A 54,727-nucleotide genomic window follows, 5' to 3' on the forward strand; every position below is an offset into this window, starting at 1 on the left:
CTTCTTACGCCATACGGCAGCACGTTTCACAGGCTTGGCCTTCACACCTTCGCGCAGGAGCGCAATGCCGCGCTTTCTTTGCACTTTGGCCGCATTGGTGTCAGCGTTCTCAGCATGCCGGCAACGTTGACCATCCGCGCTATCCTTCTCCGGCCTGAAGGCCGGAGACCGCCGCGCATTCTTGTTCAAGGCAGCATAGTCGAAGTTTCCAAGGACAGCGGGTTTGTTGCATAAATCAGGCAGCTCAGCGCAGGGTTGAAGGCTCGGGTAGGCTGGCCGCATGAAACCCGCTCCGCAGAAGTATCGAACGACGAACTGGAAGGCGTATAACGCAGCGCTGAAGGCACGCGGCTCGCTACTCATCTGGCTCGATTCCAGCATGAACTGACAAGCGGTAAGCGTGGCCGCAGTCCGAGCTTGAGTGACGAAGCCATTCAGTTCTGTCTAAGCATCAGTGCTTGTTCAGTTTGCCGCTACGCCAAGCCATGGGTATGACCCAAAGTTTGGTGCAATTGGCAGGCCTGGACTGGCCTGTCCCCGACTACAGCACCGTGAGCCGGCGGCAAAAGACATTGCGCGTCGGCATTGAAGTCGTGCCGACCACGACTGGCCTGCACCTGCTAGTCGATAACACCGGCATCAAGATGCTAGGCGAAGGTGAATGGAAGACAAAGAAGCATGGCGCCGATTACTGCCGTCAATGGCGCAAGGTCCATCTCGACATTGATGCTGCCACGCTTGAGATTGGCGCCATGGCAGTGACCGACAACAGTATCGGTGATGCACCTATGCTGCCCAACCTGCTAGGTCAGATTCCTCCGGAAGAGCAGCTCGCCAGCGGCGATGGCGCCTACGATACGAAACGCTGCCATGAAGCCATCGCTTTACGTCAGGCGGATGCTGTCATTCCAACCCGGGAGAATGCCAAGCCAGAGAAGATAAACCAGCTAGTTGCTGAAGTACGCAACGAGATCCTTCAAGCGACACGCCGCCTTGGTCGAACGATATGGAAAAAGTGGAGTGGCTACCAACGACGAAGTTTGGTCGCGACCAAAATGCGCTGCTTCAAGCTGCTCGGGGAACGCATCATGGCGCGCGACTTTAATCATCAAGGCACCGAATTACAGGCCCGTGCCGCTGTGCTGAATCGCTTTACGCGCCTTGACATGCCGATTACGGTTGCTATGCCATAACTGTGTCTATAGGAAAGCCAACCCGTCCTTTATCTTATTTCTGCAACAGAGCCCATCTGGACTATGATGCCCCGAACCCGACACGCCCATCCGGCCGCGGAGAACAGGAGAACCCATGAAACGTCTTGAAGTGGATGTCGCCGTCATCGGCGCCGGCAGCGCCGGCATGACGGCTTACCGTGCCGCGCTGGCTTATACGCAGAAGGTGGTTGTGATCGAGTCTGGCTCGTATGGCACGACCTGTGCGCGGGTCGGCTGCATGCCCAGCAAGTTGCTCATCGTAGCCGCCGAAGCCGCCCATGCGGTGGCGCGCGCGCCGCTGTTCGGCGTGACAGCGAGCGGCTGCCATGTCGACGGCCGCGCCGTGATGCGGCGGGTGCGCGAGGAACGCGACCGCTTCGCCGGCTTCGTGGTCGATTCGGTCGAGGCCTGGCCGGCGGAGCACAGACTGCGTGGTCCAGCGCGCTTCGTAGCGCCCCATTTGCTGCGGGTGGGCGATGACCTCGAAGTGGAGGCCAGTCGCATCGTGATTGCTACCGGTTCCAGCCCGGTCGTGCCGCCTGGCTGGCGCGAGTCGCTGGGCGACCGGCTGATCGTCAGCGATGACGTGTTCTATTGGGACGACCTGCCGCGCTCGCTAGCCGTGGCGGGCGCCGGCGTGATCGGCCTCGAACTGGCTCAGGCCCTGTCGCGGCTGGGCGTGCGGGTGCGACTCTTTGGCCGCAATGGCAGCGTCGGCCCCTTGTCCGACCCGGCCGTGGTGGATGCGGCGCGCGCCATCTTCACCAGCGACCTTCCTTTTTCGGCCTATGCCGAACAACTGCAACCGACACTGCAGGACGGCCAGGTAAGGATGTCCTTTTCGGAACAGGGCGTCGAGCGAGAAGAGTCGTTCGATTACCTGCTGGTGGCGGTGGGCCGCCGGGCCAACCTGCATGGGCTGGACCTGCAGCATGCCGGCCTCGGGCTGGAGGAGTTCGGCGTGCCCAAGGCCGACCCCAACACCGGTCAGATCGGCGGCAGCCACATCTTCATGGCCGGCGACGCCAGCGCCAACATGCCGCTGCTGCATGAAGCCACCGACGAGGGCGCGATTGCCGGCGCCAACGCAGGCCGCTATCCGCATGTGCAAAGCCGCCTGCGCCGCGCGCCGCTGGGTATTGTCTTCACCGATCCGCAAATGGCCATCGTCGGCGGCGGCCATGCGGCGCTGACAACGCGCGGCAGCCGCTTCGAAACGGGAGAGGCCAGCTTCGAGGACCAGGGACGCAGCCGGGTGATGGCGGAAAACCGCGGTCTGGTCAGGGTCTACGGCGAGGTCGGCAGCGGCCGCTTCCTGGGTGCGGAAATGGTCGGCCCGGCTGCCGAGCACATCGGCCACCTGCTGGCCTGGGCGCTGCAGCAGCAGCAGACCGTGCAGCAGATGGTGGACAGCCCGTTCTACCATCCCACCGTGGAAGAAGGCCTGCGCAGCGCCCTGCGCCAGCTGGCGCGCAAGCTCAAGCCGGTGCAACTGGACATGGAAAAATGCCGCGACTGCACGCCGGGGACGTAAGGCGTTATCGCCAGCGCGGCGCCGGTGCTGCAATATGACCTGCCTCCAGCAGCCCACGCGTGAAGCGGCAAAACTCTGCATGACTGTCGATCAGGGAGCCACACAAAAACCATATGCCGATTCCTTGGACTGAAAGGATGCGATATGTTCAAGGTTCCAATAGCAGCTTGCGTACCGCTGGTGGCGATGGCCCTGGCATCGCTGGGTACCGTGCAGAGCGCGCATGCAGACCCTTCCGTGAAAAAGGGCATCGACCCTCTGACCCGAGCTGGAGCAGGTCAAGCGCGGTTATGAAATCATCCCGCCCGGCGTCCAGCTGAATCTGGCTGGCAAGAATCGTATCCTGGTCGGCCTGGGCAGCTATGTGGTCAATACCTCGGGATGCAATGACTGCCATACCGATCCGTCGTACATGCCCACGGGCGACCCTTTCAAGAGCTTCCCGGAACTGGTCAATTACCAACAGTACTTCACCAGCGGCCGCACCTTCGGCCCTGCCCTGACGGCGCCGAACCTGCCCCCCGACGCGAACGGCAGGCCGGCCTGACACTGGTGGAGTTCATATAGACCCTGCCCACCGGAGACAATCCGCATGACGCGCCCGGCGAGATCCTGCAGGTGATGCCGTGGCCCGTGTACGGGAGGAAAACCGACCGCGATCTGACCGCGATGTATGAATTCCTGCGGTCACTTCCCTCGCTGCCCGACAATCCCAACCCTGGTCCCTAGCGCCTTGAATGCAGCCGGGCATCATCGGCTGGCAAGCCGATGATGCCCGGCTTTATGGCACATCCGCATGCCGCCTGCACAGTGGGCATGGCATGCAGGCAGCACGAATACCCTTTCCCCTTAAGGCGCCTTGACCGTGATGGCGATGCCGCTGAAGTAGGCCGCCACCAGCGCGATGTCTTGGTCCGAAAGGTTCTTGGCCATGGTGTTCATCATTTCATTCTCGCGCTTGCCCGATTTGTAGTCCTTCAGCGCCTTGACCAGATAGCCTTCATTCTGCCCTGCCAGATTGGGTGCGTCCGGCACCTTGGCCAGGCCGTCGGCGCCATGGCAGACGAAGCACTGGCCGGCCTTGGCCTTGGCGGCGCCCATGTCAGCGGCCAAGGCCTGGCCGCTGCCGGCAGCCAGCAGCGCCCCCAGCAGCAAGGCACCCGCCCGCTTATTGCCCGGCATAGGAAACCCGGTAGATCGCACCGGCGTAGTCATCCGACACCAGCAGCGAGCCATCCGGCAGCGTCGCCAGATCCACCGGCCGGCCTAGGTATTCCTTGTTCGGCGTCAGCCAGCCATCGGCAAATACCTCGGTCTTGTCGGCGGTGCCATCCGCCTTTAGCGAGGTGTACATCACCCGGGCGCCCACTGGCGTGGTACGGTTCCATGAGCCATGCTGCGCGCTGAAGATGCCGCCCTGGTATTTCGCCGGGAACATCGAGCCGCGATAGAACGTCATGCCTAGGTCGGCTGCATGGGCGGCCATTTCCACCTGCGGGAAGACCACGTTTGCCGGCGGGTTGTCGTCCTTGTATTCCACCGTGCGCACCTTGCCGCCACCATACCAGGGAAAGCCGAAATGCTGGCCGGCCTTGGTGGCGCGGTTGATTTCGCCCGGCGGCGTGTCGTCACCCATGCCGTCGACCTGGTTGTCGGTGAACCAGAGGGTCTTGTCCTTGGGATTGAAGTCCAGGCCCACGGAATTGCGCACGCCCTGGGCAAATACCTCCCGGTTCTTGCCGTCCCGGTCCATGCGCAGGATGCCCATCATGCCGGTCTTGCCATAGATCGCCAGCTTTTCCTTGGCCGGCACGTTGAACGGATTGCCCATGGTGATATAGAGCTTGTTGTCCGGACCGATGCGGCAGGCGCGGGCGCCGTGGTTGAAGCTCTCCTCTTCCACCGGGATCAGCTGTCCCTGCGGCACCACGGCCGCCGCCGCCACATCCGGCCCTTCATAAAAAAATTCCGCGGCCGGGAATGCCAGCACCCGGTTGTGCTCGACCAGATACAGGATGCCGTCGGGCGAGAAGCACACGCCGTTCGGCACCTTCATGCTGATGGAGGGCGAGAACGGTTTGACTTCGTCCGCGACCCGCGACTTGGCACGGTCGGTCACTGCCCAGACCTGGGTCTTGCGGGTGCCGACGAAGAGGATGCCGGTCGACGGCCCCACCGCCATGTGACGCGCATCCGGGACGATGGCATACAGGTCGATCTTGAAGCCCGGCGGCAGTTTGACGTTCTTCAGGTTGTTCCGAATGGCATCAGCCTTGGCGCCCGTCTGGGGAATGGTCTCCATATTGAGGTTGGCGCCGGTGGACTGGAAGTTTTCCAGCTTCTTCATGTTGTCTTGCGCCGTGGCAGCCAGCGGCAAGGAGAGCGCAACGACCGAGGCGACGATAGGACCCTTGATGTTCATCTTGTCTCCATCTGAGTTTTGAGTATTTGTAGTGACATCATGCATTACTACAAGTCAGCCTAATCTGTGTCTTCCGTTCAAGGTTTGAAGAAAATCAACTCTTCCTGCTGGTGTTTGCAGATAACGCAATTCAGCCACAAAACTTCTGCGCTATCTGAACGTCTCACAAGAGCCGCGGTATGGCGTTTCGCCAAGCGGATCGAAAACGCTCATGCGGATAATGGCAACCCGGCAGATACTCACTCGCGCTTTCCCGGAGGCTTGCATGAACACTTCAGTACCTCGCACCGCCGTCGCAGCCCTGCTGCTGGCAGGATCGCTTTCCGTCACCGCATGGGCACAGCAATCGCCATCGACGAGAGGAGAAACCGCCAACACCCTGACCGGCGGTGCCGAGGCCGCTCCGACTGACAAGGCAACGCCAGGCAGTCCGGACAGCGGCGCCGCAAGAAGCACACAACCGCAAACATCCGGCTCCAGCGCCACCGGAAACACGCTCACAGGCGGCGCCGAAGGCACGACGACGGACCGTGGCACGCCTCAAAGCCCTGCCACGAGCGGCAGCGCCGCGACGCCGGCCGGCTCGGCGGCAGGCGGCATGCCGCAGCAGGAAGGCATGGGCACGCAGCAGAAATAACCCTGGAAGCCAAGCTTGCGAAGCAGGATGGCGGGACTAGCCAAGCACCGTCACGACCACGCGCCGGCGCTGCCCGCCGGTGCGGTGCTCCCACAGGTAGATGCCCTGCCATGTTCCTAGCAGAAGGCGTCCGGCGCCGATCGGCACCATGAGGCCGGTATCGGTCAGCACGCTGCGGGCATGCGCAGCCATGTCGTCCGGCCCTTCGGCGTCATGCCGGTAGCCAGGGTCGGCGTCGGGCGCCAGCCGCGACAGGACCGTGTCGAGATCGCGCAGCACGTCGGGATCGGCATTCTCGGTAATGGTCAGGGAACAGCTCGTATGCTGAACAAAGACATGTGCCAGCCCGCACTGCACGCGGGAATCCGCGACAACGCCTGCCACCGCGTCGCTGATGTCCTGCAAGCCACGCCCGGAAGTGGCAAACGTAAGAATGGACTGTTGTGCCATGGAGGATGCTCCTGTCGATGTATTGGGCCAGCCTGTTTGATACCCGAATAATGACCTGATGGCGAGGGCTGCCGTTGCCTTCATCGGCATGGGCCTGTACGAAGATGGCCAAAGGACTACACGGCGGCCTGCTAAAAGGCCCGCGCCTGGAAAGTTCGGATTGCCGCAAGCTGTCGCGCAATCTGACCCGCTACAATCCGGAAACGATTACAGGATTCTCCGCCCTCTATGTCCAGGGCATGCGGTCACTGAAGGAAACAATGATGGCCCCAAGCGCATTCCGCGCCGGGCCGGAGCCCATGGGAAGGACGGTGGCAACAGCGCCTGACTGCCCTGCCAGCTGCGCACAGTCTTGGCTTGAGCCGCACAGGCAGTCCAGCGTCTCCCGACTTTTTCAACCTTTCGAAAGCTGCCATTGAAACTGAGCGCCTCCCTGCCTGCATGGTCCGTCGCCGCACCGGCGCTTGCCTGGGCCCTTCTTGCTGCATCCTATTTCGGGCTGGGTCAGATGCTCGGCGTCTTCTTTACGCTGTTGCTGGTCATTGGCCTGTTTGCCGGCGTGATTGCCGCCGTGTTCCATGCCGAGGTGGTGGCGCATCGGGTCGGCGAGCCCTACGGCACGTTGGTGCTGGCCATAGCCGTGACGGCCATTGAAGTCGCATTGATCGTCTCGCTGATGCTTGCCGGCGGTCCGGAAACGACGGGGCTGGCGCGCGACACCGTGTTCGCCGCGGTGATGATCATCCTCAACGGCATGGTGGGCCTGTGCCTGCTGGCAGGCGGGCGCAAGCACGGCGAGCAGACCTTCGGCCTGTATGGCGTGTCGGCTGCGCTCGCCACGCTGACCGCGATCTCGGTGCTGACGATGGTGCTGCCCAACTATACGACCACGACGCCGGGGCCGGTCTACAGCAGCAGCCAGCTCGCCTTCATCGCCATCGTGTCGCTCGTGCTGTACGGTACCTTCGTGCTGGTGCAGACCGTGCGTCATCGCGATTACTTTCTGCCGGAAGCCGCAGCCGACGAGGAAACCCATGCCGCACCGCCGTCGAGAAAAATGGCGGCCATGAGCGCTGGACTGCTGATCGTCTGCCTGGTGAGCGTTGTGTTGCTGGCAAAGTCCCTTTCGCCGACCGTGGAGGCGGCGGTGGCGGCCGCAGGTGCGCCAAAGGCACTGGTGGGCATCATCATTGCCGCCGTGGTGCTGCTGCCGGAAAGCATCGCTGCCTACCAGGCCGCACGCGCCAACCGGCTGCAGACCAGCCTCAATCTGGCCCTGGGCTCTGCGCTGGCCAGCATCGGACTGACCATCCCCGCCGTTGCCATCGTCTCGCTGATGACAGGCTGGACGCTGTCGCTGGGCATCGACATCAAATCCACCGTGCTGCTGCTGCTGTCCATCATCGTTGCCACGCTCTCGCTCGGCACCGGCCGCACCACAGTCATGCAGGGCACGGTTCATCTGGTGATCTTTGCGGTTTACCTGTTCACCACGATTGTTCCCTGAGCCGGGCTGAGCCTGCCATACGCATGAATCGGCAGCCTGTCGCTGACGCTGCATGCATGCCTTATTTGCCGCGATAGATGGCGCAGAGCTTATGGCCATCCGGGTCCCGCACATAAGCCAGGTGCAACGGTCCCATGCTGCCGTCACGCAGGCCTGGCGGGTCCTCGATCGACTTGCCGCCATGGGCAACGGCAACGTCATGGAATTGCCTGACCTGTTCTGGCGAGCTGCACTTGAAGCCGATGGTGCTGCCGTTGGCGGGCATGGCCTCTTCGCCATTGATTGGCTCGCTGATGGAAAAGGTACTGCCGTCATGCCGGTAGAACAGCCGGGTATGGCCGGAATCGGCCTTGTGGCGCATGGGTTCTCCGGCACCCAGCACGCCGAGCACCGCGTCGTAGAAACGCTTTGAGCGTTCAATATCGTTTGATCCAACCATGATGTGATTGAGCATCCGCTATCTCCTTTGATGCGCCGGCAGGTAGCCGGGCTGAATTATTAACGTGTATCGTGGCTTACCGGGACTGGCGTGGCACGGCGTTCCTGCCTTGCCCAGCTTCGCGACATATTGACCTGTCGTTCAGGGGTAAGCGGCACAGTGTAAGGAACAATGTTCCAGCTTGCAATGAATGTGGCTCGCAATGGGGCGCCGCTGCCAACGACTTCGGCAAAAGCAGCCGATGCATTTTTCCCGCCGTTGACACCTGAAGAAGCGAGGCAAGTAACGGCTGTCATGCCGGTCAGGCAGCAGTACGACCCGCTCATCCTGCGCTTCAAAATGACACGCGGTCCAAGTCATCAAGCCTGATCGAATTCGCTGCAAAGGCGCTGTGAAAGGTTTGCCGGCCGTGTATCACCATTACTTTAGAACGAATAGCGTACGAACAGGGTGGCGGCATGGCGTACATGCTCCGGCTGGGCCAGCGTGCCGCTAGGCTGCACCTGACGATAGGCGGTGACTTCTGCACTGCGGGGCACCTTGATCGACTCCAGGCGCATGCCCAGCGAAAGCGGGACCGCTGCCCACGGGTAATAAAGCAAATCCGCGGCGAAGCCGGTTGCGCTGCGGGTACGGAAGGATGCATCGTCGAGCAAGCCCGAAAAGCTGACCTTCAGGCGTTCCGGTGCGGCCCGTACGATCGCCAGGCTCGCCTCAACCCGACCGCCGCTGCCGACAAGCCAGCGCTGCTCCAGGCCCAACGCCAGGCGCGGCGACCAGCTCCTTTCCCGCAAGCCCACGACATTACCGCTACCCTCGATATCGCGTCGCCAGTGATCCAGCTCGGCATAGCTCACAAGGCGTGCTGACCCATGCAGCCGGTAGCGCGCGCCAAGACGGACCTGCGCCAGCGTGGTACGAGTCTGGCTCCGATAGGCATGCCCGTTTTGCAGGCGGCCGTCATAGTCGAGATCAGCATCGAAAATGCTGGCTGCGGCAAACAGGTCAGTGTCCTCGCCACGATAGTCCAATGCAAGGCCCAGGCCTGGTAGCCAGCCCCGCTCGACCACGAGGCGCTGACCGCGCTCGTTGTACTCGGCAACCCTTGTGCGCCGCAGGCCCAGGTCAACCGCCGCTTGCCACTGTGCCGCCGCGGCGAGCGGCAGCATGGCAGCGAACATGGCCGCCGCATTCGAAATAATTTTGTGCATGAAAAGGATGGCGCCACCTGAAGGTGGCGCCTGGTACGCGGTGGGTCGGAAGATTAATTTAGCGTATCAAACTCGGTCCAGGCCAGTGTGCGGGTCGCGCTGACCGTGCCATCGCCGTTGTCGCTGTAATCCAGGCGTACCGAACTGCTGTTGATGGCGGTGACAGTCACGCTTGCCGGGGCACCGCGAACAATCAGCACACCAGAAGAAGGATGGTCGCTGGAACTGCCGACGACGATAGGCTGAAGAGTCTCCACCGCGAAGGCGTACTGGCCGCCAAGCTTCGGCGAGGTGCCGCTCACGCCGTATTTGCCGGACAGGGAAACAGCGCCATTCGCGTCCGTGCCGCTGAAGCTGTAGTCGCTGAGCCGATAGCTGCCAGTGGTTACGCCGCTCTGGACGACGGAAAATCCAAGCGCGTTGCCTCGTATGCCGATGTTGACCGTATCTGACCCATTCTGGCTTGCCGAGATCGCTATATCGCCGTTGATAGACACGCTCTCATTACCAGTGATAAAGGTGAAATTATCGTACAGGCCCGCCAACGTCATGCTGTAGCGGGTGGAATTGACCGGGTCGCCGGACACTGCAGTGACCTTCAAGCTCAACTTGCCATTAAATGTGGGCAAGCCCGATTCCTTGCAGTTGATGGCCGTGATCGAGGCACTGTCGCCGACGGTCACGCTCTGGTCGCTAGCACTGGATTCGTTGATCGTGATGGAACCGCCGCCGCTGCAATTTTCGGTGTAGGCAGCGCCGGTAATTAATTGGCCGTTCCTGCCACGGAAGCGGGAATAGATAGCAAGCGTTGCATCGCCAAGGCCGAATCGCGTTCCCCTGATCTCGACCCCGCTTGTCAGCGAGCCAGTGACCTGATCCAGGTTCAGCAATTCGCCGACCGGGTCGACTGCAATCGACGCGACTTCCGAATAGTTTGCTTTTGTTATGGCGGCAACCGTCGTGTTCGTGCCATTGGACGTGTTGGGGTTGGCATTGGCCGTGCCGGCATTGCTGCCGTCATTGCCTCCACCGCCTCCGCCGCCGCAGGCGGAAAAGACTAGGGAAAGCATCAGTGCGGCCGGGGCCGTGGCGGCCCAGTTTTTAGTTGTCATGGAATACGGTCAGATGGACATGTATTATTTTTTCCGCGCAATTGAGTTGGTTCTCCAGCGCGGCTCCCTTAGCGATTTTTCGCTATAGAAATTATAATTATCTAGTGACAATTTAGCCATAGCAGTATTGCAAAAAATAAATACTAATTGCCTATGCAAAGACGGTGGTGCTGACGACTATGCCGACAAAGCCCCTAACACCTAACGCCCCGCAAGCCGGCTTTCGTACAGCGCGGCCACCAGGTCTGACTGGGTGACGATGCCGACGAAGCGGTCATCCTCATCCACCACTGGCATGTGATGCAAGCCGAGGTCGGCCATCAGCGGTACCAAGTCGACGATGGGCAGGTCGGCCGGCGCGGTCTTCACCGGCCGTGTCATGATTTGCCCCGCCACTTCCGGCTTTTCCGAATGCAGCATCGGCACCGGACGCAGCAGGCTGCGCAGGCTGTCGCGCAGGTGGTGGAAGTCGACTGGGTCGCTGTGGCGCAAGAAGTCGGAATGGGTGACGATGCCGATCACCCGCCGTGCCCGGTCCAGCACAGGCAGCGCATGCACCCGGTGCTCCTGCATCAGGTGCCAGGCATCGGCCAGTGGCGTGCCGAACTCCACCGTGATGCCGTCGCGCGACATGATGTCGGCGCAGCGGATGATGCCGAAGCGACGGCTGTAGGCCTGCATCTCGGTTTGCACGAACAGCGCTTCGAGGTCGTCGCGGCTCACGTCCAGCACCTGGTTATAGTTGCGCAGCACCGTGTCGAGGTCTTCGGCGGTGAAGCCCAGGCGCTGGGTCGGCGCGATGTCGGCAGTCTTGTGCGGATGCGCCGGCGCCGCGGTCTGGCGGTGCGGGTAGCGCCTGCCGGTGGCATTGTTGTAGAACAGCGCGGTGGCCAGCATCAGCGCCGAGTTCAGCGCCACTGGCGTCAGTGCAAACTGGTAACCCATCGCATGGATGGCTGGACCGCCGAGCACGGCAGTCAGCGCCACGGCGCCGGCCGGAGGATGCAGGCAGCGCATGATGAACATCGCCGAGATCGCCAGGCAGCCGGCAATGGCTGCGGCCAGCGCGATGTCGTCCACCAGCTTCACGCAGGTGACGCCGATCAGCGCCGATATCAGGTTGCCGCCGATGACGGACCAGGGCTGGGCCAGCGGACTGGCCGGCAAGCAGAACAGGAGCACCGCCGAAGCGCCCATTGGCGCGATCATGAAGGCCGCGCCGCTTTTGCCCAGCAGGCCATAACTGACGATAGCCGTCAGCACCAGGCCAAACAGCGCGCCGAGCGCGGCACGCATCTGCTCGAAACGGTTGCCGGCATTGGGCGCGGGCAGGAAGTGGGCCAGATAGGAAAGAAGGCGGCTGAACATGGGCATGAGCGGACGAGACCCGTGACTGGGCGCGCCATTACATCATGCCCGGCCTTGACTTTCAGTTAGCCGGCCGGGCGCGGGTTGATTCGGGTCAGTGATACGGCTCAGTCGATCGCGCGGTGCCAGTAGGTGCGGTAGCGCCGGTTCAAACCTGGCGATGGCGGCGTGATCACCTTGGTGCCGCTAATGGCTGCCTGGTAGCTCTTGCCGTTGATCCTTACCGAGATCGGGATCGGCGTCGGCGGATAGCCGCCGCCGGCGCGCACCTGGTAACGGTCCACCAGGGTCATGGTGCCACTCTGGTTGATGTCGAAGGTGGAAGAACCGTCGAGGTAGCTCAGCATGTAGAGCCGGGCCTCGCCAAGATTGGCCGTGCAGCTGTTGGCCACCGTGGCAGCTGGCGTGTTGGTGCCGAAGATGACCGAACCTGACAGCGTGGTTGAGCCGCTGACGACTTTCTCGCCGGCGGCGAGCCGGATGTACCAGCCGCTCGCCGTCTGCAGCGCCGCCTTGGCCGCTGCCTGCTGGGCAGCATTGCCCACCTGCACCAAGTCGGCGCTGGCGTCGTAGAGCTGGCCTGCAACGCCGGTCGCGCTGTCCACCGCGCCTTCGACAATGGACGTAGCGCGAACCGCGTTGAGCGCGTGGTCGTCCTTGATCATGTAATAGCGGTTCTGGACGTTAGTCTCGAAGGGATGCTCGCGGTCACCTGAGCCGAGCAGCAGAGTGTCGAAGGGATTGGCGGAGGATGCCAGGATCACGTCCGGGGCATAGAGGAACTTGCGGGCGTTGACGCCGCTGCCGCCGAGGGCGGCCAGCTTAGTGACGGTCCAGTTGGCTGGAGAGGAATCGTCGACATTGATGCGCCACAAGTTGGCGCCGCTATCAGCGGCATAGATGCGGTCGACGTAGCGATCGCCGTTCGAGTCCAGTGTCACCACGTTGGCCGGGATGGCGTAGTTCATTCCGGCCACGGTGCTGTTGTACAGCGCCCCGGAAGGTGCGGGGCCGGCTTGCCAGATCGGGTTGCCGGTAACGGCGTCAGCCACCATCACGCCTCGGCCCATGGTAGCAGTCCCCTGAATGGTCGGGTCATTGGCGGCGGAATCGTAACCCAGGCCAAAGATGAGGACCGGATTGGCCTGGTAGCGCAGCTTCGCCACCTTCAGGTCAGACCAGCTTTCGCCCAGCTCGGCATAGCCGCCGCTGGCCTGGCTGCGCTTCCACATGAAGCGCGGATCGTTTGGGTTGCTGATGTCAAGCGCGTAGATCAGGCGGCCGCCGCGCCGCATGGTGATGAACAGGTAAGCCTTGTCGCCGCGAGTGTAATCGATGATGCCGTCGCTGGCGGTAGATTCGGTATAGACCGTGGTCGATCCGTCAACGAAATACGGCTTGGCATTGCTATTCGTGATAACCGGCAGATGGTCGCGCATGCGCTTGAACTTGCTGAAATGCTCGGGTGGAATGAAGGTCCACAACTCGTTGCCGGAGCCGGTGGCCACATCCTGCCCACCCTTGACCGCATGCAGCATGCCGTCATTGGCGCCGTAGAACACCACGATGTCGTTCGCCGTTCTGCCGTAGTTGACGACCGCTGGCCGCGAGTGCAGCACGTCGCCATGGGCAAAGCCCCTGACTGCCGCCGTGCTGACCGGCACTACGGGATTGTCGTCCGACATGGTGTTAGCGCCGCGCACCCAATTAATGATGGCGTCGCGCTCGGCCGAGCTGCCGGCGCCCAGCAGCGATGTGGTAATGCCGGCGTTGCCGGTGGCAAAGGGCGTCACCGACAGTTGTGTGCCGCTGGCGCAGCTGCCGGTGCAGGTGTAGACCTTGCGCGCGTCCAGGCTGGATGGGAAGGTGGTGCGGATATATTGCGCGGCACCGCCCTTTTCCACGAGCTGCCCGTCCGGCGAATCGGAGGCGCCGCCGGCTTCCTGTGAATCAACGTAGTAGCTTGGATCCCAGAAGGTGGATGGCTTGCTCCAGAAGCTGACCGCGGTCGGCAGCACGAAACCGTTCGCCGGATTTTCAGCCGGGTTGCCCAGGCTGTCAGCGAGGAATAGGCTGGGCGGCGTGGTAGCATTATCCACGCCCAGCTGGTATTGCTTCATGTTGCCCACCCAGTTCGGCGCGGCTGTCGCGTCTGGGCGGAACAGGCCGAGGTACACCTGGTTCAGGTAAGTGCCGCGAACGCTGACCGACACGGGCAGCGAGGCCGAAGCGAAGACCGAGTTCACCGCCTCGATGCGGTAGAGGATGTTTTGCAGGGCCAGGGCAAGCGCGCTGTCGCTACCGGCTTGGTAATACTCTCCGCCCCCGTTCCTGGCCATGTTCTTCATCATGCTCGTGAAATCGGTGTTCTGCTGCGCGTTCCAGGCATCGATGGTGAACGTGGTCACGGAGCCTGCCGCGGCGGCGGTGCTGCCGGGCGCGAGGTCGGGCCGCAGGTGCAGGAAGCGAGCCCAAGCCGACTGCACGTCCGGCAACGAGTTGTAGCGATAGGTGGTAAGCGTGGTTGCGGCCGGGTCGGTTGCGGCCGGCACTGGCGGCAGCTGGCCCTGGCGGTTGTTGCCGATGAAGATGATGTAGGTCTTGCCGCAGCTGCCGTCGAGTATTGGACTGTTGTAGCGCGAGCGGTTCGCCGAACCCTGGTATGCAAACCCGCTTCCCAGGCCCTTGGCCGAAGCAGTCAGACTGTTGCTGTTGCCGGCGTAGTCGGCATTGTCGGCCATGCCGGCCCAGCTTTGCTGCCCCGTGATGTATAGCCACGCCTCATACAGCGTATTGGCATAGTTACCGGATGATTGATTGATCTTCTCGTCCGGAGAATTGACATCGATCGCACCGACAATGCGCTGCAGGGCCTGGTTGTTGGCGGCTACGCTCATGTCGCGCATGCCAAAGCGCACGTAGCCGCCATCCCGGGTCTTTGTATCGAACATCATCAGCGACACATTGGTTGGCTTGGTCAGGCCGGCGACGAAATTTTTGATCGCCAGCAGTTCCGCCTCGCCTTGGGTGGATGAACCCGACCAGTGCTGCGACGCCTTGGACCAGTTGGCGGTGTTATCTAGAATGAAGATGATGTTGGAAGCTGGGGCCGTGTTGCCGGTCGGCACATTGAAGATTTCCGTGTCGTCTGCCGCGCAAGCGAACGACAGGGTTGCTAGGATGGCACATGCCAGCAGGTGAATTAGCTTTATTGATTTCATGAATGCTCCGGAATGCTCAATGCGGACTCTATGTGGGTGCCATGGCAGCTCGGCTCATACCTATCCGGACTTTCACCCCGGACAATTGGCGGTGGAATCGAGCCGCACCTTGGCGCCCTGGTGCGCGGTGGCGGTGGCGCCGGTGCGCGTGTCAGTTACCTGCACCGCGATATCCCAGTAGGAATCCTTGGGCGCCGAGTCGGCGAAATCGACGCTGTAGCCGTCCACCGTCACGAGCTTCAGGCATACCGGTGCCGATACCACCACCGTGTACTCGGCGCTGCCGTCGCCGTCGGCATCGACTGACCTGGTTCTTGGCACCGGCGTATAGAAATTGTTGACATCGCTGAGCACGTCTTCCAGCGCCTGCTGGGCCTGGGCGGCGGCCTCATCTTTAGCCTGGACGTTGCCAACGATCTTCAGGTTGGCATTGCTGGTGCGGATGCCCGATATCACCAGCAGCGTGAGCACCAAAAGCATGATCAAGCCCACCAGCAGGGTCGCGCCCTGCTGCCGGCGCGCGGTGTCGGGTCGGATTGACGGCGCCATCATTCCCTCCGGCTGCTCGGGTTCACCACGCGCGCCAGTGCGGTGTAGACATGGCGCTTGTAGGCATCGGAAAACGGGCCGACCGAACCGGCCGCGCCCATGCTGTAGGTCTTGGCATCGACCTTGCCGGCGCTGGTTTCGCTGGAACGGGCCAGCAGGTTGATCTGCACCGCCATCACATTGGGCCAGTCGGCCACCGCCGGCGCGGTCACATAAGTGTCGCCCGGCACCGCGCTGGTGGCGGCCGCCACGCCATAGTCCAGCTGCATGTTCTGGATGCCATCCACCAGCGGCGTCTCGGTGGCCACCACCAGGCCGCCCGACACGCTGAGGTCCAGGCGCTTCAGGGTCGGCACCGGGCGGCCATTGTCGGCGGCGGCGCTGCAGGCAGTGGCACCGGCCGCATAGACATTGCACGGGCTGATGTAGAAGATGCGGGCGACATAGCGGCGCAGCTCGGCCGGCGTGGTGTTGTTCTTCTGGACCAGGGTATAGACCGTGGGCGTGGCCGGCGTGGGGTCGGGGCCGACGCCGGTCTTCAGCGCATCCGGCGTGGTCTGCAAGTAGAGTTGCCCGGCCTGCGCGTTGGTCACCGTCGCCGGCGTGTTGGTCGCTTCGGCGCGGCGCACCACCAGGATGTCGGTGCCAGCCACGAAGTTGGCGGCCGGCAGGCAGTTGGTCAGCTCGGCAGGCACCGTGGCTGGCGCGTTATAGCCCTGCAGCGGCAGTGCCAGCGACGATTCCAGCAGTGTCAGGATGGCGGCATTGGCGGCGCTGTTGCAAGGCAGGGAGGGCAATGCCGACAGCGCTGCCATGGCACCAGAATACTGGCCGAAGTAGCCGGCATGCTGGATCTCGTCCTGCATCAGGGTCAGTGCATAGCGTCCGTTCTCGATCTGCCGGGCCGACTTCTCCAGTTCACCGCGGGCACCGCTTTGCGCTGCGATCAGTGAGCTGATGCCGGCCAGCAGCAACAGGCCGATCACGATGGAAATCATCAACTCGACCAGCGACAGGCCGGCCTGGCGGCGGCGGGCCAGGGTAGGAGATGTCCGGGCGGAGGTGGCGGTCATGGCAGGTTGCGCTTAATTGAGGTTGGCAATCTTCAGCGACGCGCTGACCACGCGCCGCTTGGCTTCGCTGCCATAGAGGCCGGCGCCGCAGTTGAGGCTGGCCGTGGGCGCGGCGCTGTCGGCCAGGCCCTGCCAGGCCACGCTGACCAGGTAGACGCCGGTGGCAGCGGTATAGGTGACGCAGCCGCGCGCGCCGATCATGGCGCCGACCCGGTTGCCGCTAATGGTTTCGGCCGCGCCCTTGAGCAGGTTGTCCCAAGCGGCAAGGTCGCTGTTGGCGGTGGTGTAGGCCTGCACCGTGCCCAGCGAGCAGGCCGGCAGCGTCGCCGAACCGGTGCCGATGTAGGGCGTGCCGGCGGCCGCGTCGGTAATGGCATAGCAACCGGCCGCGGTGCGGTTGGCATTGATGCGGCCCACCATATCCTGCAGCAGCACCAGCGCCTGGCCGCGCTGGTAGGACTCCATCTCGCTGCGCTGGCTGTGGGCCATCAGCTTGACCAGGCCGAGCAGGCCGGTCAGCAGGATGACCATCGTCACCAGCACTTCAACCATGCCGAAGCCGCGTGCCAGGCGTGGAATGCGTGGCGCGCTCATGAGCAGGCTCCGCTGTGGCTGGCCGGCAGGCCGCCCAGGCTGACGGTGATGCAGCGGCTGGCCGTGGCGGCAGCACCGCTGGCACTCAGGGAAAACGAGGCCGTGCTGGTGTTCGGGCGGCCATTGCCGCGATAGACCAGGCTGTCGGTCGCCGCGGTCACGGCAAGGCCCGGGAATGCCTCATGGCTGCTGATCACCGTGGTGCCAGCGGTCATGGTCCAGCCGTTCTGCCAGCCGCCGGTGGCAGCGTTGACGGTAACGTCGGCATTGCGCTTTAAGGCCTCGCTGCGCGCGTGGTACAGCACGGCGGTGAAATCAAAGGCCGCGGTTTTGATGCGCTGTCCAGCGACGAAACTGCGATAGGAAGGCAGGGCTACCGCCGCCAGGATGCCGGCAATCACGATGGTGATCATCAGCTCGATCAGCGTGAAGCCGCTGTGCGCATGGCGCGGCGCGGGCTTGCGCTGGCTGGGGAGGATGGCAGCCCGCATGTCCGTTCCTACCAGCAGTCGGCCACCGAGCCGGCGCCGCTCTTGCCTTTGGCGCCGGCCTGGTTGTAGGTCAGGGTGCCGCACTTGCCGTCCTGGCTCAGCTGGCTGCCCCTGGGCGTGGCGGTGACGACATGGGTCGGCGGTGTTTGGGTATTGTCGGCGCTGACGGTCACCGTGTAATAGGAAGCCACTTCGGTCGGTGTGCTCACGCCGAGCGTGGTATTGCTGTCGGCATAGCGCCGGGCGTCGAGCAGGTATTGCTCCTGCCGGCTCGCCAGTTCCATCATGAAGCTCTCGACGGCGGCGCGCCGGGCCTTGACCGTGTGCTGGATATAGGACGGATAGGCGACGGCGGCCAGGATGCCGGCGATCACCATGGCAATCAGCAGCTCGATGAGCGTGAAACCCGCGTGCAACATGTAGGCGCGGTGGGCTGGTCGGCGGCAAGGGAGCTGGGCCATGATAAATGTTTCTCTACGTCATTGTTTATTTGTGGAAATATACACCAGTTAAAGGGAAAGCGCGCAATAGTTGCGAACTCTCCAACGAGAAATGTCGGGGAAAGGGGCGGGAAGTGTCGGAAAGCGGTGAACGCGGGCCTGCAGGCGGGTCAGTCTTCCGCCCTTGCCGCTAGATAATCCAGCATGCGCCGCGCGGCCGGCTGCAGTAGCGCCTGGTCGCGCAGGCACACCGCGAAGCGCCGGCTGGCCCAGTCATCCGTCAGCGGCACCAGCTTCACATTGGCAAAGGCCGTATAGACCGAGCCGACCTGCATCGGGATCACGCTCACGCCCAGCCCGGCCGCCACGGCGCGGAAGGCGGCATCAAAATTGGATACGATCACGCGGTAATCGAGGCTGCCGCCGGCCTGGGCCGCGGCGCGCTGCAGCATCCGGTGCACCGCGGAATTGGCCTGCAGGCCCACATGCTCCAGTTCCAGCGTGTCGCACAGGGCGATGCTGTCGCGGCCGGCCAGCGGGTGGCCGGCCTGCACTGCCAAGGCCAGCTGGTCGCGGCGGTAGGCGCGCCGCTGCAGCCCTTCGAAGTCGGCGGTGTCCCACAGCACGCCAAGCGCGGCCCGGCCGTCGCGCACCGCCAGCACGATATCGCGCGACAGCGCCTCCTCGATATCCACCTTCACGTTGCGATTGGATTCCTCGCGCATGAAGGCGGCGACATCGTCCAGCAGCGCTTCCGCAATCGCCGAGGCGCTAGCCACGAGTCGCACATGGCCGCGCACGCCGCCGCTGAAGGCGGCGATGTCGCTTTCCATGCGTTCGATCGTGAAGAGCACCGTGCGCGCATGTTCCAGCAGCGCCACGCCGGCCTGCGTGGGCTGCACACCGCGGCGGCTGCGCACCAGCAGCGGCGTGCCGAGCGCGGCCTCAAGCTGGGCGATGCGCTTGCTGATGGCCGACGGCTCGATATGCTCCTGTACAGCGGCGCGCTTGATGTTCTGCAGGTCGCATACTGCCACCAGCAGGCGCAGCGTCTTGATGTCGATGTCGCGCATGGCTGTGTCCCCCTATCAGTCTTCTAGACTCCATGTGAGATTCCAGACCGGAATCTAAAGGCTGGCAATATACCACTTGTGATCCGGATGCGAATCTCTAGAATCCATTCATCCGGAGGCTGCGCCATGCGGCCCCGCTCAGACAAGGACACTCCATGAGCCAGTTACCCCAGCGCGTCACGGTGCGCGAAGTCGGCCTGCGTGACGGCCTGCAAAGCATTGCCGTCGTCGTGCCCACCGAACGCAAGATCGAATGGATACGCCGCGAATACGAAGCCGGCGTGCGGGAAATCGAGGTCGGTTCCTTCGTGCCAGCGCGGCTGCTGCCGCAGCTGGCCGACACCGCCGAACTGCTGGCCTATGCCCGCAGCCTGCCCGGCCTGTCGGCCTCGGTGCTGGTGCCCAATTTCAAGGGCGCCGAGCGCGCCATTGAAGGCGGCGCCGACCTGATGATCGTGCCGCTGTCGGCCAGCCATGCCCACAGCCTAGCCAACCTGCGCAAGACGCCGGACGAAGTCGTGGCCGAAGTAGCGAAGATCCGCGCCGCGCGCGACGCGGCCGGCGCCAAAACCATCATCGAGGGCGGCATTGGTACCGCCTTCGGCTGCACCCTGCAGGGCGAGGTCAAGGCCGAGGAAGTGCTGCGCCTGATGCAGGCGCTGCTGGACGCCGGCGCTGACCGCGTCAGCCTAGCCGACACCGTGGGCTATGCCGATCCGCGCATAGTGCGCGAGCTGTTCGGCCGGGCGCTGGCGATTGCCGAGGATCGACTCTGGTGCGGTCATTTCCACGACACCCGCGGCATGGCGCTGGCCAATGTGTATGCCGCGCTGGAAGCCGGCCTGAACCGCTTCGACGCCTCGCTGGCTGGCATCGGCGGCTGTCCACATGCGCCAGGCGCATCCGGCAACGCCGCCACCGAAGACGTGGCCTACATGCTGGCCAGCATGGGCCTCGACACCGGCATTGACCTGCTTGCGCTGCTAGCGCTGCGCGCAGACGTGGCCGGCTGGCTGGAAGGCCAGTCCCTGCACGGCACCTTGTGGCGCGCCGGCCTGCCGCAGACATTTACCAACCATCACGCCGCACGCGCGGCATAAGGAAGCAAGCAATGAACGAATCCAACGACGCCGGCGCCGCCCTGCCTCTGGCCGGCCTGCGCGTGATCGAATTCACCCACATGGTGATGGGCCCGACCTGCGGCATGATCCTGGCTGATCTCGGTGCCGAAGTGATCAAGATCGAGCCGCCGGAAGGCGACAAGACCCGCAAGCTGCCCGGCCTGGGCATTGGCTTTTTCCGCAGCTTCAACCGCAACAAGAAGAGCGTGGTGCTGGACCTGAACCAGCCTGACGGCCTGGCCGCCGCGGTCGAGTTGATCGGCGGCTGCGACGTGATGCTGGAAAACTTCCGGCCCGGCATGATGGCCTCGCTGGGACTGGACTACGCGACGCTGTCGGCGAAGTATCCGCACCTGATCTATGTGTCGCACAAGGGCTTCCTGCCCGGCCCGTATGAAAAGCGCCTGGCACTGGATGAAGTGGTGCAGATGATGGGCGGCCTGTCCTACATGACCGGTCCGGAAGGCCGTCCGCTGCGCGCCGGTACCTCGGTCAACGACATCATGGGCGGCATGTTCGGCGCCATCGGCGTGCTGGCGGCGCTGCGCGAGCGCGACCGCACAGGCCGCGGCCAGGAAATCCAGAGCGCACTGTTCGAGAACTGCGTCTTCCTCGTCTCGCAGCACATGCAGCAGTACTCGATGACGGGCGAAGCGCCACCGCCGATGCCGTCGCGGGTCTCGGCCTGGAGCGTCTACGATGTGTTTACCCTGACCGGCGGCGACCAGCTATTCATCGGCGCCGTCAGCGACAAGCAGTTCCGCACCCTGTGCCAGCTGCTGGAGCGCAGTGATCTGCTCGACGTGCCGGCATATGCTACCAATGCGCAGCGGGTAGCGGTGCGGCCGCAACTCCTGGCGCAGCTCGGCGAAATCCTCGCCAATCATCGCATCGACGCCTTGTCTTCCAAACTGGAAGCAGCCGGCCTGCCCTATGCACCCATCGTGCGTCCTGACCAGCTGTTGGATGACCCGCACCTGAAGGCCAGCGGCGGCCTGGCGCCGATGCAGACCGATGAAGGCGGCAGCACCGACGTCGTGCTGCTGCCGCTGTTGATGGGCGGCCGTCGTCCCGGCGTGCGTCAGGCCTTGCCCAGGATAGGGGAACACACCGCGGAAGTCCTGGCCACCGTCGGCCGCGGCAGTCTGGGCGAAGGGAAATAAGCACATGGCGATATACAGCATAGGCGAGCGCGCGCCGCAGATCGACAATAACGCCTTCGTGGCACAGGAAGCCACGTTGATTGGCGACGTGCGCCTCGCCGCAGGCGCCAGCGTGTGGCCGGGCGCAACGCTGCGCGGCGACAATGAGCCCATCACAATAGGCGCCGGCAGCAATATCCAGGAAGGCGCGGTGCTGCATGCCGATCCGGGCTTTCCCCTGACCCTACATGAGCAAGTATCGGTGGGACACCAGGCCATGCTGCATGGCTGCACCGTGCATGAAGGCACCCTGGTGGGCATACAGGCGGTGATCCTGAACGGCGCCGTCATCGGCCGCAACTGCCTGGTCGGCGCCGGCGCGCTGGTCACCGAGGGCAAGGTCTTTCCCGACAACAGCCTAATCATCGGCGCGCCAGCCAAGGTCGTGCGCGAGCTCAGCCCCGAAGCGATCACCGACCTGCGCCGCAACGCAGCCGACTATGCGGAGAAAGGCGCCTACTACCGCAAAGCGTTGAAGCGCATCGGCTAGGCGCCTGCGCCTTCCAGGGCGCAGATTCCCGCAGGTTCGTGAAGCGTCATCAGTCGCCCCTGGCAGCGTGTGACCAAGCCAGGCCAGGCACCGTTGCCGGGTGCTGGCCATTCTGTTCGCTCCAGGCATCTCCCTCGTCCAGCGTAAAGGTAGCCACCGTTCTCGCCAGCTCTGCCGCCTGGGCGCGCAGCTCGCTGGCCGCCGCGGCCGCCTGTTCCACTCGCGCCGCATTGCGCTGGGTGGACTGGTCAATCTGGCTGATTGCCGTAGTGGCCTGGCCGACGCCGGCGCTCTGCTCGCGGCTGGCCGCGCTGATGCGCGCCATGATGCCGCTTAGCTGTTCCACGTCCGTCGCAATCTCCCGCATGCCGGCGCCAGCCTGGCGCACCAGCGCGCCGCCCTCTTCCACTTGCCGGGCTGACGCGCCGATGAGTCCCTTGATCTGGCGCGCCGCCGCCGCCGAGCGCTGCGCTAGGCCACGCACCTCGGTGGCCACCACCGCAAAGCCCCTGCCCTGCTCGCCGGCCCGGGCCGCCTCCACCGCCGCATTCAGCGCCAGGAGGTTGGTCTGGAACGCAATCGCATCGATCAAGTTGACGATGTCCGCGATGTTGCGCGACGACTGGCCAACCCGCTCCATGCTGTCGACCGCCTGTCGCATCAGGTCGGCGCCGCGGCTGGCCAACAGCGCCGCGTCGTTGGCCAGGACACCGGCTTCGGCCGCGCCGTCGGCATTCTGCCGCACCGTCTGCGCCAGCTGCGCCATCGATGTCGCGGTCTGCTGCAGCGACGCGGCCTGCGACTCGGTATGCCCGGCCAGGTCGGCATTGCCCTCGGCAATCCGGCGCGACGCCGCCGCGATCGCTTCGGCCCCGCCACGCACCTGTTGCACTATGCGCGCTAGGCTAGCATGCATCGTCTGTTGCGCGCCCAGCAGCTGGCCAACCTCGTCGGCACCAGGCATCGTCATGTCGCACGCGCGCAGGTCGCCCTGCGACACCCGCAGCGCGATGTCGCGCGCCTGTCGCAGCGGCGGCACCAGCCCATGCGACAGGCGCCAGGCCAGCAGTACACCCAGCGCCAGCGATAGCGCGCCCAGGCCGCCCAGCATCACGATGCTGGCATCGTAGGCGCGGGAAGCCGACGTCGACATCGCGCCAGCGGCCTCGGCTTGGTAGGCCAGCAGCGCGGCGATGCCCTGCCGGTAATGCTCGAAGCGCGGCGTCATGCTGTCGGCAAACAACCGCTCCGCATCCGGAATGCGGCCGCCTTCCTTGTACCGGAAGACTTCCGCCCGGCTTTGCAGGTAAGCGCTACGCCGTTTGGCGACGTCCGCCACCAGCGCCGCTTCGCGCGCATCCAGTGCCCGGGCGCGCATGCGCCCGTCCAGCGCCTGCGCCAGCGCCTCGCTGCGCGACAGCAGCGCTTCGAAGTGCTGTGCCAGTTCCATGCTGTCGCTCCTGGCAATCGATACCGCATAGGCGCCGCCGAGGTCGACCGCGTTGAGCCAGTCCGATGCCAGTTGCTGACGCACCAGCCGGTCGTCTACTAGCAGGCGCGCAGTCTGGTGCGTGGCGCGCAATTGCGCCAGGGCGACGATGGTCATACAGGCCATCAGCAGCAGCAGGAAGGCAAAACAGGCGAGCAGGCGCGCGCCGATGGTCTTGGGGAGTATGCGAGGCATGGCACCAACGTTTTAATTATGTTGGCGCCATGGTAGAAAGGAAATGTGACGGCGATATTACTTTTAAGAAATATCAAGGAGCGGCAATCTGACTCCCGCCTTTCTCGGCTTATTCCAGCGTCGCACCCGATTCCTTGACGATCTTCGCGTAACGCGCCAGCTCGTGCTGGAACAACTGCGCCGTGGCTTCGGGCGTGGTGCCGCGTGGCGTCATGCCCTGCTGCGCCATGGCTTCCTGCACTTCCTTCGTCTGCAAAGCGCTGCGCACGTCGGCATAGAGCTTGTCGACCACCTGCTGCGGCACGCCAGCCGGCGCGATCAGCGCGATCCAACCTTCCATGTCGTAGTTGGGCAGCCCCTGCTCGGCCAGCGTCGGCACATCGGGCAGGAGGGATGAGCGGGCCTTGGTGGTTACGCCAATGGCGCGCAGCTTGCCGGCCTTGATGTGCTGCGCCACGCCGGTCACGCCCAGCACCGCCAACTGCACCTGGCCGCCGAGCAGGTCGGTGGTCAGCTGGCCGGTACCCTTATAGGGCACATGCTTGATATCCAGGCCGCCGGCATCGCTCTTGAAGGCTTCCGCTGCCAGATGCAGGATGGTGCCATTACCCGACGAGCCGTAATTGAGTTCGCCTGGCTTCCTCTTGGCCAGCGCGATCAGTTCCTTCACGTCCTTCGCAGCCACCGAGGGATGCGCCACCAGCACGAACGGCGAGCCGCCCACGACCGAGATCGGCCTGATGTCCTTGAGGGTATCGAAAGGCATGGACTTGTAGATGCTGGGGTTGACGACATGGTTGTTCGACACCATGCCGATCACTGTGCCGTCCTTGGCGCCGCGCACGATCTGGCTGGTGCCGGTTACGCCGCCGGCGCCCGGCAGGTTTTCGATCACCACCGGCTGGCCCAGCAGCCTGGCCAGCGGATTGCCGATGGTGCGCGCCAGCGCGTCGACGCTGGAGCCGGGCGCATGAGGTACGATCATCTTGACCGGCTTGCCGTCGGCCATCGCTGGCAACGCGGGAAAGACCAGGGAAAGGACCAGCGCGGCCGCCGTGGCCCGCCGCTTTGGACTGCAAGTGCTCATGTCATGTCTCCGTGATGGAATGGCCCCGCCTGCGCGCCAGATGCAGCGCTGGTTGCTTGCAGCATGGCGCGGCGCGCAGCATGCCGCGCCAAGGGTGTTTATCGGTGGAGCCGATTTTTCAACATTCCGCAAAGGCAGGCAAGTGATATCTCGGCAGCCCTTCGATTCCGGTCCGGAACTCCTGATCCATAGACAAGCTGGCCGGAACGATGGTACGTTCCGGGCCATCGCCTATGGCCATCGACATTTCTACCCGTGGAAAACTTTTCTCTGGATGCAAGCGCAAGGAAGATCCTGCGTGCCCTGCAGGACAACTGCCGCATATCGGTGGCGGAACTGGCCGGTAAGCTCGGCATGTCCACTACGCCCTGCTGGCGGCGCCAGAAGGAACTGGAAGAACAGGGCTATATCAAGCGCTATGCGGCTATCGTCGACCGCCGCAAGGTGGGACTGGATGTCTGCTGCTATGCCAGCATCTCGCTGGCGCGGCATGCGGAAGGCGTGGTGGCCAATTTCGAGGCAACGATGAAGATGCGGCCGGAGGTGGTGGACTGCTACGAGACCACCGGCACCTCGGATTACCTGGTGAAGATTGTCGTGGCCGACATGGACGCCTATCACGACTTCCTGCACAACGTGCTGTTCCGGCTGGACGGCGTGGCCCAGGTCAGCACCAGCGTAACGCTGCGCGAGGTCAAGAGCGATACGGCGCTGCCATTCTGAAGAGTGCTTCGTAACCCGTGACGGACCGGAAACAGCATGCGGTCCATCACGGGCGCTGGCGGCACGCTGCCGTGTTACGACAGCCGGCGCCGCCTTACCTGCTTCTGCGTTATCTGTTCTGGCGGCCCCTGGCTCCGCGGTCCGGCGTGGCCGAACGGCTTTCGGAACTCTGCTGTTTGTTGAGGCTCCTGCTGGTCATGCCGTTGGGCATGGCTTCATCTTCCATATCAGCGCGGTAACTGCTGCCATACAGTTCATCATCCTTGCTTGCAGCTGCAGCCGCCACTTTGTAGCCTCGGTGTCCAGCACTGTGGGTCATGTCTTTCTCCTTGATGGTTTATGCAAAGGTGTAGGCATGCTCAGCAACGGGCGCACCCCTGCGGACACCCGCTGATTCCTTGATGACAAACGATGCAACAAGCCGCGCGACAGGCCTGCAGTCACGCCACGGCAAAGGTGTCTGGTTTGACCCGTTGCGAATTGTCAGTTGCAAAAGGCTGCTCGACAGTAGGCCGCAGGCTTGATACGGATCAAACGTAGAGCGTCTTGCAAACAGATCTGTTGTAATAAGCCCAAGAACAAATGATTTGCAACAAGCCGCTGCTCAGCTTGCAGCTTTCAAAAAAGCCAAGACAAGCTAAGCATGGCAACTACTTCGCGTCCGGCCGTGCCAGGGCTGCGCGCAGTATGTCCATCAACGCTACCGCGGTCGGGTGCAACTGGCTGCCCTTGCGCCTGATCAGTCCCATCTTCCGGGTGATGCGCGGACCATGCAGCGCAATTCCTACCAGGTCGGGATAGGTATTCCCGGCGAAGGCCAGGCCGGGCACCGCGGCCACGCCCAAGCCGGCCCTGACCATGGCCATCGCGCCGGCAATGTGGCTGGCCTCGTAGAAGATCGCCGGCCGCTTGGACGCTTTGGCGAGCGCATTGTCAATCAGGGCACGGTTGCCACTGGTGCCCGCCACAGCAATGAAACTTTCCGTAACGAGGTCATCCCAACTGACCGCGGCCCTTCCCGCCAGGCGGTGGCCGCGTGGCATCGCCAGCCGGAAGTGTTCGCTGCGTATGCCTTCAAATTCGATATCGGCCGCCTGCGCGCCGGTGAAGCTAACACCGAAATCGGCCATGCCCGACACCACGCTGTCGAGTACCTGCGCTGCACCCTCGTCGATCATTTTCACCCGCGCATTCGGATAGACTGACGAGAAGGCTCTCAGCACCGAAGGCAGCAGATGCGACGCGACGGTGGGCACGCAAGCCACCGTCACCAGCGCGCCGCGCTGGACCGTGGTTTCGGACACGCTGCGCACCGCCAGTTCCAGCGCTTCCAGGGCCGCATGCGCATGCGGCAGAAACTGCTGGCCTGCAGCTGTCAGCGAAACGCGCCGCGTGGTCCGTTCCAGCAGCTGGGTGCCAATGGCGGTTTCCAGCCTTTCAATGCGGCGGCTCAGCGCCGGCTGCGAAACGAACAGTTGCTCGGCGGCCGCCTTGAAGCTGCACTTCTCGGCGATACACAGGAAGGCAATGATTTCATCTATCTGAAGAGCGATGCGCATCGTGCATTAATTTATAAAAATTAATCAATTTACTTATTAATGCGCATTGTGCATGATGCGCCTGCTTTTGGCTTGCCCAAGGCGCAAGCTCCTATTTGGGACACGTATCCAGCCGCCGGCGCTCGCGCGACGCAACTGTGGCAGGGAAGCAGAACCGCTCACGACAAATTTTCCAGGCTCATCATGAATCCAAGCAAGCGACTCACACTTTGCGCCGGCGCTCTTGCCGTCGTCTCAGCCCTCGGCGCCATGCCTTCCGCGCACGCCGAGCAATGGCCGGGCAAGCAGCCGATCCGGCTGGTGGTGCCTTATGCGGCAGGCGGCTTCGCCGACCTGCGTGCAAGACAGGTGGCTACCAGGCTCGGACAGGCGCTCGGCGCTAATGTGATCGTCGACAACAAGCCGGGCGCCGGCGGCGTGATCGGCACTGACTTCGTGGCCAAGGCAGCGCCGGATGGCAACACGATAGGCATGGGCAACCTGGCGCCGCTGTCCGTCAATCCGACCCTAATGAAGACTGTGCCCTACAACGTGGCGAAGAACCTGCAGCCGGTGGTACTGATCGAGAAGGCGCCACTGTTTCTGACCACCCAATCCGATTCGGGCATCGCCAGCGTGGCCGACCTGATTGCCAAGGCCCGCGCCAATCCGGGCAAGCTCGGCTTTGCTTCGTCCGGCGTCGGCGGCGCGCATCACCTGTCGGGCGAGATGCTCAACATGCTGGCCGGCATCCAGCTCACCCATGTTCCCTATAAGGGCGGCGCGCCAGCCACCACCGACCTGCTGGCAGGCCATGTGCCGCTGATGTTCGAGATGGGTTATTCGGCGCTTCCCAACCTGCGCTCGGGCAAGCTCAAGGCGCTGGCCGTTAGCAGCACCAAGCGTTTGGCAGTGGCGCCGGAGGTGATGACCATGCAGGAAGCCGGCGTCAAGAACTTCGTGTCCTATAACTGGCAGGGCCTGGTCGTCCCCGCGGGCACGCCATCAGCCATCGTCAACCGGCTCAACAAGGAGGTCAATGCCATCCTGGCCTCGCCGGAGATCAAGAAAAGCATCGAGGATACTGGCGCTGAAGTCGGTGGCGGCAGCCCGGAAGATTTTGCCAGGCTGATCCAGCAGGAGACCGCGACCTGGGCCAATGTAATCAAGACCGCCAAGATCGAAGCGCAATAAGGCAGCGCGCCGGTCGATACCAACGATAACAGGAGACAAGCAAATGATTCGAACGATGCTCAAGGGGGTGCGCCAGGCAGTGGCATTTTCCTTTCTCGCGTCCATGCTGGCGACGGCGCCGGCCCATGCCCAGGCTACGCAGGAAGTGAAGGTCATGATTTCGGGTGGCTTCAGCGCCGCCTATGACGCGCTGGTGCCGCAGTTTGAAGCCGGCCATGGCTACAAGGTCGTCACCGTACACGGGCCTTCAATGGGCGCGACACCGCAGGCCATTCCCAACCGGCTGGCGCGCGGCGAGGCGGCAGATGTGGTCATCCTTGCCGACTCGGCCCTGGGCCAGCTGATCGAGCAGAACCGGGTGCTGCCCGCCTCCCGCACCGACCTGGTCCGTTCCGTCATTGCGATGGCGGTCAGGGAAGGCGCGCCAGTGCCGCCGCTGCAGACCAGGGATGATCTGGTCAGGGCAGTGCTGAATGCGAAATCCATCGCGGTATCGGATAGCGCCAGCGGCGTCTACATCTCCACGCAGATGTACAGGAAGCTGGGCGTGGAGGAACAGGTCAAGGACAAGAGCCGCATGATCCCCGCCGAGCCGGTCGGCAAGGTGGTGGCACGCGGCGATGCCGAGATCGGCTTCCAGCAGCTCAGCGAATTAAAGCCCATTAAGGGCATCACCATCGTGGGCCCGATCCCGGCGGAGGCTCAGAAGGTGACGGTGTTCTCGGCCGGCATCGTCAAGGGTGCGCAGAACGAGAAAGGCGCGCAGGAACTGATACGCTTTCTGGCTTCCGGCGAGGCGCATGCAACCATACGCGACAGCGGCCTGGAACCGGCTGCAACGGGCAAGTAGCTTGCTCTGCCCTGGCCGGTGCAAGGCTTATGCCGCAGACTCAGGCTGCGGCTTTATCCCCGCCCCACTACCGGGATCGCGGCGCCGTTGATGGCGCGCGCGCCGTCCGATGCCAGAAAGGCGATCACCTCGGCCAGCGCATCGGGACTAACCCAGCGGCCGGGATCCGCATCAGGCATGGCGGCGCGGTTTTCCGGCGTATCGATTACGCCGGGCAGCACGCAGTTCACATTGACCCCCTTGTCCTTCAGCTCGGCCGCCATGGCTTCGGTGATGCGGATCACCGCATCCTTGGACGCGCAGTAGGCCGCCATGCCGGCCACGCCCTTCAGCGCGGAATTGGCGGCGACACTGACGATCCTGCCGCCGCCGGATGCAATCATGCCCGGCACCACCGCGCGTACGGCATGCACCACGCTTTTCGTGTTCAGCGCGAACAGGAAGTCCCAGTCTTCATCCGGCGTCTCGTGCACCGGCGGGCCCATGCGAAAGCCGCCGGCGACATTGCACAGCACGTCGATGCCGCCAAACCGTGCCTGGGCCGCGCTGACCGCGGCATCCACCGCGCCCTGCACCAGCAGATCTGCCTGCAGCAGCAGCTGGCGCTCATTGTCACTGCCATATACCCGGCGCAGATGCGCGCCGTCACGTTCAAGCAATACCAGCCGGGCGCCGCGCTGCGCAAACAGTTGCGCCAGCGCGCGGCCGAGATTGCCTCCCGCGCCTGTTACCAGCACGGTCTGATTACTGTGGTCCATGTGGTCTCCTCGATAGATGATGGGGATGCCTGCCGCAGCCATCACGCACCGGCCGCACGCCTGGCGCGATGGTAGGCGCCGGTGCCGCGGGCGAGCACGCGGTCGCTGGGCAGCACGGTGCCCGGCTCCAGCTCGGGCTGGCCGCGCACGGCCTTGTACAGCGGCGTGAAATCGATTTTCGCCAGGTCCAGCAACGCATCGAAGCTGGGAATGACGAAATAGGTTTCCTGGAAATCGTCGATGCGGTAGCGGGTGCGCATCACCCGTTCGAGATCGAAGCCGATGCGGTTGGGCGAAGCATCATCCACCGCAAACAGCGACTCGGCATGGGAAGACGCAATGCCCGCGCCGTAGATGCGCAGGCCATCACCCTGCTGCACCAGGCCGAACTCGACGGTGTACCAGTAGACCCGCGCCAGCTGGTCCAGCACGCCCAGCTGCCTTGCCTTCAGACCGCCCTCGCCATAGGCCTGGATATAGTCGGCAATGACCGGGTTCATCAGCATCGGCACATGGCCGAATACATCATGGAAGACGTCCGGTTCCTCCAGATAATCGAGCTGGTCGGCCCGGCGTATGAACTGGCCGGCCGGAAAGCGCCGGTTGGCCAAATGCTCGAAGAAAACTTCATCCGGCACCAGGCCGGGCACTGCCACTACCTGCCAGCCGGTATGCCGCATCAGCACCTCGCTCAATGCGCGGAAATCCGGAATTTGCTCCGGGCCGATCGGCAGGGCGCGCATGCCGGCGACGAACTCGTCACAGGCCCGCTCGGGCAGCAATGCGGTCTGCCGCTCAAACAGCGTCTTCCACACCGCATGTTCCTGCGCGGTATAGTTTTCCCAGCCCTGGTCTATCACCCAGTCGGCGCGCTCCGGCTTTGCTTGAACGGCTTGGTCCATCGTTTCCATGGTCGTGTCTCCTCAGGCAGGCTGCTCTGAAACGCCTGCGGCCGGCTGCGCGGCGAAGCGGGCATAAACGGCATCGGCATAGCCTGCAAGGTCGATGTCGTTCTGCGTCAGGCCGTTGGCGTCATGGGTGGTGTAGGTAATGCTCACCCGGTTGTAGACATTGGACCACTCCGGGTGATGGTTGCGCTTTTCTGCCATGATGGCCAGTTGCGTCATGAAGGCAAAGGCCTGAGGGAAATCCTGAAAGTGAAAGGTGCGGTTGATGGCGTCGCGCTGGCTGTCATGTGCCCAGTCAGGCAGTGTGGCCAGCAGGGTCGCGGCGCGGGTCGAATCGAGTTTGTCCATGGTGCCTCCTTGTCGGGCAAAACGGCGGCGCCCGTATTAGCGTCGCGCGCTTGCATTGCGATCATTCATGATGATCCTTTTTCGGGCCCGGCGTTGCAGGCCGGGCAGCAAGCAAAATCATATGCCAGGCATGCGGGAAAATTATTCCTGCTTTCTCCGAAAACCGGGCCGCAAAGTACCACCTATTCCTCCAGCCAGCATAAACAGGAAGATTTTTCCAACCTTCGCTGACATGCCGAAAAGAGCATCCCAACAGGATGCGGGCGGATGGCATGCCGGTATCGTCCCATGTCAGCCCAGCATGCGCTGTGCAACGGCGGCAGGCGAAAAAAAACGCGCCCGCAGGCGCGTTCAGGCTGGAAAGCCCGGCTTACTGCACTTCCAGCACGCCGCGCCGGATCTGGTCGCGTTCCAAGGATTCGAACAGGGCCTTGAAGTTGCCTTCGCCGAATCCCTCGTCGCCCTTGCGCTGGATAAACTCGAAGAACACCGGGCCAAGCACCGGCTGCGAAAAGATCTGCAGAAGGAGGCGTTTCTCGCCGCCCGTGGTGCTGCCGTCGAGCAGGATGCCGCGGGTCTGCAGTTCCGGCACCGATTCACCATGGCCCGGCAGACGGCTCTCCAGCATCTCGTAATAAGTCGACGGCGGCGCAGTATTCAACGGCACGCCGGCCATTTTCAGCTCGTCCAGCGTCGACACCAGGTCGTCGGTGATCAGCGCGATATGCTGTATGCCTTCGCCATTGAACTGCATTAGGAATTCCTCGATCTGTCCGCCGCCCTGCTTCGATTCCTCGTTCAGCGGAATGCGGATCTTGCCGTCAGGCGCCGTCATGGCCTTGGAAGTCAGGCCGGTATATTCGCCGGAGATATCGAAGTAGCGGATCTCGCGGAAGTTGAACAGCTTCTCGTAGAAGCCGGCCCAGTACGACATGCGGCCGCGGTAGACGTTATGGGTCAGGTGATCGATCAGCTTCAGGCCATGGCCGCGCGGATGTCGATCTACGCCTTCCAGGAATTCGAAGTCGATGTCATAGATCGACTTGCCTTCCTCGAAACGGTCGATCAAGTAAAGCGGCGCGCCGCCGATGCCCTTGACCGCGGGCAGCCGCAATTCCATCGGTCCAGTCGGGATGTCGACCGGCTGGGCGCCGAGCGCCAGCGCTGCCTTGTAAGCCTTGTGCGCATCCTTCACGCGGAAGGCCATGCCGCATGCCGATGGGCCGTGTTCCGCGGCGAAATAGGAAGCAATGCTGTTGGGCTCGTTGTTGATGATGAAATTGATCTGGCCCTGCCGGTACAGCACCACATCCTTGGAGCGATGCTTGGCGACCTTGGTGAAACCCATCATCTCGAACACCGGCTCCAGCACATTCGGCGTAGGCGAGGCGAACTCGACGAATTCGAAGCCCATGAGGCCCATGGGATTGTCAAAGAGATCGGACATGGCGGTTTCCTGGAAAAGAAGTTGTACTGTTAGGCATGAACTGACTGTCCATGCCCGGCTGCGACGATGCAATCCTTAAAGTGTAGTGGGTATCTCGCGCATTATTTGCGCGATTTTGCTGCTATATTTCGATTTTCATGCACAAATTTCGCGTCAAACTTCATATCTGGGAGAAATCTTGACGACAATTACCGTAGACCGCTTCGACGTCGAGCTGCTGGCCAGCCTGCAGCGCGATGGCAAGGCAACCAATAGCGCGCTGGGCGAAAGGGTTCATCTGTCGACATCGCAGGTCAGCCGCCGCGTCCAGCGCCTTGAGGAGTCTGGCGTGATCAGCCAGTTTGCGGCGATCCTCAACCCGGAAATCCTTGGCCTGGGCGTGATCGCCTTCACCTCGGTTACGCTGGAGCGGCATGGGGAAGCGCGCAGCGAGGCGTTCGAAAGCGCCGTGGCAGACATGCCCGAGGTCCTGGAGTGCCTTTCCGTTACCGGCGAGGCAGACTATGTGTTGCGGGTGCTGGCACCCGACCTGGCCTCCTTTTCCAGCTTCATGATGAAACGCCTGCTGCGCCTGCCAGGCGTGGCGAACGTGAAATCCAATATCGCACTCAAAAAGATCAAGCAGACGCATGTGCTGCCGCTGGACCATATCAAGCAGCCGGAACAGGCCAGCCCGAAGCTGGTTTATTTAAGCCAGGCATAGTCAGGCCAGCCTTAACTTTCTGTTATGCAAGCAGAGGGAATCCGCGGTTATTCTGGGAAAACTACGCTTTTTCCGCAGAAACCTCTCGAAAAAACTGATGTTGTCTGGTGCTATAGTCGGCCCCATTGGCTCCCGGCTATGCAGAAAAACGCCTCGGCGCAACGGTGTGCCCGGCACCGCACTATTCCTCCACCAACTCTTAACAGTCAGGTAAACAACATGGACTTCACCAATCCCGCATTCTGGATGGCGGTACTGCAGATCGTCGCCATCGATATCGTTCTCGGCGGCGACAACGCCGTGGTCATCGGACTGGCATGCCGCCGTCTTCCCGAACGCCAGCGCAAGCTGGGCATCATCTGGGGCATGGCCGGGGCTATCGGCCTGCGCGTGGTCCTGATTCTGTTTGCAGTCACCCTGCTTGCCGTGCCTTATCTAAAGCTGGTTGGTGCGGCACTGCTGCTGTGGATCGGCATCAAGCTGCTGCTGCCCGAGCAGGAGGAAGGCCATAACATCGAAGCCGGCACCACGCTTGCCGCAGCCATCAAGACCATCATCGTGGCCGACGCGGTGATGAGCCTGGACAACGTGATCGCCATTGCGGGCGCCGCCGGCGACAGCAAATTCCTGATCATCTTCGGTCTGCTGCTGAGCATCCCGATCATCATGCTGGGCAGCCAGCTGGTGATCAAGCTGATGGACCGCTTCCCGATCGTCATCGTGCTGGGCGGCGCCCTGCTGGGGTGGATTGCCGGCGGCATGGTTGTTACCGACGTCGCCACCAAGGACTGGGTTGCCGCCAATATGCCGACCGCCACTTGGATAGGACCGGTAGTGGGTGCGATACTGGTGGTCGTTGTCGGCAAGATGCTGGCGGCGCGGGCCCAGGCTCGTGCCCCGGCAATGGAAGACCTGGCTGCTTCGCATGACAAGCCTTCCGCAAGTTCTGGCAACAAGTAAGACAATGCAGATGTAAAAACAGGACAGGCGTGCGACAGCACGCCTTTCCTTGCTTATGACGACTCATTACTGCGGAGAAGATCAATGCTGAAAATACTGTTGGCCATCGACGGATCGGAAAATGCCCTGCGCGCCGTTTCCTACCTGATCAAGCGCGCCTCCGCCACCAAGGACCAGTACCAGGTGTCACTGGTCAATGTGCAATATCCGCTGCATGGCACCGTCGCTACCTTCATCAACGGCGCCCAGGTCAAGCAGTACCACCATGATGAAGGCGTGAAAACCCTGGCGCCCGCGCAGGCCTTGCTGGATGGCGCTGGCATTGCCCATAGCGAGCATCTGTTTGTGGGCGAGCCGGCAGGAGTCATTTCGCGTTTTGCCCGCGAGCAGGGATGCGATGAAATCATGATTGGCAATCGCGGCCTCGGCAATATCGGCAGCCTGCTGGTTGGCTCGGTGGCGAGCAAGATCATTCACCTGTCGGAAGTGCCAGTTGTCCTGGTGAAGTAAAATCCCGGCGCAGCGGCCGGTTTCCCGGTCGCATCACCGGAGATTCCCATGCAAGCCAGCCCGCCCGAACGCGCCCGTCTTATCGTAGGCATCAGCGGCGCTTCCGGCGTTATCTATGGCGTGCGCATGCTGCAGATGCTGCGTGCCTTGGGCGTAGAAACCCATCTGGTCATGAGCAAGTCCGCCCAGCTCACCCTCACCCACGAAACAGACATGAGCGTTGCCGAGGTCAAGGCCCTGGCCGATGTCACCTATTCCAATGCCGACATCGGCGCATCAATCGCGAGCGGTTCATTCCGCGTGAGCGGCATGGTCATCGCGCCATGCTCGATCAAGACCTTGTCGGAAATTGCCAGCGGCATCACCGGCAGCCTGCTGTCCCGTGCAGCAGATGTGACCCTCAAGGAACGGCGGCGCCTGGTGCTGATGCTGAGGGAAACGCCGCTGCATCTCGGCCACCTGCGCAGCATGGTGGCAGTCACCGAAGCCGGCGCCATCGTCAGCCCGCCGGTGCCGGCCTTCTATGCAAAGCCGGCTTCCATTGACGAGATGGTCGACCATAGCGTGGGACGGGTGCTCGATCTGTTCGGCATCGCGTCGGGCGCGGTCCGGCGCTGGAATCCGGGCAACGACACTCTTGCCTGACCTCGTTCAGGAATAACGCCCAAGAAAAAACCCGCCTCCGGTAAGGAGGCGGGTTTTTTATTTTCCCGCGGAGGCTTGCCTGCCTCAGACGGTGGCAGGCGCGCTTGGTGCGATCGGCCCCGAACTGGACTGCCTCTTTTCGGGTATGCCGTATTTCGGCGGACGCGGCTCCCCGCCGGACATGATGTCCTTCACCTGGTCGGAATCGAGGGTTTCCCATTCCAGCAGCGCCTTGGTCATCACCTCCACCTTGTCGCGGTTGGCTTCCAGCAGGCTGCGGGCCAGGGCGTACTGGCGGTCCAGTATGCTGCGGATTTCCTCGTCAACCTTCTGCTGAGTTTCCTCGGAGATGCTGGGCGCAGACATACCGCCCATGCCCTGGTCGTCATCCACATACACCATGGTGCCCAGCGCCTCGGACATGCCATAGCGCGTCACCATCGCGCGCGCCAGCTTGGTGGCACGCTCGAAGTCGTTGGATGCGCCGGTCGACATCTGGTGCATGAACAGCTCTTCCGCGATCCGTCCGCCGAACAGGATGGAGATGTCTTCCAGCATCTTGTCCTTGTACATGTTGACGCGGTCATGCTCTGGCAACTGCCAGGTCAGGCCCAGCGCGAAGCCACGCGGCATGATAGTGACCTTGTGGACCGGGTCCGCCTTTGGCAGCAGCGCGGCGATCACGGCATGGCCGGACTCGTGATAGGCCGTATTGCGGCGCTCTTCCTCGCGCATCACGGCCGACTTGCGTTCCGGACCCATGATGATCTTGTCCTTGGCATCCTCGAAGTCCTGCATGTCGACGATCTGCTTGTTGCGACGTGCTGCGAACAAGGCGGCTTCATTGACCAGGTTGGCCAGTTCAGCGCCGGAAAAGCCCGGCGTGCCACGGGCCAGCACATGCGCCTGCACATCCTTGGAAATCGGCACCTTGCGCATATGCACGTTCAGCACCTGCTCGCGGCCGCGTATGTCAGGCAGGCCAACCATCACCTGACGGTCGAAACGGCCCGGACGCAGCAGCGCCTTGTCCAGCACGTCCGCGCGGTTGGTCGCCGCGATCACGATGACGCCCGAGTTGGGCTCGAAGCCGTCCATCTCGACCAGCATCTGGTTCAGCGTCTGCTCGCGCTCGTCATTGCCGCCACCCATGCCATTGCCGCGCTGGCGGCCGACTGCATCGATCTCGTCGATGAAGATGATGCAGGGCGCATGCTGCTTGGCATTCTGGAACATGTCACGCACACGGGACGCGCCGACACCGACAAACATCTCGACGAAGTCAGAACCGGAGATCGTGAAAAACGGCACCCGTGCCTCGCCTGCGATTGCCCTTGCCAACAAGGTCTTGCCGGTGCCCGGCGGGCCGACCATCAGCACGCCGTGGGGCACGTGACCGCCGAGCTGCTGGAACCGGCTGGGGTCGCGCAGGAAGTCAACGATCTCGCCGACCTCTTCCTTGGCCTCGTCGCAGCCGGCAACGTCGGCAAAGGTCACCTGGTTGGATTTCTCGTCCAGCATGCGGGCCTTGGACTTGCCAACCGACAGCATGCCGCCCATGCCGCCCTTGCCCTGCGACTTCTTCATGAAGAAGATCCAGACGCCGATCAGCAGCAGCATCGGGAACCAGGAAATGAAAATCTGGGCCAGGAAGGAAGGCGGTTCCGGATTCTTGACGTCGAACTTCACGTCATTGTTCATCAGGTCGCCGATCAGGCCACGGTCCAGTTCGGTCGTGGTTGACCTTAGCACCGTACCGCTGTTGGTGACCGCAGTAAGCTTGCGGCCCTCGATGGTGGCTTGCTTGATGTTGCCTGACTTGATCTGAGCCAGCATTTCCGAATAAGGCGTCGCCTTGCCGGAGCCAACCTTTTCATCGCTATCGATCTGGCCGAACGCGATGACCAGCATGAACATGATCGCTGCCCATATCGCCCCTTGAGAGTAATTTCTATTCACTCGGATTCCTTGTCGTAAATAATTTACCGGCTTTCCCGAGGCACGCTGTCGTTAAGGACGGCACAGACCCAGGCACTTGCCAATACATGCAACATAAGGGATTGACGCCCCTTTTCAAACCGATGTTTTCAGCGTGATTACTTCGAAAAAAACGCTAACAACACTATGTCTTGCGTCAGGGGTCCGGTTGGCAAGCAACACCGGACTTTCTTGCAGACGTCAATACACCACAATTACACCAGAATTTGCGTCGTTTGATTTGATCTGTGGCCGCCCTGCGCAATTTAAAGAGCGATTGCGGGGATTTTTCTGCGTTTTAAGTGTCAATTAGCGTAAAAAGCATTGGCCTTTTTATAAAGGACCCGCCATTTCCGAAAAACGCCGCTTGAACAATGGGTAAGGTGGTCGGGAATGCCTGGCGGCTGTGGCGGCTAATAGGCACTGCTTACGCAGCAGTTTGCCAGGCATGATGGCAGAACGCCTCTGCGCATTGGAGCAATCGGCCTGGCAGCGCCAGCAGTCTTACCAATGCCTTGGCGATACCTGGAACGCATCCCTCTCAAGCCGTCCCATCAGTTCCGCAGCGACATCGGGCGGCGTGGCCCTGCTTTCTTTCCTGATATGGTACACATCGCGGGGCAGCGCCCCCCCGAATGCGGGATTGGGCGTGACCAGCCACCGTTCCAGCCAAGTCTTCGCATCCAGCCTGTCGGCACAGCCAGCCGCATCGATCCTGGCCCGCACCTCGACCAGCAAATGGTGAAACAGGACGTCATCCTCAAGTACAACCGAAGCTCTGTTCACATCAGTCTCCTTAGAATCGCAACGAACCAGGCCAACACGTCGAACGCAATGGCCAGTGCAAGCGGATTGAGGCAGCCTGTGCGGGTTCGTTTGTCTCCTGCCAATCGGGTGTGGTAACCGTTGGCCTTATTAAATTAAAGGTGATGCAAGCGCAATGCCCCGTCAAGCGAGGGCACCGCGGTCGGCTGTTCGGCTGCGTGGCAGTGACAACCGTTTATGAAATAGCCAGCGCCTGATAAGCAGGTCGCCGGCAGCAGCTCAGTGCAGGGTGGGCATTCTGTCGTCGGTACGAGGCAATACGCCTTGCTCGTTCAGCATCAGCAAGGGCGTGCCGTCAAGGTCGCAACCATCGCTCAGAAAAGCCATCAGTATTTCGTCGTCACTCAATTGCGCGTCGTAGATATCGTCATCAACTTCATCGATCGCGCGGTGGTCGGCAAAGGGAAAAACAGCAACGGTCTCATTTGTGTTCATGCCAGATCCGGGTAAAAACGCTTTTAAACAGAATAGCGATTTCCAGGGATTCCGACCAGCGTGCGTGCGTCAAACCTTGCATTGAAGCGCGGCCACTGTTGTATATCGGGTGAAGGTTTCCAGAATTCATTTACTACAGGAAATTATTAATTAACTTGCAGTTAATAATCTCCAGTCACCAAATGGATTGTGCCCATAGGTCCTATGCCTTGGCCCGTACTTCCATGATCTCGTACTCGATTGCTTCCCGATAGATATTCTTGTCACGCGTGGCAAGATGCAGAAGCAGTTCCGGCGCGCGCTTACGTATGATTCTTGGAATCAGCACGCCAATTAGAACCAGTGCCAGGCCGGCCCACAGATAACCCGAGATGCCGAGCGCCACGCCTATGCCCAGCACCGGGAGCAACAGAAGCTTGATCCAGAGCCGGTGTTGGACATACTTGGGCGCAAGCGCCGGGTTGATGATGACGCGAAAGCGTCCATGAAGAAGTCCGGCCCGGAATTCCTCATGCGAGACATTGACCGTCTCGAACGGGGCTTCATTGTTGTCGCTCATGCAGCGTGTCTCCTGTTGTCCGCAAATGCTACCTGCTTTGCAAGACGAGGTCGAGACTGCACAGGGCCAGGACGGTAGCAAACGAAGCAAACGACGCCCCGTCTGCCGTGAACGGTCAGGACTGCGACTGAGCGATCTGATGGTTGGACATCATTTCGATGGCCTGGCACAGGGCCGAATGATCGAGCCCACTCATGCCATGCGCTGCGCATGAATTCATCAGTTCCTGCGCAGTGGCGGTATTGGGCAATGAGACGCCCAGCGCCTTGGCACCCTGCAATGCCAGGTTCAGGTCCTTCTGATGCAACTCGATGCGAAAGCCCGGATTAAAGGTGCGCTTGACCATGCGCTCCCCGTGCACCTCCAGGATGCGCGAGGAAGCAAAGCCGCCCATCAGGGCCTCGCGTACCTTGGCCGGGTCGGCACCGGCCTTGGAGGCGAACAGCAACGCTTCCGCGACCGCCTGGATATTCAGCGCCACGATGATCTGGTTGGCGACCTTGGTGGTCTGGCCGTCGCCGTTGCCACCCACCAGCGTGATGTTCTTGCCCATCAGCTCAAACAGCGGCTTGACGATGCCGAATGCCTCCTTCGAGCCGCCGACCATGATGGTCAGCGAAGCCGCCTTGGCGCCAACCTCGCCGCCCGACACTGGCGCATCCAGGTATTCGCAGCTCAGCGCATTGATGCGCTGGGCAAAGGTCTTGGTAGCAATGGGCGAGATCGAGCTCATGTCCACTACGATCTTGCCCGGCGTGAGGCCTTTTGCCACTCCGTCTTCTTCAAACAGCACCGCTTCCACATGCGGCGTGTCAGGCACCATGACAATGATGACGTCGGCGCGCTTGGCCACCTCGGCAGCCGACGTGCACACCGTTGCGCCGCCTTCGATCAATGCCGCCGGCGGGTTCTTTCTGTCATGCAGATAGAGTTTGTGCCCGCCAGCCTGCAGGTTGGCTGCCATTGGCGCACCCATGATGCCCAGTCCGATAAATCCGATTTTTGTCATGCTCAGTCTCCGTGATCGTGTTCAGTAGGCCTCTGCCTCATCCATGTGGCGAAGGTTACAGGCCATGTTCGGCACGCCAGGCCAGGCCTTCCAGGGTGCCCGCCCTGGGCTTGTATTCGCACCCGACCCAGCCGTCATAGCCCATGGCATCCAGCCGTGACAGCACAACCCGGTAATTGATCTCGCCGGTGCCCGGTTCGAAGCGCCCCGGGTTATCCGCCAGCTGCACATGGCGTATCTGCGGGAGGTTGGCCTGCAGGGTGTTGATCAGCTCGCCCTCCATCCGCTGCATGTGATAGATGTCGTACTGGATGAACACGTTATCCGAGCCGGTGTCACGGATCAGCTTCGCCGCCTGCGCAGTGCGTGACAGGAAGAAGCCCGGGATGTCAAAGGTATTGATTGGCTCGATCAACAGACGTATCCCCGCGTCCTTGAGCTTGCCGGCGGCATAGCCGAGATTGGACACCGCGGTCTCATGCGCCTGTTCCCGATGCACGCCTGGCGGCGTGATGCCGAGCAGGCAATTCACCTGCTTCACCCCGAGTCCGCGGGCATACAGGATGGCTTCGTCCACCCCTTCGCGGAATTCGCTGACCCGGTCGGGATGGCAGGCGATGCCGCGCTCGCCCGCATCCCAGTCGCCAGACGGCAGGTTGTGCAGCACCAGCTCAAGCTGATAAAGCGCAAGCTTGTCGGCCAGCTGGTCGATGTGGAACGAGTATGGCGACAGAAATTCAACACCGCGAAACCCCGCGCGGGCGGCTGCTTCGAAGCGGTCCATGAAGGGATATTCATTGAACAGCATAGTCAGGTTGGCTGCGAGTCTTGTCATTATTGGTCTCCTGTTCTTCATGCATCTTCGAATGGCACGGCAGACGTCGGCGCATGGCGGCGCTCTGTTGCGATCTCTTCGAATTCATTGACGTTGTTCAGTTCGGTGCCCATGGCGATATTGGTCACGCGCTCCAGGATGATTTCGACCACCACCGGGACCCTGAACTCCTCCATCCATTTCTGGGCCTGTGCGAACGCGGCCGGAATATCGTCGGGCTGCGTGACCCGCAACGCCTTGCAGCCCAGGCCCTCGACCACTGCGACATGGTCGACGCCGTAGCCGTTGAGCTCCGGCGCGTTAATGTTTTCGAAGGAAAGCTGCACGCAGAAATCCATGTCGAAATTGCGCTGCGCCTGCCGGATCAGGCCAAGATAGGAATTGTTGACCACCACATGCAGGTAAGGCAGGTGAAACTGGGCGCCGACCGCGAGCTCCTCGATCATGAACTGGAAGTCGTAGTCGCCGGAAATCGCAACCACCTTGCGTTGCGGGTCGGCAGCGCATACACCCAGCGCGGCCGGGATGGTCCAGCCCAGCGGGCCCGCCTGTCCGCAATTGATCCAGTGCCGCGGCTTGTAGACGTGCAGGAACTGCGCCGCCGCGATCTGCGACAGGCCAATGGTGCTGACATAGCAGGTGTCGCGGCCGAATGCCTTGTTCATCTCTTCATAGACCCGTTGCGGCTTGATCGGCGCCTGGTCGAAATGGGTGCGGCGCTGCATAGTGCGCTTGCGATGCAGGCATTGCTCGACCCAGGCGCTGCGGTCGCGCAGCTTGCCCTGCGCCTTCCACTCCCTTGCCACCTCGATGAACAGCTTTAATGCGGCGCCGGCATCGGAGACGATGCCGTAGTCCGGACCGAACACACGGCCAATCTGGGTGGGCTCGATATCGACGTGGACGAACTTGCGGTCCTTGGTGAAGACCTCAACCGAACCGGTGTGGCGGTTGGCCCAGCGGTTGCCTATGCCAAGCACAAAGTCCGATGCCAGCATGGTAGCATTGCCATAGCGATGGCTGGTCTGCAGTCCGGCCATGCCCGCCATTAAGCGGTGGTCGTCGGGGATCACACCCCAGGCCATCAGGGTGGGAATGACCGGCACGCCGGTCAGCTCGGCAAATTCCACCAGCAGTTCGGATGCATTGGCATTGATGATGCCGCCGCCAGCAGTGATCAGCGGCCGCTCGGCCTCATTGAACATTGCGAGCGCTTTCTCGATTTGCGCGCGGCTGGCTTTTGGCTTATAGACTTCCAGCGGCTCATAGGTGTCGGGATCGAATTCAATCTCGCCCATCTGCACATCGAATGGCAGGTCGATCAGCACCGGGCCCGGGCGGCCTGATCGCATCAAATGAAAGGCTTGCTGGAATACGCGCGGCACCAGTGCCGGCTCGCGCACCGTCACTGCCCACTTGGTTACTGGCTTGGCGATCGATTCGATATCGACAGCCTGGAAGTCTTCCTTGTGCAGACGGGCACGCGGTGCCTGGCCGGTAATGCAGAGTATGGGTATCGAATCAGCCTGTGCGGAATACAGGCCGGTAATCATGTCCGTGCCGGCAGGGCCCGAGGTGCCGACGCACACGCCGATGTTGCCGGGCACGGCACGGGTATAGCCTTCAGCCATGTGCGACGCGCCTTCGACGTGGCGCGCAAGATGATGCGCGATGCTGCCCTGCTTCTTCATTGCTGCATAGAAGGGATTGATTGCCGCACCCGGTACGCCAAACACCTGGGTAACACCTTCCTTTTCAAGCACGTACGCCGCTGCCTGTGCTGCCGTCATCTTTGCCATGATTAAGTCTCCAATGTTTTAGCTTGCATGCAAAATTAAAATTCCTTGAGAAGCATGGTAGCCACAAAGGCCCGCCGCGATAAGACGACGAAACGTCGCTTTACTCGATACTCACGGTATGGAACAATCGTTGGCCATGGACAAGCTAAAACAGATCGAGACGTTCATTGAAGTCGCCGAGAAAGGCAGCCTGGCCCGCGCCGGCCTTGCGCAGAAGATCAGTCCGGCCATGCTGGGCAGGCGCATTGATGCCCTAGAGAAAAGGCTGGGCGTGAAGCTGATGCATCGCACCACCAGGCATCTGACGCTAACCGAGGAAGGCAATGCCTATCTCGAACAATGCACACGCCTGCTGGCTGATCTCGACAAGGCAGAGCAGATGATCGCCGAGGGCCGGCACAAGGCAACCGGCCATCTTGTGGTGTCGGCGCCAGCAGCCTTCGGGCGCAAGCACGTGGCCTCGCATGCGCCCGAGTTCGTGCGCACCAATCCCGAGGTCAGGCTGTCATTCAATCTCACCGACCAAGTCGTGGACCTGGTGCGTGAAGGCTATGACCTAGGCATCCGTATCGGGGGCACCATCGATCCCAGCTTCGTCGCCATCAAGCTGGCCAGCAACCGCCGCGTGGTATGCGGCACGCCTGACTACTTCGCGCGCCACGGCACACCGACCACGCTGGAAGACCTTGCCAAGCATAACTGTCTCGCGTTCAATCTGCAGGGCGGCCAGAACCGCGGCTGGTATTTCCAGAAAGGCGGCAAGCCGGTAACGGTCAAGGTGGATGGCAATCTCGACTGCAATGATGGCGAGCTGTTGCACAGCTGGGCCAGCGAAGGCCTGGGCGTGGGTTGGCGCTCTACCTGGGAAATACAGTCCCAGCTTGCCAGCGGCCAGCTGATCACGGTATTGGACGAATTCGCGCTGCCTGACTACGACATCATGGCGGTGTATCCGCAGCAACGGCATCTGCCGATACGTGTCAGGCTGTTCATCAACATGCTCAAGGAAAATTATGCGCAGCCGGACTACTGGCTGCGCGCATGAATAGGTATACCGTCGAGTCCAACGCAACGAGATCAAACATCGTAGGGTGCAATACCCGAAGGGCATTGCACCGCTTTCGCAGTGCCCGAACAGATCCATAGGGCAGAGCCCTTGCGCAGGAATGCGGTGCAATGCCCCTGCGGGGTAGTGCACCCTACAACCGTCGTGCATGCATGAAAAAACGCCGGTCCGTTTTGCGGGCCGGCGTTGTTCCATATGGCTAAGGCTGCTACTCCACCGCCTTGACCATGTCCTCGATCACCTTCTTCGCATCGCCAAACACCATCATGGTCTTGTCCATGTAGAACAGCTCGTTGTCCAGGCCCGCATAGCCCGCCGCCATCGAGCGCTTGTTCACGATCACCGTCTTGGCCTTGTACGCCTCCAGGATCGGCATGCCCGCGATCGGCGACTTCGGGTCCTTCGCCGCCGGGTTCACCACGTCGTTGGCGCCCAGCACCAGCACCACGTCGGCCTGGCCGAATTCGCTGTTGATGTCTTCCATCTCGAACACCTGGTCGTACGGCACCTCGGCCTCGGCCAGCAGCACGTTCATGTGCCCCGGCATGCGCCCCGCCACCGGGTGGATCGCGTACTTCACCGTCACGCCCTTGTGGGTGAGCTTCTCGGTCAGCTCCTTCAGCGCATGCTGCGCCCGCGCCACCGCCAGGCCATAGCCCGGCACGATGATCACCGTCTCGGCATTGCCCATCAGGAAGGCCGCATCATCGGCCGAGCCCGACTTCACGTTGCGCTGCTGCTGCGCGCCGCCGCCGGCGGTCGCGGCCTCGCCGCCGAAGCCGCCCAGGATCACGTTGAAGAACGACCGGTTCATCGCGCGGCACATGATGTAGGACAGGATCGCGCCGGAGGAGCCCACCAGCGAGCCGGCAATGATGAGCATCGAGTTGTTCAGCGAGAAGCCAATGCCCGCCGCCGCCCAGCCCGAATAGCTGTTCAACATCGACACCACCACCGGCATGTCCGCGCCGCCGATCGGGATGATGATCAGCACGCCCAGCACGAAGGCGATCGCCGTCATCAGGATGAACGGCGTCCAGTCCTGCGTCATCGTGAACACGATGCCCAGGCCCAGCATCAGCACCGCCAGCACCAGGTTGACCATGTGCTGCCCCGGAAAGCTCACCGGCGCGCCCTGGAACAGCCGGAACTTGTACTTGCCGGCCAGCTTGCCGAACGCAATCACCGAGCCCGAGAAGGTGATGGCGCCGACGAAGGTGCCGATGAACAGCTCGATGCGGTTGCCGATCGGGATCGGCGCATTGCGCGCCGAGATGCCGAAGGCCCAGGGCTCGGAGACTGCCGCCACCGCAATGGCCACCGCCGCCAGGCCGATCAGCGAGTGCATCGCCGCCACCAGCTCGGGCATCTTGGTCATTTCCACCCGCCTGGCCAGGGTGGCGCCGATCACGCCGCCGGCGATCACGCCCACCAGCACGCCCCACATGCCCAGCCCGCTGCCGGCCGCGGCTTCCTGCTGCAGCTTGATCATCAGCATGATGGTCGTGAGCGTGGCAATGGCCATGCCGGTCATGCCGAAGGTGTTGCCGCGGCGCGCCGTGGACGGATGCGACAGGCCCTTCAGCGCCTGGATGAAGCACACCGAGGCGACCAGGTACAGCATCGTCACCAGGTTCATCGATACAAAGGCCATGTTCATCATTTCGCGCCCTCCTTGGCCAGCGCCGGCGCCGTGTCGGCAGTCTTGACCGCCTTGGGCTCCTTCTTCCTGAACATCTCCAGCATGCGCTGCGTCACCAGGAAGCCGCCGAACACATTGACCGCGGCCAGCGCCACGGCCAAGACGCCCATGACCTGGCCAAGCCGGCCTTCGGTCAGGCCGGCGGCCAGCATGGCGCCGACGATGATGATGGCCGAGATCGCATTGGTGACGGCCATGAGCGGCGTATGCAGCGCCGGCGTGACCGTCCAGACCACGTGGTAGCCGACGTAGATGGCCAGCACGAAGATGATGAGGTTGATGATGGTGTGACTGACTTCCATGATGTCTCCTGCCTTATTGTTTGCGAAGGATGTCGCCGCCATGGCACAGCAGCGTGGCCGCGACGATCTCGTCTTCCCGGTCGATGGCCAGGCCGGCGTCCTTGTCGACGATGAGCTTCAAAAAGTCCAGCACGTTGCGCGCATACAGCGCCGAGGCGTCGGCCGCCACCAGCGTGGCCAGGTTGGGCTCGCCGATGATGTGCACGCCGTGCTTCGTGACCGTTTTGCCCAGTTCCGACAGCGGGCAGTTGCCGCCCTGCTCCACCGCCATGTCGACGATGACCGAGCCGGGCTTCATGGACCGTACCGTGTCCTCGCCGATCAGCACCGGCGCGCGGCGGCCGGGGATGAGCGCGGTGGTGATGACGATGTCGGCCTGCCTGGCGCGCTCGTGCACCAGCTCGGCCTGGCGGCGCATCCAGTCGGCCGGCATCGGGCGGGCATAGCCGCCCGAACCCTGGGCGATCTCGCGTTCTTCATCGGTGAGGAAAGGCACGTCGATGAACTTCGCGCCGAGCGACTCGACCTGTTCCTTGACCGGCGGGCGCACGTCGGAAGCCTCGATGACCGCGCCCAGGCGCTTGGCCGTGGCGATGGCCTGCAGGCCGGCCACGCCCACGCCCATGATCAGCACGCGGGCGGCCTTGACGGTGCCGGCGGCGGTCATGAGCATGGGCATGAAGCGCTGGTAGGTGTTGGCGGCGAGCATGACGGCCTTGTAGCCGGCGATGTTGGCCTGGGAAGACAGCACGTCCATGGACTGGGCGCGGGTGATGCGGGGCGCGGCTTCGAGCGCGAAGGCCGACAGGCCGCGCTGGGCCATGACGGCGATGTTCTCGGCGTCGAAGGGGTTGAGCATGCCGATGACGACGGTGCCGGGGCGCAGCAGGCCGAGTTCCTCGGGATTGGGGGCGCGCACCTTGAGCACCATGTCGGCGCCGAAGGCATCGGCTGCGCTGCCGACCTGCGCGCCGGCGGCGGCATAGGCCTCGTCGTTGATGCTGGAGGTGATGCCGGCGCCGGCCTGGACCACCAGCTCATGTTTGGCCGCCACCAGCTTCTTGACGGTCTCGGGGGTGGCGGCGACGCGCGTCTCCCCCTCCCTCGTTTCAATGGGAATGCCTATACGCATACAATCTTCCTGTCATTAAAGTAAAACCTTTACGCGGTCGCGGCACAAATGTGGCGGTCCGTGCAGACGAATCCTTTCTACAACGCCTGCTGGAACGATGCATGACGCCTGACCAAGTGAACGCGGCGATCTTTGGCTGGACGCGCTGGCAAAAACGGTCCGCGCGACACGGCAAGCCAGCGCTGTCACGCTGGATACATCCTTCGCGCGGGTTTAATTCTCGTCAGCCAGGATCGTGGCGCCGCTCAGATAGGCATGCTCCGATTCCGGATCCCGCAAATGCAGCACATGAACAAGCAACGCCGCATGAAGGGGCAGCATGCACGGCGCTGGAATATGCAACCTGTATTGCACCTTGCCTTCCCGGTCGAGCTGCTCGATCTCTGCTTGTTCCCTTGCCCTTAGCCGGTACACCGTGCCACTCGCGGCACCGCGCAATTCGATGCAGGCGGACTGGCGAAGACTGCGTCGCTGGTCGTCACTGAGCATGGCAAGCAGGATGCATAATGCCTGCCGTTTGCCGCGCCGCTTCGGGCCCTGCTGCGCCGGACCAGTTCTTGCGGCAGGCCTCATACCCGTGATGTAGGCCATCGCCGACCGCAGCAATCCGCGCGCATCCATTGTAGATGCCCGCCACGCCGCCAGGCCACAATCTTCCCAGCCCTCACTCTGCCCCGGCGTCAATATCACCTCGCCCAGGGCTGGGCTGAACGCATCGATGCGGCGCGCGCTGTGTCCGCCACACAAGGCGAATGCGTGATAGCTTTTGCCGTACAGCTGCGCAAAAAGCCTGGCTGCGGTCTGACTGTCTTCATGGCTGCCGCGCTGCCAGGCAAGCTGCGCGGATACGCCATCCTCGCCCAGCACCGAGATGCGCCCTGCCAGCCGGTTTCTTTTTCTCGGTACGGTTTTTTCCTTGCGCTGCGAGCTGGCAAGCATGGCGGTCATTTTCGGATCAGGAGCCGATGCCGCTTGCTTAATGGGTGCGCAAGAACTGGCACGCCGCCGAATGGTCCTTCTTGTTCTTGGCGACAGGCGCCACCTTGCCGGCTGCCGCCGCCTCGCCAACGGTGCGGGCATAGCGCAGGAATTCCCGCGCGCGCGACTCGCTGGAAAAGTGGTACACGCTGCGCTCGGTCTCGACAATGCGTCCGTTTGAAAAAGCATTCATGATCCACCTCGACAATCGTTGATTGATGGTTTCAGTATCGACGCCGATGTTTTGATTACAAATGACTACGGTCAATTTTCGCTCAACTGCAGCAAAGGGAAAAGCAGGTCGAGCCTGGCACGCAGGGCATAAAAAAGACCAGTTTCCGCAAGGGATACTGGTCTGCCCACTGCGGCTGCATGTGCCGCCGATGTCAGCTGGGATCAGCTTGCCGCTCGGGTCCTCATGCCGCCTTCTGCAGGCGCACTTGGCCGGCCTCGTCCGCCACGGTGCGATCCAGCAGCTTTACCAGCGCATAAGCCGTGTCGATATGCGGCGTTGGCGTATCGGTCAGCCTTCCCAGTTCGACCACCGAGCCGACCAGTGCATCCACCTCGGACTCGCGTCCGGCCTCCACATCCTGCAGCATCGACGTCTTGTGCTTGCCCACCTTCTCCGCGCCGGCAATTCGCTTGTCCAGCGTGACCCTGAACTCGATGCCGAGCTTGTTGGCGATCGTTTGCGCTTCCGTCATCATATTGGCGGCAAGCGCGCGGGTCAGCGGGAACTGGCAGATATCAACCAGCGTCGAATGGGTCAGCGCGCTGATGGGATTAAAGGTGAGATTGCCCCACAGCTTGAGCCAGATCTCGGAACGGATATTGTCCAGCACCGGTGCCTTGAAACCGGCGTTGGTGAAGCAGTCCGCTATCCTGGTTACGCGCTCGCTGACGGAACCGTCCAGTTCACCCAGCGGGAAACGGTCTCCCTCGATGTGCCGCACAACGCCCGGCGCGATCAGCTCGGAAGCCGGATAGACCACGCAGCCTATCACCTGGTCCACCGGGATCTTACCGGCCAGGGTGCCGGTAGGATCGACTGTCTGCACCTGGCGGCCTTCCAGCTCGCCGCCATGCTTGTGGAAATACCAATACGGGATGCCGTTCTGCATCGTCACGATGGCAGTGTCCGGCCCGACCAGCTTGCCGACCTCATCCGCCACTGCATCGAGCTGATGCGCCTTCAGCGCAAGGATCACGAGATCCTGCACTCCGGCCTCGCTGTAGCTGTCCGTTGCCTTGACATTGGACGCGACATGCTCGGTGCCATCCTGCATGATGAGCTTCATGCCATTGCTGCGTATGGCCCGCAGATTGGCGCCCCTGACGATGAACGTCAGGTCTTCCCCTGCCAGGGCGAGTTTCACGCCGACATAGCCGCCAATGGCGCCTGCCCCTATGATTGCTATCTTCATTGCTGTTACCCCAAGGTTTACTCGAAACGGTTACGCAGCTTTCCGATGCCGCCGATCTCGACCTCGACGATGCTGCCGGGCTTCATCGAACCCACGCCGACAGAGGTGCCGCACAGGATCATGTCGCCGGGATAGAGCGTCATGTCGCGTGAAATCATGCTGACCAATTTTTGTACCGGAAACACCATGTCATTGACCGGGTAGTCCTGCCGCACCTCGCTGTTGAGCATGGTGCGTACAACCAGCATGGCGGGGTCGAGGCCGGTGGCCACCACCGGGCCGAACGGACAGAAGGTATCGAAGCCCTTGGCGCGCGCCCACTGGGGGAAAGTTGGGTCACGCTGAATGATGTCGGCCACGGTAACGTCATTGGCGCAGGTGTAGCCAAACACATGGGCGAGCGCATCTTCCTCGGCAACGTCGCTGCAGGTCTTGCCAATGATGACGCCCAGTTCGCCTTCGTAGACGACCTTGCCTTCATCGCGCGGCTTCCTGATGGTCTCGCCGGGATTGAGGTAGGAATTGGACGACTTGATCAGATAAAGCGGCTCCTTAGGCGGCGGCAGTTCAAGCTTGCGGCCAAGTGCATGGAAGTTGTTCCAGAGCGCGATGACCTTGCCCGGCACGACGGGGGTGAGCAACTTGACGTCGTTCATCGTCGTCGAGAGATCGGTCGGGATGGGGTCGACCATCATGTCGCCTTCGAAGATCCGGATTTTCTCGCCTTCCAGCGTACCGAAGCAGACTTGACCTTGATGCTGAAACCGCAGCCAGCGTTGAATCATTTGATTGTCCCCTAATAAGCCGGCAGAGAGCTACGCATGGCACGGATGCGATGCGCTCGACCTTTAATGATGGTGCTGGGCACGGAGCGGACTCAGGGTCCGCTGCAACAGGCCCAAGCATGAATGAGCATGCTTTTATTGTGTGAGAAGGCCCTGTCCAGTGCCTTGACCACGGTTAAGTTTCCAAATTTCCTCTCCCGTGGTGCAGCATGGACGAGCTCCGGCTCAATGCCCGACCTGTGGCTGCTGTATTTCCGCCCAGTTGACGGTGTGTCTGGTACTGCCCGGGATCAGCAGGGTCTCGTAGCAGCGGCCCTTCGCGGCAGTGATGGCTTCGACGAGGAAGTCGGCGTCATAGGCCTTGAGCAGGTGGGCCTGGTGCTGGCGCAGATAGGAAAGCAGATGGGCCTTTTCCTGGCTGGCCGGCAGCGCGCTTTCGTAGTGGTCGGCATCCCAATGCCATTTGAGGCCAAGTTCATGGAATGCGGCGTTGTAGGCGCTGCGGTGGATGTCGGCTTCCTGTGCGGTCGTGTCGGTGATGTGAGCGGTGATCATTGATGTCTCCTTATAGAATTTCTGATTTCTGGCCATGCCGCGGGTTCAGCGGCCGAATGGCTCGGGTTCTAGACGCCGATCTCGTGCTTGTGCACTTCCGCCCAGTCGACCATGCAGGCATCATGGCGACCGCAGGCGAGAATCAGTTCGACGCGACGGTCCTTTGCCGCCTGTATTGCGTTGACCAGGAAATCCACGTCATAGGCAGTCAGCAAGTGCGGCTGGTGGTTCTCGATATAGCGGCGGATATGGGCACGCTCTTCTTCCCTTGGAATCGGCGCATGGTAAATGTCGGCGTCCCAGTGCCAGCGCAGGCCCAGCTCGTAGAAGGCGGCGTTGTAGGCGCTGCGTTGCACCTCTACAGGGGTAGGCATGGCAACGGTGCTGCAAGTGATATCGGTCATGGCTTGCTCCTTGTGATCTGCAATGGGTTGTAGGGCAACGTCGCGATATCGACGTCGTTGAAGCGCATCGTAGAGCCAGCGATGCATTAGGTATAGTTAAAGTTTTTATGCATAATGATTAACGATCATTTATACATGGACGTTGGCCGCTATGAAGAACGCTACCCTGCGACAGTTGAAAATCTTTGAAACGGTGGCGCGTCACCTGAGTTTTTCGCGTGCTGCGGAGGAGCTGCACCTGACGCAGCCCGCGGTATCGACCCAGGTTAAGACGCTACAGGGCCATGTTGGCCTGGTGTTGTTCGAGCACCTGGGCAAGCGGACTTACCTCACGCCTGCGGGTGAGGAACTGCTGCGCTACAGCCGCGAGATCATTCGCCAGTTCGAAGAGGCGGAAGAAGCGCTGACCCAGTTCAAGGGCGTTACCGGCGGCAAGCTCAATGTCGCCGTCATTAGCGCCGGGGATTATTTCTTCCCACGGCTGCTAGTTGAGTTTGCGCGCCGGCATGCCGGTGTCACGCTCAACCTGAGCGTTCATAACCGGGAAAAACTGCTGGGCGACATCGCCAACAACATGACCGATCTGGCGATCATGGTCAGGCCGCCCGAAGACATGGACACCCTCAATGAAGCATTCGCGCCGCACCCGTACGTGATCGTGGCGCCGCCCGATCATCCGTATGCGAAGCGCAAGAGGATCACGATGGCGATGATCAAGCGCGAGCCTTTCGTGGTCAGGGAAAAGGGCTCAGACACCTGGAACTCCATGGTCGAAAGCTTTGGCAAGCACATCGATGACCTCAACATCGCGATGGAAATCCAGAGCATCGAGACCATCAAGCAGGCAGTGATTGCGGGCATGGGTATCAGCTTCCTGTCCGCGCACACTATCAGCTTGGAATTGCAGGCGGGAAGCCTGACAGTGCTCGACGTGCAAGGCTTCCCGATGATGCTGAACTGGTATGTGGTGCACCGCCGCGGCAAGCGCTTGCCCCCGGTCGCACAGGCCTTCCGCGATTTCCTGATGAGCGATGGCGCGGCGTTGATACAGCGTTTCATCGGCTATGCGCCCGGCCGATGAAGACATGCTACGAAGCAGCTTTTCCCATGCCGAGTCCATGCTGCTGACTGCCGGAAAGTGCCGATTTATTCATCTTGTGGAAATTGACCTCGGTCAATGAGAAGGAAATGGCCTCATCGCTATGATGCGGCTACTTAATCGGGGCATGCAGGCAGCCAAGCAAGGCCTGCACCGACGAGTCGACACGGGCATGCGTTCAAGAATAGCCTGCGAACACCTAGTGCGCGACCTAATCGAGCGCGCCAACTTTTCGACCGAATCCCACAGGAGCAAGCATGTCTTCAGTACTGAAAAAGACCGAGACCGACGAGACCACCCTGCTGAAAGAGCAGAGCCAGGAGGCAGGCCAGGCGCAGGGCGCGGACGTTGCCGAGCAGACCGACGGCTTCCACGTGCTTCTCGATGCATTGAAAGCCAATGACGTCGAGACCATTTACGGCCTGGTCGGCATCCCCATCACTGACCTGGCCCGCCTGGCGCAGGCCGAGGGCTTTCGCTTCATCGGCTTCCGCCATGAAGCCAATGCCGTCAATGCCGCCGCCATCGCCGGCTACCTGACCAAAAAGCCCGGCATCGCCATGACCGTTTCCGCACCCGGCTTCCTCAACGGCCTGGTCGCGCTGGCCAATGCCACCGTGAACTGCTTCCCCATGATCATGATCTCCGGCTCCTCCGAGCGCGAGATCGTTGACCTGGCCCAGGGCGACTATGAAGAGCTCGACCAGCTCAATGCCGCCAAGCCTTATGTGAAGGCCTCCTACCGCATCAACCATATCGAGGACATCGGCATCGGCGTGGCGCGCGCCATCCGCGCTGCCGTCTCCGGCCGTCCCGGCGGCGTCTATCTCGACGTGCCGGCCAAGCTGCTCGGCCAAGCCATGGATGCCGCCGCCGCCCAGCGCTCCATCGTCAAGGTGGTCGACCCGGCACCGGCCCAGCTGCCCGCACCCGACGCCATCGCCCGCGCGCTGGACGTGCTGAAGAAGGCCAAGCGCCCGGTCATCATGCTCGGCAAGGGCGCCGCCTATGCCCAGGCCGATGCCGACATCCGCGCCTTTGTCGAGCGCACCGGCATCCCGTATCTGGCCATGTCCATGGCCAAGGGCCTGCTGCCCGACAACCATCCGCAGGCTGCCATCGCCGCCCGCTCTTACGCCCTGAAGGAAGCCGACTGCGTCATGCTCATCGGCGCGCGCCTGAACTGGCTGCTCTCGCATGGCAAGGGCCCGACCTGGGGCGGCAAGGACCACAAGGACTGGGCACAGAAGAGCTTCGTGCAGATCGATATCTCGGCACAGGAGATGGACTCCAACGTGCCCATCGATGCACCCCTGGCCGGCGACATCGGCTCCACCGTCTCGGCACTGCTGGCCGCGATCGACCAGACCGGCTTCGACAAGCCCGATGCTGCCTGGACCGGCGCCATTGCCGAAAAGCGCGATGCCAACGTCGCCAAGATGGCCAAGACCCTGTCGGCCAAGTCCGCGCCGATGAACTTCATGACCGCGCTGTCGGCCATGCGCGATGTGCTCAAGGACAAGCCCGATGTCTACCTCGTCAATGAAGGCGCCAACACGCTGGATCTTGCGCGCAGCGTGATCGACATGATGGAGCCGCGCAAGCGCCTGGACTCCGGCACCTGGGGCGTCATGGGCATCGGCATGGGCTATGCCATCGGCGCGGCGGTGACCAGCGGCAAGCCGGTGGTGGCGCTCGAAGGCGACTCGGCGTTTGGCTTCTCGGGCATGGAAGTCGAGACCATCTGCCGCTACAACCTGCCGGTGACGGTGGTGATCTTCAACAACAACGGCGTCTACAAGGGTTGCGATGTCAACCCCACCGGCGGCGCCGACCCGGCCCCCACCGTGTTCGTCAAGGGCGCGCGCTACGACATGCTGATGCAGGCCTTTGGCGGCGAGGGTTCGACCGTGAACACGCCCGAGGAACTGTCGGCGGCGCTGGCGCAGGGCATCAGTTCGGGCAAGCCCACGCTGATCAATGTGGTCATCGACGAGAACGCCGGCACCGAGAGCGGACGCATCACCCATCTGAACCCGCAGAGCGCAGCCAAGAAGAAGTAAGCACGCAACGCATCCGAGCACACCAGAGAACAACCGAGACACTCAAGGAGATAGACACATGGACAAACCGCTGCAAGGACTCAAGATCATCGACTTCACCCACGTCCAGGCCGGCCCGGCCTGCACCCAGATGCTGGCCTGGTTTGGCGCGGACGTGATCAAGGTCGAGCGCCCCGGCGCCGGCGACGTTACCCGCAGCCAGCTGCGCGACATTCCCGATGCCGACGCGCTGTACTTCACGATGCTCAACTCCAACAAGCGCTCGCTGACGC

At 62.2% G+C, this 54,727-nt stretch carries 59 protein-coding genes and 1 pseudogene (2 of these 60 only partly in view); 21 read left to right on the plus strand and 39 right to left on the minus strand.

What is annotated here, in order from left to right; genetic code table 11:
* On the minus strand, positions 1–381 hold the 5' portion of the coding sequence (locus tag KTQ42_RS21765; protein WP_217348114.1) for a hypothetical protein. 60 nt of this gene lie to the left of the window's left edge; only the first 381 of its 441 coding nucleotides appear in the window; its start codon is at positions 379–381; its stop codon lies beyond the left edge, outside the window.
* Here KTQ42_RS21765 and KTQ42_RS21770 point away from each other — a divergent pair.
* From KTQ42_RS21770 to KTQ42_RS21780, 3 genes and pseudogenes are all read left to right on the plus strand, one after another.
* Positions 281–1,193 (plus strand): annotated as a pseudogene (locus KTQ42_RS21770) (IS5 family transposase). The gene KTQ42_RS21765 and the pseudogene KTQ42_RS21770 overlap by 101 nt on opposite strands.
* Positions 1,194–1,308: 115 nt before the next feature.
* Complete coding sequence (locus KTQ42_RS21775) at positions 1,309–2,748, plus strand: dihydrolipoyl dehydrogenase (protein ID WP_217347718.1); 1,440 nt, start codon at positions 1,309–1,311, stop codon at positions 2,746–2,748.
* A gap of 364 nt (positions 2,749–3,112) precedes the next feature.
* Positions 3,113–3,295 carry a hypothetical protein gene (locus tag KTQ42_RS21780; protein WP_217347719.1) on the plus strand — a complete coding sequence of 61 codons (183 nt, stop codon included), beginning with the start codon at positions 3,113–3,115 and terminating at the stop codon, positions 3,293–3,295.
* A gap of 302 nt (positions 3,296–3,597) precedes the next feature.
* On the opposite strand, the gene KTQ42_RS21785 is transcribed toward KTQ42_RS21780, so the two are convergent.
* On the minus strand, positions 3,598–3,930 hold the full coding sequence (locus KTQ42_RS21785) for a cytochrome c (protein WP_217347720.1): 333 nt from the start codon (positions 3,928–3,930) through the stop codon (positions 3,598–3,600).
* A complete protein-coding gene (locus tag KTQ42_RS21790) occupies positions 3,917–5,170 on the minus strand; it encodes a PQQ-dependent sugar dehydrogenase (RefSeq protein ID WP_217347721.1) in 1,254 nt (417 codons plus the stop codon). Before KTQ42_RS21790 ends, KTQ42_RS21785 begins: the two co-directional genes overlap by 14 nt.
* Positions 5,171–5,435: 265 nt before the next feature.
* On the opposite strand from KTQ42_RS21790, the gene KTQ42_RS21795 reads away from it, so the two are divergent.
* Positions 5,436–5,807, plus strand: a complete 372-nt coding sequence (locus tag KTQ42_RS21795) for a hypothetical protein (RefSeq protein WP_217347722.1) — start codon at positions 5,436–5,438, stop codon at positions 5,805–5,807.
* A 36-nt stretch (positions 5,808–5,843) separates the two neighbouring features.
* On the opposite strand, the gene KTQ42_RS21800 is transcribed toward KTQ42_RS21795, so the two are convergent.
* A complete protein-coding gene (locus KTQ42_RS21800; protein ID WP_217347723.1) occupies positions 5,844–6,257 on the minus strand; it encodes a secondary thiamine-phosphate synthase enzyme YjbQ in 414 nt (137 codons plus the stop codon).
* 415 nt (positions 6,258–6,672) lie between these two features.
* Between KTQ42_RS21800 and KTQ42_RS21805 the strand changes: the two genes are divergently transcribed.
* The gene (locus tag KTQ42_RS21805; protein ID WP_217347724.1) at positions 6,673–7,764 is read left to right on the plus strand and encodes an ionic transporter y4hA; all 1,092 of its coding nucleotides are present in this window, start codon (positions 6,673–6,675) and stop codon (positions 7,762–7,764) included.
* 61 nt (positions 7,765–7,825) lie between these two features.
* On the opposite strand, the gene KTQ42_RS21810 is transcribed toward KTQ42_RS21805, so the two are convergent.
* Complete coding sequence (locus KTQ42_RS21810) at positions 7,826–8,218, minus strand: VOC family protein (protein WP_217347725.1); 393 nt, start codon at positions 8,216–8,218, stop codon at positions 7,826–7,828.
* A 156-nt stretch (positions 8,219–8,374) separates the two neighbouring features.
* Between KTQ42_RS21810 and KTQ42_RS21815 the strand changes: the two genes are divergently transcribed.
* On the plus strand, positions 8,375–8,572 hold the full coding sequence (locus KTQ42_RS21815) for a hypothetical protein (protein WP_217347726.1): 198 nt from the start codon (positions 8,375–8,377) through the stop codon (positions 8,570–8,572).
* A 56-nt stretch (positions 8,573–8,628) separates the two neighbouring features.
* Here KTQ42_RS21815 and KTQ42_RS21820 read toward each other — a convergent pair whose 3' ends face one another.
* From KTQ42_RS21820 to KTQ42_RS21865, 10 genes are all read right to left on the minus strand, one after another.
* The gene (locus KTQ42_RS21820; protein WP_217347727.1) at positions 8,629–9,414 is read right to left on the minus strand and encodes a hypothetical protein; all 786 of its coding nucleotides are present in this window, start codon (positions 9,412–9,414) and stop codon (positions 8,629–8,631) included.
* Positions 9,415–9,467: 53 nt separating this feature from the next.
* The gene (locus KTQ42_RS21825) at positions 9,468–10,526 is read right to left on the minus strand and encodes a hypothetical protein (RefSeq protein ID WP_217347728.1); all 1,059 of its coding nucleotides are present in this window, start codon (positions 10,524–10,526) and stop codon (positions 9,468–9,470) included.
* Between the two features lie 201 nt (positions 10,527–10,727).
* Entirely contained in the window at positions 10,728–11,894 is a 1,167-nt protein-coding gene (locus KTQ42_RS21830) for an HPP family protein (protein WP_217347729.1), read from the minus strand.
* Positions 11,895–12,001: 107 nt separating this feature from the next.
* Complete coding sequence (locus KTQ42_RS21835; protein WP_217347730.1) at positions 12,002–15,115, minus strand: PilC/PilY family type IV pilus protein; 3,114 nt, start codon at positions 15,113–15,115, stop codon at positions 12,002–12,004.
* Positions 15,116–15,187: 72 nt separating this feature from the next.
* A complete protein-coding gene (locus tag KTQ42_RS21840; protein ID WP_249223054.1) occupies positions 15,188–15,667 on the minus strand; it encodes a PilX N-terminal domain-containing pilus assembly protein in 480 nt (159 codons plus the stop codon).
* Positions 15,664–16,737: a PilW family protein gene (locus KTQ42_RS21845; RefSeq protein ID WP_217347731.1), complete on the minus strand. Its 1,074-nt coding sequence runs from the start codon at positions 16,735–16,737 to the stop codon at positions 15,664–15,666. Before KTQ42_RS21845 ends, KTQ42_RS21840 begins: the two co-directional genes overlap by 4 nt.
* A 12-nt stretch (positions 16,738–16,749) precedes the next feature.
* Entirely contained in the window at positions 16,750–17,331 is a 582-nt protein-coding gene (gene pilV, locus KTQ42_RS21850; protein ID WP_217347732.1) for a type IV pilus modification protein PilV, read from the minus strand.
* Complete coding sequence (locus KTQ42_RS21855; RefSeq protein ID WP_217347733.1) at positions 17,328–17,822, minus strand: GspH/FimT family pseudopilin; 495 nt, start codon at positions 17,820–17,822, stop codon at positions 17,328–17,330. Before KTQ42_RS21855 ends, pilV begins: the two co-directional genes overlap by 4 nt.
* A gap of 8 nt (positions 17,823–17,830) precedes the next feature.
* On the minus strand, positions 17,831–18,283 hold the full coding sequence (locus KTQ42_RS21860) for a type IV pilin protein (RefSeq protein ID WP_249223055.1): 453 nt from the start codon (positions 18,281–18,283) through the stop codon (positions 17,831–17,833).
* 149 nt (positions 18,284–18,432) lie between these two features.
* Positions 18,433–19,335 (minus strand): LysR family transcriptional regulator, encoded by a 903-nt coding sequence (locus tag KTQ42_RS21865; protein ID WP_217347734.1) that lies wholly within the window; start codon positions 19,333–19,335, stop codon positions 18,433–18,435.
* Between the two features lie 155 nt (positions 19,336–19,490).
* Between KTQ42_RS21865 and KTQ42_RS21870 the strand changes: the two genes are divergently transcribed.
* From KTQ42_RS21870 to KTQ42_RS21880, 3 genes are read left to right on the plus strand one after another with little or no spacing between them, the layout of a single operon-like run.
* A complete protein-coding gene (locus KTQ42_RS21870; RefSeq protein ID WP_217347735.1) occupies positions 19,491–20,435 on the plus strand; it encodes a hydroxymethylglutaryl-CoA lyase in 945 nt (314 codons plus the stop codon).
* A gap of 11 nt (positions 20,436–20,446) precedes the next feature.
* Positions 20,447–21,619, plus strand: a complete 1,173-nt coding sequence (locus KTQ42_RS21875; protein WP_217347736.1) for a CaiB/BaiF CoA-transferase family protein — start codon at positions 20,447–20,449, stop codon at positions 21,617–21,619.
* 4 nt (positions 21,620–21,623) lie between these two features.
* Positions 21,624–22,148, plus strand: coding sequence for a gamma carbonic anhydrase family protein (locus KTQ42_RS21880; protein ID WP_217347737.1), 525 nt, complete (start codon positions 21,624–21,626; stop codon positions 22,146–22,148).
* Positions 22,149–22,197: 49 nt separating this feature from the next.
* Here the strand turns inward: KTQ42_RS21880 and KTQ42_RS21885 are convergent, their stop codons facing one another.
* Entirely contained in the window at positions 22,198–23,832 is a 1,635-nt protein-coding gene (locus KTQ42_RS21885; protein WP_217347738.1) for a methyl-accepting chemotaxis protein, read from the minus strand.
* Between the two features lie 109 nt (positions 23,833–23,941).
* On the minus strand, positions 23,942–24,919 hold the full coding sequence (locus tag KTQ42_RS21890; RefSeq protein WP_249223056.1) for a tripartite tricarboxylate transporter substrate binding protein: 978 nt from the start codon (positions 24,917–24,919) through the stop codon (positions 23,942–23,944).
* Positions 24,920–25,174: 255 nt separating this feature from the next.
* On the opposite strand from KTQ42_RS21890, the gene KTQ42_RS21895 reads away from it, so the two are divergent.
* Positions 25,175–25,642 (plus strand): Lrp/AsnC family transcriptional regulator, encoded by a 468-nt coding sequence (locus KTQ42_RS21895; protein ID WP_217347739.1) that lies wholly within the window; start codon positions 25,175–25,177, stop codon positions 25,640–25,642.
* 109 nt (positions 25,643–25,751) lie between these two features.
* Here the strand turns inward: KTQ42_RS21895 and KTQ42_RS21900 are convergent, their stop codons facing one another.
* Together KTQ42_RS21900 and KTQ42_RS21905 are read right to left on the minus strand one after the other, a co-directional pair.
* Positions 25,752–25,961 (minus strand): hypothetical protein, encoded by a 210-nt coding sequence (locus tag KTQ42_RS21900; RefSeq protein WP_217347740.1) that lies wholly within the window; start codon positions 25,959–25,961, stop codon positions 25,752–25,754.
* Positions 25,962–26,292: 331 nt separating this feature from the next.
* Positions 26,293–27,201 (minus strand): LysR family transcriptional regulator, encoded by a 909-nt coding sequence (locus tag KTQ42_RS21905; protein WP_217347741.1) that lies wholly within the window; start codon positions 27,199–27,201, stop codon positions 26,293–26,295.
* 249 nt (positions 27,202–27,450) lie between these two features.
* Here KTQ42_RS21905 and KTQ42_RS21910 point away from each other — a divergent pair, with 249 nt between their 5' ends.
* Complete coding sequence (locus KTQ42_RS21910; protein ID WP_249223057.1) at positions 27,451–28,374, plus strand: tripartite tricarboxylate transporter substrate binding protein; 924 nt, start codon at positions 27,451–27,453, stop codon at positions 28,372–28,374.
* A gap of 43 nt (positions 28,375–28,417) precedes the next feature.
* The gene (locus KTQ42_RS21915; protein ID WP_249223058.1) at positions 28,418–29,224 is read left to right on the plus strand and encodes a substrate-binding domain-containing protein; all 807 of its coding nucleotides are present in this window, start codon (positions 28,418–28,420) and stop codon (positions 29,222–29,224) included.
* Between the two features lie 53 nt (positions 29,225–29,277).
* On the opposite strand, the gene KTQ42_RS21920 is transcribed toward KTQ42_RS21915, so the two are convergent.
* The 3 genes from KTQ42_RS21920 to KTQ42_RS21930 are packed head-to-tail and all read right to left on the minus strand — an operon-like array spanning position 29,278 to position 31,238.
* Positions 29,278–29,982, minus strand: a complete 705-nt coding sequence (locus KTQ42_RS21920) for an SDR family NAD(P)-dependent oxidoreductase (RefSeq protein ID WP_217347743.1) — start codon at positions 29,980–29,982, stop codon at positions 29,278–29,280.
* A gap of 41 nt (positions 29,983–30,023) precedes the next feature.
* The gene (gene phhA, locus KTQ42_RS21925) at positions 30,024–30,893 is read right to left on the minus strand and encodes a phenylalanine 4-monooxygenase (RefSeq protein WP_217347744.1); all 870 of its coding nucleotides are present in this window, start codon (positions 30,891–30,893) and stop codon (positions 30,024–30,026) included.
* A 12-nt stretch (positions 30,894–30,905) separates the two neighbouring features.
* The gene (locus KTQ42_RS21930) at positions 30,906–31,238 is read right to left on the minus strand and encodes a 4a-hydroxytetrahydrobiopterin dehydratase (RefSeq protein ID WP_217347745.1); all 333 of its coding nucleotides are present in this window, start codon (positions 31,236–31,238) and stop codon (positions 30,906–30,908) included.
* Between the two features lie 9 nt (positions 31,239–31,247).
* Here KTQ42_RS21930 and KTQ42_RS21935 point away from each other — a divergent pair, with 9 nt between their 5' ends.
* Positions 31,248–31,469: a hypothetical protein gene (locus KTQ42_RS21935; protein ID WP_217347746.1), complete on the plus strand. Its 222-nt coding sequence runs from the start codon at positions 31,248–31,250 to the stop codon at positions 31,467–31,469.
* 139 nt (positions 31,470–31,608) lie between these two features.
* Here the strand turns inward: KTQ42_RS21935 and hppD are convergent, their stop codons facing one another.
* Complete coding sequence (gene hppD / locus KTQ42_RS21940) at positions 31,609–32,685, minus strand: 4-hydroxyphenylpyruvate dioxygenase (protein ID WP_217347747.1); 1,077 nt, start codon at positions 32,683–32,685, stop codon at positions 31,609–31,611.
* Between the two features lie 178 nt (positions 32,686–32,863).
* Between hppD and KTQ42_RS21945 the strand changes: the two genes are divergently transcribed.
* The 4 genes from KTQ42_RS21945 (at position 32,864) to KTQ42_RS21960 (ending at position 35,503) form a co-directional block, all read left to right on the plus strand.
* Complete coding sequence (locus tag KTQ42_RS21945; RefSeq protein WP_217347748.1) at positions 32,864–33,388, plus strand: Lrp/AsnC family transcriptional regulator; 525 nt, start codon at positions 32,864–32,866, stop codon at positions 33,386–33,388.
* Between the two features lie 219 nt (positions 33,389–33,607).
* Positions 33,608–34,348 carry a TerC family protein gene (locus KTQ42_RS21950; RefSeq protein ID WP_217347749.1) on the plus strand — a complete coding sequence of 247 codons (741 nt, stop codon included), beginning with the start codon at positions 33,608–33,610 and terminating at the stop codon, positions 34,346–34,348.
* Positions 34,349–34,432: 84 nt separating this feature from the next.
* Positions 34,433–34,858: a universal stress protein gene (locus KTQ42_RS21955; RefSeq protein ID WP_217347750.1), complete on the plus strand. Its 426-nt coding sequence runs from the start codon at positions 34,433–34,435 to the stop codon at positions 34,856–34,858.
* A gap of 48 nt (positions 34,859–34,906) precedes the next feature.
* The gene (locus KTQ42_RS21960) at positions 34,907–35,503 is read left to right on the plus strand and encodes a UbiX family flavin prenyltransferase (protein ID WP_217347751.1); all 597 of its coding nucleotides are present in this window, start codon (positions 34,907–34,909) and stop codon (positions 35,501–35,503) included.
* Positions 35,504–35,587: 84 nt separating this feature from the next.
* Here the strand turns inward: KTQ42_RS21960 and ftsH are convergent, their stop codons facing one another.
* The 7 genes from ftsH to gcl form a co-directional block, all read right to left on the minus strand.
* Complete coding sequence (gene ftsH / locus KTQ42_RS21965) at positions 35,588–37,462, minus strand: ATP-dependent zinc metalloprotease FtsH (RefSeq protein WP_217347752.1); 1,875 nt, start codon at positions 37,460–37,462, stop codon at positions 35,588–35,590.
* A gap of 522 nt (positions 37,463–37,984) precedes the next feature.
* Entirely contained in the window at positions 37,985–38,266 is a 282-nt protein-coding gene (locus tag KTQ42_RS21970) for a DUF2384 domain-containing protein (RefSeq protein WP_217347753.1), read from the minus strand.
* Between the two features lie 258 nt (positions 38,267–38,524).
* On the minus strand, positions 38,525–38,740 hold the full coding sequence (locus KTQ42_RS21975; RefSeq protein WP_217347754.1) for a hypothetical protein: 216 nt from the start codon (positions 38,738–38,740) through the stop codon (positions 38,525–38,527).
* Between the two features lie 202 nt (positions 38,741–38,942).
* A complete protein-coding gene (locus KTQ42_RS21980; RefSeq protein WP_217347755.1) occupies positions 38,943–39,299 on the minus strand; it encodes a hypothetical protein in 357 nt (118 codons plus the stop codon).
* A 115-nt stretch (positions 39,300–39,414) separates the two neighbouring features.
* Entirely contained in the window at positions 39,415–40,314 is a 900-nt protein-coding gene (glxR, locus tag KTQ42_RS21985) for a 2-hydroxy-3-oxopropionate reductase (protein WP_349292194.1), read from the minus strand.
* Between the two features lie 49 nt (positions 40,315–40,363).
* Positions 40,364–41,143 (minus strand): hydroxypyruvate isomerase, encoded by a 780-nt coding sequence (gene hyi / locus KTQ42_RS21990; RefSeq protein WP_217347757.1) that lies wholly within the window; start codon positions 41,141–41,143, stop codon positions 40,364–40,366.
* Between the two features lie 17 nt (positions 41,144–41,160).
* Positions 41,161–42,942, minus strand: a complete 1,782-nt coding sequence (gene gcl / locus KTQ42_RS21995; protein ID WP_217347758.1) for a glyoxylate carboligase — start codon at positions 42,940–42,942, stop codon at positions 41,161–41,163.
* 136 nt (positions 42,943–43,078) lie between these two features.
* Here gcl and KTQ42_RS22000 point away from each other — a divergent pair, with 136 nt between their 5' ends.
* On the plus strand, positions 43,079–43,987 hold the full coding sequence (locus KTQ42_RS22000) for a LysR family transcriptional regulator (RefSeq protein WP_217347759.1): 909 nt from the start codon (positions 43,079–43,081) through the stop codon (positions 43,985–43,987).
* Between the two features lie 229 nt (positions 43,988–44,216).
* Here KTQ42_RS22000 and KTQ42_RS22005 read toward each other — a convergent pair whose 3' ends face one another.
* The 9 genes from KTQ42_RS22005 to KTQ42_RS22045 all read right to left on the minus strand — a co-directional run bounded on the left by KTQ42_RS22005 (position 44,217) and on the right by KTQ42_RS22045 (position 51,293).
* Positions 44,217–45,671 carry an NAD(P)(+) transhydrogenase (Re/Si-specific) subunit beta gene (locus KTQ42_RS22005; RefSeq protein ID WP_217345910.1) on the minus strand — a complete coding sequence of 485 codons (1,455 nt, stop codon included), beginning with the start codon at positions 45,669–45,671 and terminating at the stop codon, positions 44,217–44,219.
* Positions 45,668–46,012, minus strand: a complete 345-nt coding sequence (locus KTQ42_RS22010; RefSeq protein WP_217347760.1) for an NAD(P) transhydrogenase subunit alpha — start codon at positions 46,010–46,012, stop codon at positions 45,668–45,670. Before KTQ42_RS22010 ends, KTQ42_RS22005 begins: the two co-directional genes overlap by 4 nt.
* Positions 46,013–46,025: 13 nt before the next feature.
* Positions 46,026–47,144: a Re/Si-specific NAD(P)(+) transhydrogenase subunit alpha gene (locus KTQ42_RS22015; protein ID WP_217347761.1), complete on the minus strand. Its 1,119-nt coding sequence runs from the start codon at positions 47,142–47,144 to the stop codon at positions 46,026–46,028.
* 213 nt (positions 47,145–47,357) lie between these two features.
* Positions 47,358–48,092, minus strand: coding sequence for a hypothetical protein (locus tag KTQ42_RS22020; protein ID WP_217347762.1), 735 nt, complete (start codon positions 48,090–48,092; stop codon positions 47,358–47,360).
* A 28-nt stretch (positions 48,093–48,120) separates the two neighbouring features.
* Positions 48,121–48,315 (minus strand): hypothetical protein, encoded by a 195-nt coding sequence (locus KTQ42_RS22025; RefSeq protein ID WP_217347763.1) that lies wholly within the window; start codon positions 48,313–48,315, stop codon positions 48,121–48,123.
* Between the two features lie 223 nt (positions 48,316–48,538).
* The gene (locus KTQ42_RS22030; protein WP_217347764.1) at positions 48,539–49,549 is read right to left on the minus strand and encodes a 2-dehydropantoate 2-reductase; all 1,011 of its coding nucleotides are present in this window, start codon (positions 49,547–49,549) and stop codon (positions 48,539–48,541) included.
* A gap of 17 nt (positions 49,550–49,566) precedes the next feature.
* A complete protein-coding gene (locus KTQ42_RS22035) occupies positions 49,567–50,334 on the minus strand; it encodes a fumarylacetoacetate hydrolase family protein (RefSeq protein WP_217347765.1) in 768 nt (255 codons plus the stop codon).
* Between the two features lie 225 nt (positions 50,335–50,559).
* Positions 50,560–50,889, minus strand: coding sequence for a hypothetical protein (locus KTQ42_RS22040; protein WP_217347766.1), 330 nt, complete (start codon positions 50,887–50,889; stop codon positions 50,560–50,562).
* A gap of 68 nt (positions 50,890–50,957) precedes the next feature.
* On the minus strand, positions 50,958–51,293 hold the full coding sequence (locus tag KTQ42_RS22045) for a hypothetical protein (RefSeq protein WP_217347767.1): 336 nt from the start codon (positions 51,291–51,293) through the stop codon (positions 50,958–50,960).
* 151 nt (positions 51,294–51,444) lie between these two features.
* Between KTQ42_RS22045 and KTQ42_RS22050 the strand changes: the two genes are divergently transcribed.
* From KTQ42_RS22050 to frc, 3 genes are all read left to right on the plus strand, one after another.
* Positions 51,445–52,374, plus strand: a complete 930-nt coding sequence (locus KTQ42_RS22050) for a LysR family transcriptional regulator (protein WP_217347768.1) — start codon at positions 51,445–51,447, stop codon at positions 52,372–52,374.
* A 275-nt stretch (positions 52,375–52,649) separates the two neighbouring features.
* Positions 52,650–54,455 (plus strand): oxalyl-CoA decarboxylase, encoded by a 1,806-nt coding sequence (oxc, locus tag KTQ42_RS22055; RefSeq protein ID WP_217347769.1) that lies wholly within the window; start codon positions 52,650–52,652, stop codon positions 54,453–54,455.
* 58 nt (positions 54,456–54,513) lie between these two features.
* On the plus strand, positions 54,514–54,727 hold the 5' end (the start) of the coding sequence (gene frc, locus KTQ42_RS22060) for a formyl-CoA transferase (RefSeq protein ID WP_217347770.1). Its footprint extends 1,055 nt past the window's final position; only the first 214 of its 1,269 coding nucleotides appear in the window; its start codon is at positions 54,514–54,516; the stop codon falls past the right edge of the window.

The organism is Noviherbaspirillum sp. L7-7A, from assembly GCF_019052805.1.
Taxonomy (GTDB): Bacteria; Pseudomonadota; Gammaproteobacteria; order Burkholderiales; family Burkholderiaceae_D; genus Noviherbaspirillum_A.

What these genes read in the sequence shown, in the direction of transcription:
- KTQ42_RS21795 (WP_217347722.1), top strand. Translation starts at nt 5,436, where the DNA reads ATGAACACTTCAGTACCTCGCACCGCCGTCGCAGCCCTGCTGCTGGCA.
- KTQ42_RS21975 (WP_217347754.1), bottom strand. Translation starts at nt 38,740, where the DNA reads ATGAACACAAATGAGACCGTTGCTGTTTTTCCCTTTGCCGACCACCGC.
- KTQ42_RS21870 (WP_217347735.1), top strand. Translation starts at nt 19,491, where the DNA reads ATGAGCCAGTTACCCCAGCGCGTCACGGTGCGCGAAGTCGGCCTGCGT.
- KTQ42_RS21955 (WP_217347750.1), top strand. Translation starts at nt 34,433, where the DNA reads ATGCTGAAAATACTGTTGGCCATCGACGGATCGGAAAATGCCCTGCGC.
- KTQ42_RS21860 (WP_249223055.1), bottom strand. Translation starts at nt 18,283, where the DNA reads ATGGCCCAGCTCCCTTGCCGCCGACCAGCCCACCGCGCCTACATGTTG.
- pilV (WP_217347732.1), bottom strand. Translation starts at nt 17,331, where the DNA reads ATGAGCGCGCCACGCATTCCACGCCTGGCACGCGGCTTCGGCATGGTT.
- KTQ42_RS21865 (WP_217347734.1), bottom strand. Translation starts at nt 19,335, where the DNA reads ATGCGCGACATCGACATCAAGACGCTGCGCCTGCTGGTGGCAGTATGC.
- KTQ42_RS21905 (WP_217347741.1), bottom strand. Translation starts at nt 27,201, where the DNA reads ATGCGCATCGCTCTTCAGATAGATGAAATCATTGCCTTCCTGTGTATC.
- KTQ42_RS21830 (WP_217347729.1), bottom strand. Translation starts at nt 11,894, where the DNA reads ATGTTCAGCCGCCTTCTTTCCTATCTGGCCCACTTCCTGCCCGCGCCC.
- KTQ42_RS21835 (WP_217347730.1), bottom strand. Translation starts at nt 15,115, where the DNA reads ATGAAATCAATAAAGCTAATTCACCTGCTGGCATGTGCCATCCTAGCA.
- KTQ42_RS21800 (WP_217347723.1), bottom strand. Translation starts at nt 6,257, where the DNA reads ATGGCACAACAGTCCATTCTTACGTTTGCCACTTCCGGGCGTGGCTTG.
- KTQ42_RS21815 (WP_217347726.1), top strand. Translation starts at nt 8,375, where the DNA reads ATGTTCCAGCTTGCAATGAATGTGGCTCGCAATGGGGCGCCGCTGCCA.
- KTQ42_RS21980 (WP_217347755.1), bottom strand. Translation starts at nt 39,299, where the DNA reads ATGAGCGACAACAATGAAGCCCCGTTCGAGACGGTCAATGTCTCGCAT.
- phhA (WP_217347744.1), bottom strand. Translation starts at nt 30,893, where the DNA reads ATGGAAACGATGGACCAAGCCGTTCAAGCAAAGCCGGAGCGCGCCGAC.
- KTQ42_RS22025 (WP_217347763.1), bottom strand. Translation starts at nt 48,315, where the DNA reads ATGAATGCTTTTTCAAACGGACGCATTGTCGAGACCGAGCGCAGCGTG.
- KTQ42_RS21920 (WP_217347743.1), bottom strand. Translation starts at nt 29,982, where the DNA reads ATGGACCACAGTAATCAGACCGTGCTGGTAACAGGCGCGGGAGGCAAT.
- KTQ42_RS22000 (WP_217347759.1), top strand. Translation starts at nt 43,079, where the DNA reads ATGGACAAGCTAAAACAGATCGAGACGTTCATTGAAGTCGCCGAGAAA.
- KTQ42_RS21845 (WP_217347731.1), bottom strand. Translation starts at nt 16,737, where the DNA reads ATGACCGCCACCTCCGCCCGGACATCTCCTACCCTGGCCCGCCGCCGC.
- KTQ42_RS21775 (WP_217347718.1), top strand. Translation starts at nt 1,309, where the DNA reads ATGAAACGTCTTGAAGTGGATGTCGCCGTCATCGGCGCCGGCAGCGCC.
- KTQ42_RS21885 (WP_217347738.1), bottom strand. Translation starts at nt 23,832, where the DNA reads ATGCCTCGCATACTCCCCAAGACCATCGGCGCGCGCCTGCTCGCCTGT.
- KTQ42_RS22005 (WP_217345910.1), bottom strand. Translation starts at nt 45,671, where the DNA reads ATGATGAACATGGCCTTTGTATCGATGAACCTGGTGACGATGCTGTAC.
- KTQ42_RS21930 (WP_217347745.1), bottom strand. Translation starts at nt 31,238, where the DNA reads ATGGACAAACTCGATTCGACCCGCGCCGCGACCCTGCTGGCCACACTG.
- KTQ42_RS21900 (WP_217347740.1), bottom strand. Translation starts at nt 25,961, where the DNA reads ATGACCCACAGTGCTGGACACCGAGGCTACAAAGTGGCGGCTGCAGCT.
- hppD (WP_217347747.1), bottom strand. Translation starts at nt 32,685, where the DNA reads ATGTCCGATCTCTTTGACAATCCCATGGGCCTCATGGGCTTCGAATTC.
- gcl (WP_217347758.1), bottom strand. Translation starts at nt 42,942, where the DNA reads ATGGCAAAGATGACGGCAGCACAGGCAGCGGCGTACGTGCTTGAAAAG.
- KTQ42_RS22030 (WP_217347764.1), bottom strand. Translation starts at nt 49,549, where the DNA reads ATGAAGATAGCAATCATAGGGGCAGGCGCCATTGGCGGCTATGTCGGC.
- KTQ42_RS22050 (WP_217347768.1), top strand. Translation starts at nt 51,445, where the DNA reads ATGAAGAACGCTACCCTGCGACAGTTGAAAATCTTTGAAACGGTGGCG.
- KTQ42_RS21960 (WP_217347751.1), top strand. Translation starts at nt 34,907, where the DNA reads ATGCAAGCCAGCCCGCCCGAACGCGCCCGTCTTATCGTAGGCATCAGC.
- KTQ42_RS22045 (WP_217347767.1), bottom strand. Translation starts at nt 51,293, where the DNA reads ATGACCGATATCACTTGCAGCACCGTTGCCATGCCTACCCCTGTAGAG.
- KTQ42_RS21855 (WP_217347733.1), bottom strand. Translation starts at nt 17,822, where the DNA reads ATGCGGGCTGCCATCCTCCCCAGCCAGCGCAAGCCCGCGCCGCGCCAT.
- KTQ42_RS21785 (WP_217347720.1), bottom strand. Translation starts at nt 3,930, where the DNA reads ATGCCGGGCAATAAGCGGGCGGGTGCCTTGCTGCTGGGGGCGCTGCTG.
- KTQ42_RS21790 (WP_217347721.1), bottom strand. Translation starts at nt 5,170, where the DNA reads ATGAACATCAAGGGTCCTATCGTCGCCTCGGTCGTTGCGCTCTCCTTG.
- KTQ42_RS21910 (WP_249223057.1), top strand. Translation starts at nt 27,451, where the DNA reads ATGCCTTCCGCGCACGCCGAGCAATGGCCGGGCAAGCAGCCGATCCGG.
- KTQ42_RS21890 (WP_249223056.1), bottom strand. Translation starts at nt 24,919, where the DNA reads ATGAGCACTTGCAGTCCAAAGCGGCGGGCCACGGCGGCCGCGCTGGTC.
- KTQ42_RS21950 (WP_217347749.1), top strand. Translation starts at nt 33,608, where the DNA reads ATGGACTTCACCAATCCCGCATTCTGGATGGCGGTACTGCAGATCGTC.
- KTQ42_RS22020 (WP_217347762.1), bottom strand. Translation starts at nt 48,092, where the DNA reads ATGACCGCCATGCTTGCCAGCTCGCAGCGCAAGGAAAAAACCGTACCG.
- KTQ42_RS21840 (WP_249223054.1), bottom strand. Translation starts at nt 15,667, where the DNA reads ATGATGGCGCCGTCAATCCGACCCGACACCGCGCGCCGGCAGCAGGGC.
- KTQ42_RS21915 (WP_249223058.1), top strand. Translation starts at nt 28,418, where the DNA reads ATGATTCGAACGATGCTCAAGGGGGTGCGCCAGGCAGTGGCATTTTCC.
- oxc (WP_217347769.1), top strand. Translation starts at nt 52,650, where the DNA reads ATGTCTTCAGTACTGAAAAAGACCGAGACCGACGAGACCACCCTGCTG.
- KTQ42_RS21825 (WP_217347728.1), bottom strand. Translation starts at nt 10,526, where the DNA reads ATGACAACTAAAAACTGGGCCGCCACGGCCCCGGCCGCACTGATGCTT.
- KTQ42_RS21875 (WP_217347736.1), top strand. Translation starts at nt 20,447, where the DNA reads ATGAACGAATCCAACGACGCCGGCGCCGCCCTGCCTCTGGCCGGCCTG.
- KTQ42_RS22010 (WP_217347760.1), bottom strand. Translation starts at nt 46,012, where the DNA reads ATGGAAGTCAGTCACACCATCATCAACCTCATCATCTTCGTGCTGGCC.
- KTQ42_RS21810 (WP_217347725.1), bottom strand. Translation starts at nt 8,218, where the DNA reads ATGCTCAATCACATCATGGTTGGATCAAACGATATTGAACGCTCAAAG.
- KTQ42_RS21820 (WP_217347727.1), bottom strand. Translation starts at nt 9,414, where the DNA reads ATGCACAAAATTATTTCGAATGCGGCGGCCATGTTCGCTGCCATGCTG.
- KTQ42_RS22035 (WP_217347765.1), bottom strand. Translation starts at nt 50,334, where the DNA reads ATGATTCAACGCTGGCTGCGGTTTCAGCATCAAGGTCAAGTCTGCTTC.
- KTQ42_RS21880 (WP_217347737.1), top strand. Translation starts at nt 21,624, where the DNA reads ATGGCGATATACAGCATAGGCGAGCGCGCGCCGCAGATCGACAATAAC.
- hyi (WP_217347757.1), bottom strand. Translation starts at nt 41,143, where the DNA reads ATGACAAGACTCGCAGCCAACCTGACTATGCTGTTCAATGAATATCCC.
- KTQ42_RS22015 (WP_217347761.1), bottom strand. Translation starts at nt 47,144, where the DNA reads ATGCGTATAGGCATTCCCATTGAAACGAGGGAGGGGGAGACGCGCGTC.
- KTQ42_RS22040 (WP_217347766.1), bottom strand. Translation starts at nt 50,889, where the DNA reads ATGATCACCGCTCACATCACCGACACGACCGCACAGGAAGCCGACATC.